The sequence below is a fragment of the Aestuariirhabdus litorea genome (assembly GCF_003864255.1).
GTDB classification, from domain to species: domain Bacteria; phylum Pseudomonadota; class Gammaproteobacteria; order Pseudomonadales; family Aestuariirhabdaceae; genus Aestuariirhabdus; species Aestuariirhabdus litorea.
Window position 1 is genome coordinate 1,018,101 of record NZ_QWEZ01000002.1, and the last position, 57,671, is coordinate 1,075,771.

Here is a 57,671-nt window from a genome sequence, read left to right on the forward strand (position 1 = left end):
GTGTTTGTGCACTCATCTGGTGCTTTTTTTGTCGGTGCGTGCTTCAGGTTGGGGAGCAATCTTTGTCGATCAATCCGCCCCCAAGCAGTGCCGAGTCTACCCGCTTTTTGTATAATGTACCGCCTATTTTTCCCTCCCAGATGACCCATTTAATGAAATTTATCGTAAAGCTGTTTCCCGAGATCACCATCAAGAGCAAGCCGGTGCGCACCCAGTTTGTGAAGAAGCTGCGCCGCAACATTCGTACCCTGCTGAGGGTCATTGATCCGGAGCTTGAGGTGGAGGGTGGCTGGGACCGGGTCGAGGTGGTCCCCTCCACCGAGGATCCCCAGCTCTGCGCCCAGTTAGTGGAGCGGCTGATGAACACGCCGGGCATTGCTCACATCCTCGAAGTGAGCCAGCACCGCTTCGAGACCCTGCACGACCTGTTCGAGATCACCCGCGCTGAGGTGGGGGAGTCGCTGGCCGGTAAGACCTTCTGCGTGCGCGCCAGCCGCAGCGGCGAGCACGAGTTTACCTCCCATGAAGCCGAGCGTTATATCGGAGGCGGACTGAACCAGCATACCGACGCGCTGGGGGTGCGGCTGAAGGATCCTGACACCACGGTGCGCCTCGAGATTCGCAACAAGACCCTGTCGATCGTCCGCCGCCGTTATGAAGGCTTGGGGGGCTTCCCCCTGGGCACCCAGGACCCCGTATTGTCGCTGATCTCCGGTGGCTTCGACTCCACCGTCTCCAGCTTCCTGATGACCAAGCGTGGAGTGAATACCCACTTCTGCTTCTTTAATTTGGGGGGCAAGGCCCACGAGGTGGGGGTCAAGGAGGTGGCTTACTACCTCTGGAGCAAGTTTGGCGCCTCCCATCGGGTGATGTTTGTATCGGTCCCCTTCGAGGAGGTGGTCGCCGAGATCCTTACCCGGGTGGATAACTCGCAGATGGGGGTGGTGCTCAAGCGCATGATGCTGCGCGCCGCCAGCCAGATCGCCGAGGAGATGGAGATTGGCGCGCTGGTCACCGGCGAGGCGATCGCCCAGGTGTCGAGCCAGACCCTGCCCAACCTGGCGGTGATCGACGCCGTCACCGATACCCTGGTCCTGCGCCCGCTGATCGCCATGGACAAGCAGGATATTATCAATATCTCCCGTCGTATCGGCACCGAGGAGTTTGCCAGCCACATGCCCGAGTACTGCGGAGTGATCTCGGTAAACCCCACCACCCGTGCGCGCAAGCACCGGGTTGAGCGGGAGGAGGAGCGTTTCGATATGGCGGTGCTGGAGCGGGCCATCAAGGGACGCCAGGCGATGCCCATCAACCACATTCTGGGCCAGCTTGAAGCCCAGGAGCGGGCGGCCGAGACCGCTGAGGTAGCCAGCGGGGAGGTGGTGATTGATATTCGCCACCCCACCGAGCAGGAGATAAAGCCCCTCGAACTGGAGGGGGTAGAGGTGATCGAGGTGCCTTTTTACGCCCTTCACAGTCGTTTCGCGGAGCTCGATCCCGGCCGTCAGTACCTGCTTTTTTGCGAGAAAGGGGTGATGAGTCAACTGCACGCCATGCACCTGCGTGACGAGGGTTTCAGTAACGTGCGGGTATATCGCCCTTCGGTCTAGATCCATTGCACGCAAACCGTGCAATTGCGCGGCGCTGCTGTATAATTCGCGCTCTTTTTTCGTTGAGGTCCCGACTGTGATCGACAAGTTACGTAATATCGCCATCATCGCCCACGTTGATCATGGCAAAACCACACTGGTGGATAAGCTGCTGCAGCAGTCTGGAACGCTGGAGCGGCGCGATCAGGGCGTCGAGCGCATCATGGACTCCAACGACCAGGAGAAGGAGCGCGGCATCACCATTCTTGCCAAGAATACGGCGATCGAGTGGAACGGCCACCACATCAACATCGTGGACACTCCCGGGCACGCCGACTTCGGTGGCGAGGTGGAGCGGGTTATGTCGATGGTCGACTCGGTGCTGCTGCTGGTGGACGCCGTCGACGGCCCTATGCCCCAGACCCGGTTCGTGACCCAGAAAGCCTTCGAGCGTGGCCTCAAGCCGATTGTGGTGATCAACAAGGTTGACCGCCCCGGCGCCCGTCCCGACTGGGTGATGGACGAGGTATTCGAACTGTTTGACCGCCTCGGTGCTACCGATGAGCAGCTGGACTTCCCGGTGATCTACGCCTCAGCCCTTAACGGGGTTGCCGGTGATGATCCCGATAACCTGGCTGAGGATATGACACCCCTGTTGCAGATGATCTGCGACAAGGTGCCGGCTCCCGATGTCAGTGTTGAGGGACCCCTGCAGATGCAGATTTCTGCCCTCGACTACAACAGCTACGTTGGCGTTATCGGTGTGGGCCGTGTTACCCGGGGTAAGGTCAAGCCGGGTTCCCAGGTGGTGGTCGTGGGTGCCGATGGATCGACCCGCAAGTCCAAGCTCCTCGGAGTCATGGGTTACCTGGGGCTGGAGCGGGTTGAGACCGAAGAGGCGCAGGCCGGTGACATCATCTGTATCACCGGTATCGACAAGCTCAATATCTCCGATACGGTCTGCAGTCCCGAGGCCCCCGAGGCCCTGCCTCCGCTGACCGTGGATGAGCCTACGGTGAGTATGACCTTCCAGGTGAATGACTCCCCCTTCGCGGGCCAGGACGGCAAGTTCGTCACCTCCCGCAACATCAGCGAGCGCCTTGAGCGCGAGCTGATCCACAACGTGGCCCTGCGGGTTGAGCGGGGTGATACCGCAGACAAGTTCAAGGTCTCCGGTCGGGGTGAACTGCACTTGTCGGTGCTGATCGAAACCATGCGTCGTGAAGGCTTCGAGATGGGGGTTTCCCGTCCCGAGGTGGTCAAGAAGGAGATTGACGGTGTCATGCACGAGCCCTTCGAGCACGTGGTGATCGACGTCGAGGAGGCCCACCAGGGCTCCATCATGGAGGAGATGGGTCTGCGCAAGGCCGAGATGACCAACATGGAGCCTGATGGCAAGGGGCGGGTCAAGCTGGAGTTTATTGTTCCGGCCCGTGGCCTGATCGGATTCCGCGGTCACTTCCTGACCCTGACCTCCGGCTCCGGCATCATGACCAGCATCTTCGACCATTACGGCGAAGTTAAGGAGGGTGAAGTCTCCTCCCGCCAGAACGGCGTGCTGGTCAGCATGCTCAAGGGCAAGACCGCGGCCTATGCGCTCTTCAATCTGCAGAGCCGTGGCCGCCTGTTCCTGGGCCATGCGGTGGATGTCTATGAGGGGCAGATCATCGGTCTGCATTCGCGCAGCAACGACCTCGCGGTTAACCCGGTCAAGGGCAAGCAGCTGACCAATGTTCGCGCCTCCGGTACTGATGAAGCGCTGACCCTGACCCCGCCGGTGACCCATACCCTGGAGCAGGCGCTGGAGTTTATCGAAGATGACGAACTGGTCGAAGTGACACCTAATCACATTCGTCTGCGCAAGAAACTGCTTACCGAAAACGAGCGTAAGCGCGCATCCCGTAGCAAGGACTAAACGGGGGCCCGCAAGGGGCCCCCAATCGACGCCCCGCAGCTTTCACTGCGGGGCTTTTCAGAGTAATGTTAGTGCACCCGGTGACTTGCTAAGGATGCGCTATGTTTACCCTCTATCCCGCGATTAAACCCCGTCAACGACACAGCCTGAAGGTAGACCCGCCCCACGAGCTTTATGTGGAGGAGAGCGGTAGTCCCCATGGGATTCCGGTGTTGTTTGTGCATGGGGGGCCGGGCATGGCGTGCGACAAGCACAGCCGCCGTTTCTTTGATCCTGAAGTCTACCGCATCATCCTGTTTGACCAGCGTGGCACCGGCCGCTCGACTCCCCATGCCGAGCTGGAGGGCAATGACACCGAGGCCATGGTGGCCGATATCGAGCGGGTGCGCGAGTTTATGGGGATCGACAAGTGGGTGCTGTTTGGGGGGGCATGGGGGGCCACCCTCAGCTTGCTCTATGCCCAGCGTCACCCCGACCGGGTATTGGGGATGGTTTTGCGGGGCACCATCCTGTGCCGGGACAAGGATATCCGCTGGATCTTCCAGGAGGGGGCCAGCCGTGTGTTCCCGGACTACTGGCAGGAGTTCTGCGGCCATGTGCCGGAAGAGGAGCGGGAGGACCTGCTCGGGGCCTATTATCGGCGCCTGGTTGGCCCTGATGATCTGGCGCGCATGGGGGCTGCCCGGGCCTGGGCGCAGTGGGAGGGACGCTGTGCCTCCCTGCGACCCAACCAGAACCTGCTGGACACCTACGCTGACCCCCATCGAGCGAAATCGATGGCGCGTATGCAGTCTCACTACTTTATCAATCGCGGCTTTATCGACGAGAACCAGATTCTCGATAACATGGACCTGATCGCTGATATCCCCTCCATCCTGGTACACGGTCGCTACGACATGATCAGCCCGCTCGATAACGCCTTCGAGTTGCAAAATCGCTGGCCGATGGCGGACCTGCACATTGTGCGTGATGCCGGCCACTCCTCCATGGAGCCTAGTATCTCCGACGCGCTGATCCGTGCGACTGACGAGATGGCGCGTCGCCTGCGCCCCGAGCTGGGGCCGAGCGAAGGCTAGTGCGATGAAGGCGCTGATTCAGAGGGTCAGTTCGGCCAGTGTTTCGGTGGCCGGAGAGTGCGTGGGCGAGATCGGTGCCGGTCTGCTGGTGTTGCTGGGGGTGGAGCGGGAGGACACACGGGAGATCGCCGATCGTCTGCTCGATCGCCTGCTGCGCTACCGTGTGTTTGCCGATAACGAGGGGCGGATGAACCTGAGCCTGGCCGATACCGGTGGCGGGCTGTTGCTGGTCTCCCAGTTCACCCTGGTGGCCGACACCCGCAAGGGGCTGCGGCCGGGGTTCAGTGGAGGCGCCTCCCCCCAGCTGGGCGAGGCCCTTTATGACTATATGCTGGAGGCTGCCCAGCGTCGCCATGCGCCGGTGGCTGCCGGCCGTTTTGGTGCCGATATGCAGGTGAGCCTGGTCAATGATGGGCCCGTCACCTTCCTGCTGGAGATGAGCTGAGGGCGCCTGTTTTCAGGGGCGTGTCAGAAATTGTCGTAGAGCTTGCCGACGATCAGGGGGATGGCGTTTTCGACCCGCTGGATGCGCGGCCCTATGTGGACACCACTGAACCCCGCCTGCTCCAGCTTTTCCACCTCATAGGGGATAAATCCCCCCTCCGGCCCGATCGCCAGGAGGCTCTCCTCCTGCAGGCGGTGGGGTGCACCCTGATGACTGCCCGGGTGGGCCAGCAGGCAGCGCTTGCCGGCGGCCAGCGCCGGGAGGCGGTCCTCAACAAAGGGTTTGAAGCGTTTTTCAAGCACTACTTCGGGCAGTCGGGTGTCCCGCGCCTGCTCCAGTCCCAGTATCAGCTGCTCTCGAATTGCTTCCGGCCGGAGCCAGGGTGATTGCCAGTAACTCTTTTCGACCCGGTAGCTGTTGATCAGAATAAGACGCTTGATACCCAGGGCGCTGATGCCTTGCAGGATGCGTTTGAGCATTTTGGGCCGCGGCAGCGCGAGTAGCAGGGTAAGGGGCAGGGGCGGTGGTGGTGGCTGGTCGAGGTCGAGCTCCAGTTCGGCGAGGGCGGGGGTCAGGCGGGTCAGGGTGCCGCTACCCATGGGACCATCGATCAGCCCCACCCGCAGCAGTTCGCCCTCGGCGGCTCGGTGCACCTCCCGTAGGTGCTGCAGTCGCCGGTCGCTGAGCTGTACGCGGTTGCCCTGCAGCTCCTCGGCCGATACCAGAATCAGGTTCATGGGGCTAGGAGGAGACCTGCTCCTCGTCGCTCTCTTCGTCATCCTCGCCCTTGGGGAGCATGCGGGCGAACAGGATGCCCACCTCAAACAGGAACCACATGGGGAGCGCCAGCAGGGCCTGGGAGATTACATCGGGAGGGGTGAGAAGCATGCCCAGCACGAAGCAACCGACCACCACGTAGGGGCGCTTCTCGGCCAGGCTGGACACCGATGAGGCGCCCGACCAGACCAGTAGCACGGTGGCGATGGGGATCTCAAAGGCGATGCCGAAGGCAAAAAAGAGCTTAAGGACGAAGTCCAGGTAGCGGTTGATGTCGGTCATGATGGTGACATCGCTGGGTCCGATACTGGTGAAGAAGCCAAACACCAGCGGGAACACCACGTAGTAGGCGAACGCGATACCGGCGTAGAACAGCAGCACGCTGGAGAACAGCATGGGTATGGCGATGCGCTTCTCGTGCTGGTAGAGGCCCGGCGCGATGAAGCTCCAGATCTGGTGCAGGATAAAGGGGATCGCCAGGAAGATGGCCAGTACGATGGTGAGCTTGAAGGGGGTCAGGAAGGGAGAGGCGACCTCGGTCGCGATCATGGTGGACCCTTCGGGCAAAAAAGCGCGCAGAGGCTCGGAGACAAAGGCGTAGATTTCGTTGGCGAAATAGAACAGGCCAAGGAAGATCACCAGCACCGCCAGTACGCAGCGCAATATGCGGTCGCGAAGTTCGACCAGGTGAGAGATCAGGGGCTGTTCGGCACCGCTTTGGGTTTCGCTCATGATGGTTAGGCTGTCCGGCTGTCGCTCAAGGGCCACTGGCCTCAGGCGTTACTCTGGTTGGCGTCGGGTTTGGCAGCAGGCTTGCTGGCCTCATCGGGGGCGCTGGCGGCGGGTTTGTCCGCCGTTGCCTTTGTCGATGACTGGTAGGGGTTGATATCGCTGTCTAGGCGCTCGTGGTGCAGGGTTCGGTTAATATCCTGCTGCGCCTTTTTGATATCTCCCTGCAGCTCGCGCCCGGTTTCGCCGAGTTCTTTGAGTACCGACTCGTTGTGCAGCTGGCGGCGGATCTCATCGGCACCCACTTCGCGTTCGATCTCACTCTTTACGGAGGCGAAGCCCCGCTTGAGTCGACCGATCCAAAGCGCAATGGTACGTACTGCCGTTGGCAGTCGCTCGGGGCCCAGCACCAGCAGGGCCACGATTCCGATGATAACCAGTTCAGCAAAGCCGATATCAAACACGTTGCGTTATCCTACTCAGGCTTTCTTCTCTTCGGTTTTTTCGGCGGCTTCGCTCTTGGCGGTTGTATCAGCCGGCTTGGGCTCCTCGAGCTGTTTGTTGGCCTCATCCTCGGGGGTCATTGCCTTCTTGAAACCCTTGATGGCGCCGCCCAGGTCTCCGCCGAGGTTGCGCAGCTTCTTGGTACCGAACAGCATGATTACAATCACCAGAATGATAAGTAGCTGCCAGATACTGATTCCACCAAATCCCATAATTAGATCTCCCGAATGGTTTGTACTGTGTCGTTATTGTTGGTTTAGCGCTATTGGTTTGAGGCTATTGGTTTAGAGCGAATGCAGTGAGCCGCCACCGAGCAGGTGAAAATGGAGGTGGAACACCTCCTGCCCGCCGCCATGGCCAGTGTTGGTCACGGTGCGGAAACCCTGGTCGAGCCCCTGCTGTCGAGCGATTCTGGGCAGTGTCAGCAGCAGGCGGGACATCAGTTCGGCATCCTCTTCTTTCAAGTCATAGAGGTTTTCGATGTGCTTGTGGGGGATCACCAGCAGGTGAACCGGTGCCTTAGGGGCGATATCTCGAAAGGCAACGCAATCATCGTCCCGATAGATCACCTCGGCCGGAATCTCCCCCGCGCTGATTTTGCAAAATAGACAATCACTCATTATTTTTTCTCCGTCCGCGATGCTTTCTCTTCCAGTCCGGAGAGGTCGAACCGCCGTTCCAGCTCCTGCAGGATATCATCAGGCCCCAGCCCCAGATGCGAGAGCATAACCAGGGAATGAAACCATAGATCGGCGGTTTCGTACACCAGGTCTTTGGTCTGACCGCTGCGCTGGGCATCTTTTGCGGCGAGCAGGGTTTCGGTGGCCTCTTCGCCCACCTTCTCGAGAATCTTGTTGAGCCCCTTGGCGTGCAGGCTGGCAACATAGGAGTTGTCCGGGGCCGCCTGCTTACGCTGTTCCAGCACCCTGGCGAGGGCGGAGAGGGTATCGTTGCTCATAGGAATCTGTGACTCATCGGTTCGGCTGGCCTCGGCCAGGCGCGGTTAATAGATATCTTGCGGGTCTTTTAAAACCGGGGCAACTGTTTTCCAAACGGGTTCTCCTGTGCTCTCATCCAGTTGGCGGTAAAAGCAGCTGCGCCGTCCGGTATGGCAGGCGATGCCACCGAGCTGCTCCACGGAGAGCAGCAGAACATCGCCATCGCAGTCGAGGCGGATCTCCCTGAGCTGCTGCACGTGTCCTGAGCTTTCCCCTTTACGCCAGATCGCCTGGCGTGAGCGGGACCAGTAGATGGCGCGCTGCTCCTTGATCGTCAGCGCCAGCGCCTCGGCGTTCATCCAGGCGACCATCAGCACTTCACCAGTGGCCTGATCCTGGGCGATGGCCGGTACCAGCCCTTTGCTGTCCCATTTTACCTGATCTAACCAGTCGCTCATTCTATCCTCGCTTGGGTTCCGATTACTTGATGACTATCAAGTAGAGGCCGATAGCGGCCAATGCTGCACTCTCCCATCCCGCTCCCCGGGTCATCTGCTGCAGCAGTTGCGGGTTGGCCGTGAGCAGGGCGCCGCCAAGGGCGATGAACCCCAGCAGGCGGGTTGGCCAGCGACGGCGCTCGGGAAGGGGCTTCGGGGGGTGCTGTATTTGGCGGTTGCGCTCTTGCAGCAGGTTAAACACCAGTTGGGGGACATGGGGCGCCTGCTCCATCCACTCCGGTGCCTGCTCGCGCAGGGCCTTGAGCACACCGCGAGGGCCGATGCGCTGCTTCATCCAGCGCTCAAGGTAGGGGTAAGCGGTTTGCCAGAGGTCGAGCTGGGGGTACAGCTGGCGTCCCAACCCCTCGATATTGAGCAGGGTTTTTTCCAGCAGGACCAGCTGCGGCTGCACCTCCATATCGAAACGGCGCGCGGTCTGGAACAGTTTGAGCAGCAGCTGCCCAAAGGAGATCTCATCCAGTGGCTTGGCAAAAATGGGTTCGCAAACGCCGCGAATCGCGGCCTCCAGCTCGTTGACCCGGGTATCGGCCGGTACCCAGCCGGAGTCGATGTGGAGCTGGGCGACACGGCGATAATCCTGCTTGAAAAAGGCGAGCAGGTTGCGCGCCAGGTAGCTCTGGTCGTCGGGGTTCAGTGAGCCAACAATGCCGAAGTCGAGGGCGATGTAGCGCGGGTTTTTGGGGTCGGCGATATCGACAAAAATATTGCCCGGGTGCATGTCGGCGTGGAAAAAGGCATCGCGGAATACCTGGGTGAAAAAGATTTCCACTCCGTATTCCGCGAGGGTTTTCATGTCGATCCCCAGCTCTTTCAGGCGCGCTATATCGCCGATGGGAACGCCGTAGATACGCTCAAGTGTGAGTACTCGCTGACCGCAGTAGGACCAGTGCACCTCGGGGACGTAGAGTTGGTGGGAGCCCTCAAAGTTACGGCGCAGGGCTGAGGCGTTGGCGGCCTCGCGCTGCATATCGAGCTCGTCCATGATGGTGTGCTCGTAGTCGGAGACCACCTCCACCGGGCGCAGGCGACGGCCGTCGGCGGAGAGGCGGCTGATCAGTTGGGCGATCAGGTAGAGCAGCTTGAGGTCCTTTCGGATCACCCGCTCGATGTCGGGGCGTACCACCTTGACCACCACCTCCTCTCCGCTGTGGAGTCGGGCACTGTGCACCTGGGCGACCGAGGCCGAGGCCAGCTCCTCAACGTCAAAGCGGGCAAACAGCTGGCTGATGGGCTGTCCGAGATCCTGCTCGATGATGCGCTGGGCCTGCTCGGTGCAGAAGGGGGGGACCCGGTCCTGCAGTTTTACCAGCTCCTCGGCGATATCATCGGCCAGCAGGTCGCGGCGGGTGGAAAGCAGTTGGCCAAACTTGACGAAGATCGGCCCCAGCTCCTCGAGTGCGAGGCGAAGGCGCTCGCCGCGGCTGCGCTGACTGTTGCTAAAGCGCCAGGGGGAGAGTGCACGCAGCAGTCGCAGGTACCAGGGGAGCTGGATACCCTCCAGCAGGTCGTCGAGGCGATAACGGCCAATAACCCAGAGAATGCGAATCAGGCGACGCAGTTGTTGCACGGTTAATCCTGTGTGGTGTCGGTGGGGAAAAGACGATCCTGCAGCTGCTTTATGCGGGCTTCAAGGCGATCGAGGTCGAGTCGGGTCTGCTGCAGCTCATCGGTAAAGCTCTCCACCTCATTGGCCGAGGGGAGCTGCGACAGCTCCTCCTGCAGGTAATCGGTGAGACTCTGTTGCAGGCTTTGCTGACTACTGGCCAGCCAGCGGCCAGCGCTGTCGAGGCCTCGGCTGATGCTGTGAGCGGCGACATCGCCGAGGACCTCGGCGATCAGCGCCTCGAGGTCGAACTCGTAGCCGAGGGCGATCTGCTGCAGTTCGATGATAAGCCCGGCATCCCCTTCAATGCAGAAGTCGGGATCGTGCAGGCTGTGAGCCGCATCGTCGCTGGCCAGTAGCCTTAGCAGCGCCGCGCTGCTGGCGTGCAGTGCTGCCTGGGGAGGCGATTCATCGTAGCCCAACAGGCGTACCCCGGCGCTATCGGGGTGAATAAAGCAGTCGAGCTCCAGGTCGGAAACGCGAACCTGTAGCACCTGCCCCTGCAAGCGAGCCAGTTTGGCCTGGGTCGGTGGATCGCGCGTCAGCAGGGCGTTAAGGGCCCCCTCCGCGCTGGCCAGCACCGCCATGGTGATCGTTGGATCGATCATCGAGGACGCCCGGGCTCAGGGCTTGATGCCGCGGTGCAGGGCAACGATGCCCCCGGTCATGTTGTGGTAGCTGGTGCGCTCGAAGCCTGCGCTGCGCATCATCCCCTCGAGGGTCTCCTGGTCGGGGTGCATGCGGATCGACTCGGCCAGGTAGCGATAGCTGTCGGCATCGTCGGCGACCACCTTACCGATCACCGGCAGCAGGTTGAACGAATAGGTATCGTAGATCTTGCTGAGCAGGGGGTGAGTGGTCTTGGAGAATTCGAGCACCAGCAGGCGGCCGCCCGGCTTGAGAACCCGCTGCATGGAGCGCAGGGCGGCGTCCTTGTCGGTCACGTTACGCAGGCCGAAGGCGATGGTGACCACGTCAAAACTGTTGTCGGGGAAGGGCAGGCACTCGGCATTGGCCTGAACGTACTCTACGTTACCGGCAACCCCGCGATCCATCAGGCGGTCGCGGCCGACCTTCAGCATGGACTCGTTGATGTCCGCCAGTACCACCCGCCCTTTCTCGCCCACTAGGCGGGAAAACTTGATCGTCAGGTCGCCGGTCCCGCCGGCGATATCCAGTACGCTGTTGCCTGCCCGAACGCCGCTCACCTCAATGGTAAAGCGCTTCCACAGACGGTGGACACCACCGGAGAGGAAGTCGTTCATGATGTCGTATTTCTGGGCAACCGAGTGAAACACCTCGGCAACGCGCTTCTCTTTATCGGCGGTGGCAACGGTCTCGTAACCGAAGTGGGTGGTAGCGGTACTGCTCTCAGACATGGCGTGGTTCCATACCGGTAGGAATAGACGAACCGGCTATTCTAGCGGTGTCGGGGAGTGTTGTCTCCTGCGGGGCGGCGGCTTAGCCGATTATTTTGACTACGCTCAAGTCCGGGTCTCGTGTGGCTCCGGCCTGCTCCAGTCGCTCCAGGTACTGCTGCCAGTACTCCTGCTGGTGCTCACCCAGGTCCCGCAGGTAGTTCCAGTCGTAGAGGCCGGAGTCGTGACCGTCATCAAACACCAGCTTGAGGGCGTAGTTTCCCACCGGGATCAGCTCCTTGAGGTTGACGTTCAACTTGCCGGTTTGCAGCACCTCCTGCCCCTTGCCATGACCGCGTACCTCCGCCGAGGGGGAGTAAACCCGCAGGTATTCGCAGCTCAGTTGAAAGCGGCTGCCATCGTCATAGGCGAGTTCCAGGGTGCGGGATTTGCGGTGCAGTTTGATATCGACGGGAAGGTTGGCGGGGCGGGTCATCTCGAGTCTCGTTGAGTGGTTGCAGGGCAGTGTTCTGCCCTGCAGTGTAGCGCGGTGGGGTTAGAGGATATAGCGGCTCAGGTCTTCGTCCTGCGCCAGCTCACCCAGGGCCTGATCGACGTAGTTGGCGTTAATGGTGATCAGCTCGCCGGCGCTGCCGAGGTCGGCGGCGCTGAAAGAGACCTCCTCCAGCAACCGTTCCATTACGGTGTGCAGGCGACGGGCACCGATGTTTTCGGTGGTCTCGTTGACCCGCCAGGCCATCTCTGCGATTCGGTTGATGCCATCTTCGGTGAAGCTCAGCGGCACCCCTTCGGTCTGCATCAGTGCCTGGTACTGCTCGGTCAGGGAGAAGTCGGGCTCGGTGAGGATGCGTTCAAAGTCGTCGGTGGAGAGGGCGTTCAGCTCGACCCGGATGGGCAGTCGCCCCTGCAGCTCGGGGATCAGGTCGGAGGGCTTGGCCAGGTGGAAGGCGCCCGAGGCGATGAAGAGGATATGGTCTGTCTTGATCATCCCGAACTTGGTGTTGACGGTGCAGCCCTCGATCAGTGGCAGCAGGTCGCGTTGCACCCCTTCGCGGGAGACGTCAGCGCTGGCTCCGCTGGAGCGTTTGGCTACCTTGTCGATCTCGTCGATAAAGACAATGCCGTTCTGCTCCACCGCCTCCAGTGCGCGTCCCTTGAGCTCCTCTTCGTTGATCAGTTTGGCGGCCTCCTCATCCTGCACCTGCTTGAGGGCGTCCCTGATCTTGAGTTTGCGGGTTTTACTGCGCCCCTTGTTGAGGTTGGAGAACATATTCTGCAGCTGGGAGGTCATCTCCTCCATGCCGGGAGGCGCCATGATCTCGACCCCAGCAGGACTATCGCTCAATTCCAGCTCGACCTCCTTCTCATCCAGCTCCCCCTCGCGCAGCTTCTTGCGAAACAGCTGGCGGGTAGAGGAGTCGGCCGGTTTGCTGTTCTCATCGAAGTCACGGGCCGGTGGCAGCAGGGCGTCGAGGATGCGCTCCTCGGCGGCGTCCAGGGCGCGGTGCTGGACCCGCTGCATCTCCTCTTCGCGCATCATCTTGATGGCGGCGTCCATCAGGTCGCGTACGATCGATTCCACGTCGCGGCCGACGTAGCCCACCTCGGTGAACTTGGTGGCTTCAACCTTGATGAAGGGGGCTTTGGCGAGACGGGCCAGGCGGCGCGCGATTTCGGTTTTGCCTACCCCGGTGGGGCCGATCATAAGGATGTTCTTGGGGGTAATCTCGACACGCTGCTCGGGGCTGAGCTGCATGCGTCGCCAGCGGTTGCGCAGGGCGATCGCCACGGCACGCTTGGCTTCCGATTGGCCGATGATGTGCTTGTCCAGCTCGTGGACGATTTCACGGGGGGTCATATTGGACATAGTAATTTCCGCTCGGCGTTATTCGCAGTCGAGCACCTCAATGGTGCGGTTGTGATTGGTGTAGATGCAGATGTCAGCGGCGATCTCCAGCCCCTTCTCGACGATGTCGCGTGCTTCCAGCTCGGTGTTGTGGAGCAGGGCGCGGGCTGCAGACTGGGCAAAGGGGCCGCCGGAGCCGATGGCGATCAGGCTCTCCTCTGGCTCGATCACATCCCCGTTGCCGGTAATGATCAGGGAGGCCTTGGCATCAGCCACGGCGAGCAGCGCCTCCAGCCGGCGCAGGGCGCGATCGGTACGCCACTCCTTGGCCAGCTCGACGGCGGCTCGCACCAGCTGCCCCTGGTGCTTCTCCAGTTGGGCCTCGAAGCGCTCGAAGAGGGTGAACGCGTCGGCCGTGCCGCCAGCAAAACCGGCGATCACCTGGTTGTTGTAGAGACGTCGAACTTTGCGGGCGTTGCCCTTCATCACGGTGTTGCCCAGCGATACCTGGCCGTCGCCACCAATAACGACTTTGCCGTTACGGCGAACCGACAGGATCGTAGTGCCTCGGTACTGTTCCACAATTCACTCCTCGAAGGGTCGGCGGCCGACACCCCCGGGGAGAGTTTGCGGGGCGGGCCTGGGTTAGGCGAATATCATCCCAATATGGGGGGCGCTCGCCAAACTTCAAGCCTTGGCGGGCTACTTAAGCTGCAGGGGGAGGGGGTTGATGTTAAGGGCAATCAGGGTCTTGCGTGCCTGGTTGAGGCGCTCGGTATCCTGGAAGGGGCCGACCTGCACCCGGTACCAGGTTTCGTTACCGCGGATGGTCACCTTCTGGGTTTTGACATCCAGCCCCTCCAGGGTGAGTTGGGCGCGAAGACGGTCGGCATCCCCCAGGCTGCGGAAAGAGCCGGCCTGCAGCAGGTAGATCCCGGGCTTGGCCGGGTTGGTGGCGGTGGCGGGACGCGAGGCCGGTGGGGGCGTTGGGCTGGTTTCCGGTACCATCACCTCGCTTTCCGGCAGCAGGGTATAGAAGTCAAACACCGCCCGGGGACGATCCTCGGTGTGGGTGCTGGCGTCGGTCGCCTCGGTCAGCTCCCGGACGTCGACCGCATTGGGTGCCAGCTTCATCAAAAAAGCGATGAAAAGGCCGGTGACAATACCGGTAAACATCCATACCCAGCCGGGCACGTTGGAGCGAGGGCCGGTTTTCTGGGGGGCAGGCTTACGGCTGGCGCCACCCTGTGTTTTGCTGTGTCGGCTCATGGAGGGGGGGAGGGTTCCGCTTGGAAGGCAATCTGGGGGCTCATTATCGCCATTGTTGGCCAGCCAGTACAAGGGCGCCGTTGGGCGCGCCTGAGGGGCGGGTAGGGGATTGTACTATTGTTATACAGCCCCCTTTTGGGTAGTATCCGCGCCTATGAAATCTGTATTCGCCCGCACCACTTCAGCTGCTGACTTTAACCTCCGGGTTGAGGGTTCTGCTGTGGGTGCTGCGGTGGTGACAATGGGGCGACGACGCTCCAGCTTGTCCCTATTCCGTTAGGCCGGTCGGCGCAGATCTACTCCAAACCCGATCAGTGCTACTGGTCGGGTTTTTTTATTTGGCTTGCCGCTCTAGCCCTCCACTTCTGCTCAACGTTAAGGATGTTACATGAATATTCGCCAGTTTCTTGATGCCAAGGTTGCCCATGCTCTCCACATGGCCGGTGCCCCCGAGGGCAGTGCCGGTATGGTCCGCCCCAGCGCTCGAGCCAACTTTGGCGATTACCAGGCCAACGGCGTGATGGCGGTGGCCAAAAGCCAGGGGCTTAACCCCCGTGAACTGGCCCTCAAGGTGCAGAGGCTGCTGGAGGCGGAGCTGGGCGATGTGGTGGAGAAGTTTGAGGTGGCCGGCCCCGGCTTTATCAATATCTTCCTTAACCCCCAGTGGGTGGCCGGGCAGCTGGAACAGGCCTATGGCAGCGAGCGTGCCGGCGTCAGCCAGGCGCAACCGCCGCAGACCGTGGTGGTGGACCTGTCTGCCCCCAATGTGGCCAAAGAGATGCACGTGGGACATCTGCGCTCCACCGTGATCGGTGACGCCGTCTCCCGTACCCTGGAGTTTCTCGGCCATAAGGTGATCCGGGCTAACCATATCGGGGACTGGGGAACCCAGTTCGGTATGTTGATTGCTCACCTCGAGGAGCTGCAGAAGGAAAATCCGGCCATCATGGAAGCGGAGTTGGGGGACCTCGAACAGTTTTACCGCGAGTCCAAGACCCACTACGATGAAAATCCCGATTTTGCCGAGCGTGCCCGTGGCTATGTGGTCAAGCTGCAGGGGGGGGATCCCTGGTGCCTGCAGATGTGGCGCAAGCTGGTGGATGTGACCATGGTGCAGAACCAGCGCACCTACGATCGGCTCAACGTCAAGATTCGTCCCGAAGACACCATGGGCGAGAGCATGTACAACGATATGCTGCCCGCCATCGTGGCAGACCTGAAAACCAAGGGGCTGGCGGTCGAGGATGAGGGAGCCCTGGTGGTCTACCTTGATGAGTTCAAGGGCAAGGATGGTGAGCCGATGGGGGTGATCGTGCAGAAGCGTGATGGCGGCTTCCTCTACACCACCACTGACATCGCCTGTGCCAAGTACCGTTACGAAACCCTGGGTGCCGATCGCGTGCTCTACTACATCGATGCGCGCCAGGCGCAGCACCTTCAGCACGCCTGGACCATCGTTCGCAAGGCCGGCTATGTGCCCGACACGGTGCCGCTGGAGCACCATGCCTTTGGCGTGATGCTGGGCAAGGATGGCAAACCCTTCAAAACCCGCAGCGGTGGCACCGTTAAACTGTCGGACCTGCTGGACGAAGCATTGAGCCGGGCCACCGCCCTGATTGCCAGCAAGAGCCCCGATATGGACGCGGCGCAGCAGGCCGAGGTGGCCAATGCGGTGGCCATCGGTGCGGTCAAGTACGCCGACCTCTCCAAGAACCGGACCACCGACTACGTTTTCGACTGGGACAACATGCTCTCCTTCGAGGGCAACACCGCCCCCTACCTGCAGTACGCCGTGACCCGTATTCGCTCTATCTTCCGCAAGGCGGGGGTCGAGGTGACCGGGCTCCAGGGAGCGCTGGTGATTAATGAAGCGGAGGAGCGCGCCCTGGCCACCAAGCTGGTGCAGTTCAATGAGGTGGTCGACAACCTGGCCCGTGAGGGTTGCCCCCACCTGTTGTGCACCTATCTGTACGAGCTGGCCGGCGCCTTTATGACCTTCTACGAAGCCTGCCCGGTCAACAAGGATGGGGTCGATGTCGCCGTGCGTGATAGTCGTCTCAAGCTCTGTGCGCTGGTGGCTCGCGAGCTGGAGTTGGGGCTGGGGCTGCTGGGTATCGACACCGTCGAGCAGATGTAATCCCCGCCGGCGGGGTAGCTACTGCCCATTGGCCCCTGTGACCCGCTGCAGGTAGTGGCGCAGCTGTGCGCGCCACCCGATCTGCCCTGTTTTTTTGTTCGGCCCGGGCCTGCGGCTCGGGCGAACCGGCTCGCCGCCCCCCCCCTTGTCATTGAGTCAGCGACGCTTGCAGAAAGGCCAGTTGGACGCTATTGGGGCCCTGGCTGAAGGGCGCCCATAAGCTGCCCGGTACCATCAAAGGGCGGGGCGGCGCATTACCTACAGCATCTCCTGGGGGTCCACATCCACCGACCAGCGAACCTTGCGGCCGAGAGGGTGTGCCTCCATTACCGGCACCAGCACCTGCAGTAGCTGGTGGAGGTCGCGGCGGGAGTGGCTCTGCAGCAGCAGTTGGCTGCGGTAGCGCCCCTGCCGGCGCTCCATGGGCGCGGCGATGGGGCCCAGCAGGCTGACTTTGAGCCCTGCCGTCTGCACCTGTGCCTCTCCCGCCTGGCGGGTATCGGCCAGTAGCTGCTGGCTTAGCGCCATGGCAGGTGCCTCCCCCCGAAGTAGCACCAGGTATTGGAAGGGGGGCAGTCCCAGTAGCTGTCGCTCCTGCAGCAGGGTACGGGCAAAGGGCTCGTAGCCCTGGTGGATCAGTTGCAGCAGAGCCGGGTGTTCAGGGTTGTGGGTCTGGATCGCCACCGAGCCCTGGCGGTCGGCGCGTCCGGCGCGTCCGGCCACCTGCAGCAATAGTTGGCCCATCCGCTCAAGGCCGCGAAAGTCAGTGCTGAACAGGCCGCCGTCGATATCGAGGATGGCAACCAGGGTGACGGCGGGAAAGTGGTGCCCTTTGGCCAGCATCTGGGTGCCCAGCAGTATCGCTGGCTCTCCCCGCTGGATCTGTTTGAGTAACTTGCCCATGGCATCCTTGCGGCGGGTACTGTCGCGGTCGATGCGCAGGATGGATCGCTTGGGAAAGCGTTGTTGCAGCTCCTCTTCGCTGCGCTCGGTTCCCTGGCCGACCGGATAGAGTTCCTCGCTCTGGCACTGGGGGCAGCGGAAGGGGACCGGCGCCTGGCTGTCGCAGTGATGGCAATGCAGGTGCGGAGGTGAGCGGTGCAGGGTCATGCGTGAGTCACAGAGCCGGCACTCTGCTACCCAGCCGCACTGGTGGCATAGCAGGGTAGGGGCGTATCCCCGTCGGTTGAGGAACAGCAGCACCTGGTTCCCCTGGGCCAGGTGCTGCTCCACCTGACCTTGCAGTGCCGGGGTCATGCCCGCCACCAGCGGCTGGCCGCGCAGGTCGATCAGCTCGTAGTGGGGGTGGCTGGCGGCGGCTCGCTGGGGCAGCAACAGCTGGCTGTAGCGCTGCTGCAGGGCGTTGTGGAGTGATTCCAGGCTGGGGGTGGCGGATCCCAGCACGATGGGGATGTTCTCCAGCTTGGCGCGGTAGATCGCCAGGTCGCGGGCGTTGTAGCGTAACCCCTCCTGCTGTTTATAGGAGGCGTCGTGCTCCTCATCCACAATGATGATGCCGGGACGCAGCAGCGGGGTAAACAGGCTGCTGCGGGTGCCGATCAGAATCCCGGCCCGGCCGCTGCGGGCATCGAGCCAGGCTTTGAGGCGCTCGCGGTCATTGAGGCCCGAGTGCATCGCCGCCGTGGGTACATTAAAGCGCTGGCGAAAACGTTGCAGGGTTTGCGGTGTGAGCCCGATCTCCGGCACCAGCACCAGCGCCTGCTTGCCCTGCAGCAGTACCTGTTCGATGCAGCGCAGGTAGACCTCGGTTTTGCCGCTGCCCGTTACCCCCTGCAGCAGGTGGCAGTGAAAGCGGTCAAGATCGCACTCGATGCGATCCAGTGCACCTTGCTGGTCGGCATTGAGGGGAAGGGGGGCTTCATGAAGCAGGGGGCTGGGCCAGTGCACCGGCTCCTCCCTCTGTTCGCACACCAGCAGCTGTTTTTCCCGCAGTGTCTTGAGAGTGGGGGTGGAGATCCCGAGGCTGGCGAGCAAAGGCTGGCTGACCCCCTTGGGGTGGCGGGCCAGCTCCTCCATGGCCTGCAACTGCCTGGGTGCCCGTTGTAACTGCTGGCGCAGCTTGTCATCCAGTGGTTGCAGGCAACGCCAGTGGGGCTCGGCCAGGCTGGTGGCGTGACCCTGGCGCAGCAGGGCAGGCAGCGCGACGCTGAGGGTATCTCCCAGACTGTGGTGGTAGTAGTCGGCACACCAGCGGCACAGCTCCAGCAGTGCGTCGGGGAGCAGAGGGGTGCTATCGATCAGCTCGATGGCGGTTTTCAGCTGTTCGGGGGCCAGCTCGCTGTTATCGGTTTGCTCGACCAGCAGGCCGATCAGGGTGCGATTGCCAAAGGGCACGCTGATGCGTACCCCCGGCACCAGTGTGGCCTGGGACCAGGACTCGGGAACTCGGTAGTCGAACAGGCGCCGCAGGGGGGAGGGAAGCGCCATACGCAGGATCCTTCCAGGGTGTTCGCTAGCGTGCATCGAGTGGGGGTGCCTTCATGGGTGGTTGGGCCGATTCGCTATGGTATCACCCTGCGCGGTAGGGGGAAGTTTTTAGGCGGGCTGGGCGGGCTTGCTTATTGATCAAAATCTGGTAGGATGCGCGATCTCAATTTTTGCCTCGCCGTTGGTGGAGCAAAACTTCGGATGCGGTGCCAGGCAACGGGCCTGGTGGCGGCATTCAGCTACTCTCAGAGGAATACACCATGAAGCCCGAAATTCATCCCGCTTACGAAGAGATCGAAGCGACCTGCAGCTGCGGTAATGTGATCAAAACCCGCTCTACCCTGTGCAAGCCCATTCACCTGGACGTTTGCTCAGCCTGCCACCCGTTCTATACCGGTAAGCAGAAGGTCCTCGACAGCGGCGGCCGTATCGAGCGCTTCAAGCAGCGCTTCGGTGCTCGCACTACCCGCAAGTAAGGGGTTCTCCCTGATGGGAGTCTGGAAAAAGGCGCTTGTTGCAAGCGCCTTTTTTATTGCCTGGAATTTGGCCCAGGCCCAGTCCTGTGGCCCCGAGGGGACGCTGGAACGCGTCGAGTGGCAACGGGTGTTCGATGGCGATACCTTGCTGCTGAGGGATGGTCGTCGCGTCAGGCTGGTGGGGGTCAACACGCCGGAGCTGGGGCGCGATGGGCGGTCGGACGGGGTGGGGGCGCGGGCGGCTAAAGCCTTTGTCGAACAGCGGTTGCGAGGGGGCGAACCCTTGCTGATCGAGCCGGCGGAGCAGCCTCGGGATCGCTATGGGCGACTGCTGGCGCGCGTGTATCTGGGGCAGGAGCGGCGCAGTCTGTCCGAGCTGCTGCTGGAGCAGGGGTTGGGGGTGCTGGTGGTCGTGCCTCCCAACGAGCGGGGATGGGGCTGCCTGGCCCAGGCGGAGGCGCGTGCCCGTGCACGCCGGTTAGGTGTGTGGAGGTCACTTCCCTCATCGCTTTCCGGCCTCACACACAGTGGTTTTTACCTGCTGGAGGGGCGGGTCACCGGAGTTAATGAGGGCGGTGACGCGCTGTGGGTGGCATTGGGCGAGCGGCTGGTGTTGCGGTTCTCCCGTCACGACCTTGCGCGCTTTCCGGCCCTTGAACGGCGGCTGCTTAAGGGACAGCGGCTGGAGGTGCGAGGCTGGGTTATTGACCGCCAAGCGCGAGGGGGTAAACTGAAACCAGGCCATAGGCGCTGGATGCTGCCGGTACGCCATCCGGCGATGGTACGCTTTATTGATTAATGGTTGAGGCTAGGGAGAGGTCAGGTGTTAGCGAGCTTGCGCAGGGGGTCCGGAAGCGGTGGTCTGCTGGGTCCGGTAATAATGCTGTTGCTACTGGCCAGTCTGCAGGGGTGTGCGCGTAACCCGGCAACGGGGAATCATGATTTTGTGCTGATCTCCGAGGCGGACGAGATCAGCATGGGGCGCCAATACAGCCAGGATATTCGCAAGCAGTACCCCTTCTACGAGGACCAGAGACTGCAGCAGTATGTGCAGTCGGTGGGGCGCAAGGTGGCAGCCAATAGCCATCGCAGCGAACTCGAATATCAGTTCACCGTGATCGACACCCCCGATATCAACGCCTTCGCGCTGCCCGGAGGCTTCATCTATATTCACCGCGGGCTGATGGCCTACCTCAACTCCGAGGCGGAGCTGGCGGCGGTGCTGGCCCACGAGGTAGGGCACGTGACCGCGCGCCACAGCGTGCAGCAGCAAAGCATGGCGATGGCGGGCAATGTGCTCAGCCAGGTGGTGGCCGTCTACGCCGGCGGTGCGGTGGGAGACCTGAGTAATATCGCCAGTACGGCGCTGGTGCGGGGCTACGGTCGTGATCATGAGCTGGAGGCCGATGGTTTCGGTGCCCAGTACCTCGCCAACGCCGGCTATGACCCCCAGGCCATGATTGAAGTGATAGAGGTACTGAAAAACCAGGAAACCTTTGCTCGCTTGCGGGCCAAGGAGAGTGGTCAGGAGGTGGTTGGCTATCACGGTCTTTTTTCAACCCATCCCGCCAATGATGAGCGCCTGCAGGGCGTAGTGGGTCAGGTGCCCGCAGTGGTCAATGGGCGGGTGGGACGCGAGGCGTACCTGAAGGCGATAGAGGGGATGGCCTTTGGCAACAGCGCTTCCCAGGGGATTGTGGACGGACGTTACTTCCTGCATAAGCCGATGAACCTGAAAGTCAGCTTTCCCGAGGGGTGGAAGTTGCAAAACCAGCCCCAGCAACTGGTCGCGATTGCACCCGATGAGCAGGCCTTTTTACTGCTGCAGCTGGGAGAGATCAAGGATGGCTATACCCCAGCGGAATACTTGCGCGAACGCATTGGCCGAAGTGAATTCAGGGCGGGAGAGGAGATATCGGGTAAAGGCTATCGTGGCTACAGTGCGGTGGTTGACCCCAGGGGTAAGCCGCTTCACCGTATCGCGGTTATCTACTATCAAGGCAAGGTGTTCGAGCTGATCGGGTCGGTCAAAAACGAGCGTGAGTTTGATGCTTTTGATGAAAAGATGCGCGCGGCAATCACCAGCTTTCAGTCCCTGCCCAAGGCGGACTATGACAAGGCGGACGGGTTGCATATCAAGGCTGTGCGCGCAAGGAAGGGGGATCGATTTGCCCTGCTGGCTCGCCGTAGCCCGCTATCCCGCTACGGAGAGGAGCAGCTTCGGCTCATTAACGATCGGTACCCGGAGGGGGAGCCGGCGCCCGGGCAGTGGCTCAAGCTAATCTATTGATCAGGGTGATGTTCACTATAAGGCCCGTCCGCTTGTGAGGGGAATCGGTTTTCTATATCCTTTGGCTCCCCATAATTCACTAGATCGGGACATACGCCATGTCTGAGGATATGAAACAAGCGGCACTTGATTATCATGCCAACCCCAAGCCGGGCAAGATCAGCGTAGAACTGACTACCCCTGCCGGATCTCAGCGCGACCTGTCGCTGGCCTACAGCCCAGGTGTGGCTGAGCCAGTGCGGGAGATCGCCAAAGACCCCGAAAACGCCTACAAATACACCGCCAAGGGTAACCTGGTAGCGGTCATCAGTAACGGTAGCGCGATTCTTGGTTTGGGCAACCTGGGCTCTCTGGCCAGCAAGCCTGTAATGGAGGGTAAAGCCCTGCTGTTCAAGAAGTTCGCCGGCATCGATTCCATCGATATCGAGGTGGATACCCAGGATCCCCAGGAGATCATTGATACCGTGAAGCTGATCGCCAACACCTTTGGAGGCATCAACCTCGAGGATATCAAGGCTCCCGAGTGTTTTGAGGTTGAACGGGTGCTGATTGAGCAGTGCGATATCCCGGTATTCCACGATGACCAGCACGGTACTGCCATTGTAACGGCGGCCGGCATGCTGAATGCGCTGGAGATTGCGGGTAAAACCATCGACCAGGCCAAAATGGTGGTGTTGGGTGCCGGTGCGGCCGCAATCGCCTGTACCAAGCTGCTGGTCAGCTGCGGTATGAAGCCTGAGCATATCTACATGCTCGATCGCAAAGGGGTGATTCATTCCGGGCGTGACGACCTTAATGAGTATAAGGCTGAGTTTGCCATCGAAACCGACAAGCGCACCCTGGATGATGCCATTGACGGTGCCGATGTGTTCCTGGGTTTGTCCGGTCCTGACCTGCTGTCGGGTGACCAGCTGGCTAAAATGGCAAAGGATCCCATCGTCTTTGCCTGCTCGAACCCGGATCCCGAGATCAAGCCCGAGTTGGCGCTGGCCACCCGTAGCGATGTCATCATGGCGACCGGTCGTTCCGACTATCCCAACCAGGTGAACAACGTGCTGGGCTTCCCCTTCATTTTCCGCGGTGCGCTGGATGTACGCGCCTCAGCGATCAATGAGGAGATGAAAGTGGCAGCGGCTTATGCCATCAAGGATCTCGCCAAGGAGCCGGCCACCGATGAGGTGCTGAAGGCTTACGGTGTGGACAGCCTGGTGTTTGGGCGTGATTACATCATTCCCAAGCCGATGGATTCCCGACTGCTGGGAGCGGTATCGGGTGCGGTTGCCAAGGCGGCCGTGGATAGCGGTGTTGCCCGCTTACCCTACCCAAGCAACTATCCGCTGAACTCGATGGACGACATCTGAGGATAGCCGGATAAAAAAACGCCCCGTTCATCGGGGCGTTTTTTTTTGCTCGCTAGGCGGGCGTACTAGAACAGCTCTTGTGGAAGCGTGCCGGGGCTCTCCTCCAGCTCCAGGCGAGGGGCAGGGGTAGCGCTGGCGACCGGTGCGAATTCGCGCCGGAACACTTCAAAGATCGCGCCGGGGCTGCCGCTGGCTGCCGGTGTTCCATCCTCCGCATTGATGCGCATGGTGATAATGCCTTCGGGTTGCGCGAGGGGCTGTTCGGGGGTCTCTTTCAGGGCCTGCGTCATGTAGTCGACCCAGATCGGCAGGGCGGCTGTGCCCCCATACTCCCGTCGGCCAAGAGTCACCGGCTGGTCGAAGCCGACCCACACGGTGGTGTGTACCTCGGGGTTGAAGCCGGAAAACCAGGCATCTTTCTGATCGTTGGTGGTGCCGGTCTTGCCGCCGATATCCTTGCGCCCCAGTGCGCGGGCGCGACGCCCTGTGCCCGACTGTATGACGTCGCGCAGCATGGTGGTCATGATGTAGTTAACCCGCTCATCCATAATGCGCTGTGCCGGGATTGGCGTGATGGAAGCCTGTTCGATTTCCATGCTTGCCGCCTCGCTGGCGAGGGGGGTGGCGGTATCCAACGGGGCTGGGGCAGCGAGGGCGCTGAGAGAGGCGGTTTCGGCTTCAGGGGTGCACTCGCTGCGGCAGACTCGGTGAGGCTGCATCTCGAATCGGGTCTCATCCAGCAGGTCAATGCGCTGGATAAAGTGGGGGATGACTCGGTACCCGCCATTGGCGATCGCCATGTAGCCGGCGGCCAGGTCGTAGGGGGGCATGGTGGCGCTCCCCAGGGCCAGCGAGAGGTCTTTAGGGAGGCGCTCAGGGTCAAACCCGAAGCGCTGCACATAGGCGCGCGCCTTGGCGATGCCGATCTCCTGCAGCAGGCGAATGGAGACCAGGTTGCGGGAGTTGTAGAGCGCTGTTCTCAACCGGGTAGGGCCGTAGAATCGACCGCTGTCGTTCTGTGGACGCCAGGTGTCTTCCAGGCTTTGATCCTCAAACACCACGGGGGCATCATTAATGATGGAGGCGGCGGTAAATCCGTTTTCCAGCGCAGCGCTATAGATGAAGGGCTTGATATTGGAGCCTACCTCTCGCTCCGCCTGAGTGGCCCGGTTGAATTTGCTGGAGTGGAAATTAAACCCTCCTACCAGGGCCAGGAGGGCGCCGTCGTCAGGACGGAAGGATACGAGAGCACCTTGCACCACGGGCTGTTGGGCAAGCCAGTAGCTGCCATCGGCTTGCCGCTCAACTCGAACCAGGTCTCCCCGAGTGACAACATCAGAGGCCTGTTCTGGCTTCTCTCCCAGTGTGTTGACGTCAATATAACGCCTGGCCCAGGCCAGTCCCTCCCAGGGGATGGTGGCTACTCCGTCCCGCAGCATCACTTCGGCTTGCTGCCCCTCGGTGCGGATCACCAGGGCCGGCAGCAGGGGGCCGACCGCCGGAGTGGCTTTCAGGCTGTCCAGGGCGGGCTCAAGGGCATTATCGTCCGTAAGGGGGAGCTGGCTTTCCGGGCCGCGGTAACCGTGGCGGCGGTCATATTCCATTAAGCCTTGTTGTGTGGCGCGGGTGGCGGCTTGCTGGAGGCTGCTGTCGATGGTTGTAATGACGCGGTAGCCGTCGGTGTAGATATCGCTGCCATAACGTTCGAGCAGATCGGCACGGACCATCTCGGCGATGTAAGGCGCATCGACCTCGTTTTGGAGTCCGTGATAGCTGGCAGTGACCGGCTCGGTGACGGCTGCATCGTGGGCGCTTTGGTCAATATGCCCCAGCTCCAGCATGCGCCCCAGGATCCAGTTACGCCGAATGATGGCGCGCTGGGGGTTGACGATCGGGTTGTAGCGCGATGGCGCTTTGGGCAGGCCGGCGATCATCGCCAGCTGGGCGAGTGAAAGCTGTTCTATGGGCTGGCCATAATAGACCTGTGCGGCGGCCTCGATGCCGTAGGCGCGATTGCCCAGATAGATCTTGTTGAGGTAGAGCTCCAGTATCTGCTCTTTGGTGAGTTCGCTTTCGATATCAAGCGCCAGAAGTATCTCGTTGAATTTTCTTGAAAAAACACGCTTATTGGAGAGGAAGAAGTTTTTCGCGACCTGCATGGTGATGGTGCTGCCGCCGCTCTGGATCTGGCCGCTCTGGATCAGTTGGGCGGCCGCACGCAACAGCCCCCTGATATCCACTCCGTGGTGCTCATAAAAGCGGTCATCCTCGGCGGACAAAACGGCTTGAATCATGGCGGAGGGTATTTGTTGAAAATGCAAAGGGGTGCGCCGTTTTTCACCGAACTCTGCTATAAGTTTAGAGTCGCTGGTGTAGATTCTCAGGGGAGTCTGCAGGCGAACGTCCTTCAGGCTCTCTACGGTAGGTAATCCGGGGCTCAGGTAGAGATAGGCGCTGGCAAAAATGAGCACCGAGCCACAGATTAAGAGAAAAGTCGCCCAGCACAGGAGTCGGGCAAGACGCAGAGTGCTTTTCATGAAATTCCAAACAAATTAAGGGGTTAGGGTGATGCAGGTGTCATCGGGTGTGTCTGGTGTTCATTATAAAGAGTTTTTTTTCATTTGATAGATTTGCGCTGTGACAGAGTCTGTTATTTAATGTAGAAATACACAAATCGTCCGTAAGTATCGGATGCTGATAGGAAATTGGCCGTGGTAAGTCTCTTTAAGAAGAAATCCAATACGGTGTTGGGGATCGATATCAGCTCGACGTCTGTCAAGCTGCTCGAGTTGAGTCGCAGTGGGGATCGCTATCGTGTCGAGTCCTACGGAGTCGAACCCCTGCCAGAAAACGCCGTAGTTGAGAAAAACATCAATGAGCTCGAGGTGGTGGGGGAGGTCGTGTCCCGAGTTGTGTCGAAGTCGCGTACCTCCTGCAGCAGTGCTGCGGTGGCCGTGGCCGGCTCAGCGGTAATCACCAAGACCATCGAGATGGATGGCGCTCTCAGCGAGCAGGAGCTGGAAAACCAGATTACCGTGGAGGCGGATCAGTATATCCCTTACCCGCTGGATGAGGTGGCAATCGACTTTGAAGTGCAAGGGACGGTTGAGCGGAACCCTGGCATGGTTGAGGTATTGCTCGCCGCCTGCCGAAAAGAAAATGTGGATATGCGTGAGGCCGCACTATCGTTGGGCTCGTTGAGTGCCAAGGTGGTCGATGTTGAAGCCTATGCCATTGAGCGCGCCTTTGAACTGATCAAGCCGCAGCTCGGCAAAACCGAGGATGAGCAGATCGTAGCGATCGTCGATATCGGCGCTACCATGACCACCCTCAGTGTGCTGTCCGATGGTAAAACCATTTACACCCGTGAGCAGCTGTTTGGCGGAAAACAGCTGACCGAGGAGATTCAGCGTCGTTACGCGATTTCCTTTGAAGAGGCGGGGATGAGTAAGAAGCAGGGGGGGGCAGGCCTTCCTGATGAGTACGAATCGGAAGTGCTCACTCCGTTCAAAGAAGCTGTGGTTCAGCAGGTCTCCCGATCGCTGCAGTTTTTCTTTGCTGCTAGCCAGTACAATGATGTGGACTATGTGATCCTGGCGGGAGGTACGGCCTCTTTGGTCGGCCTGGAACAGATGGTTCAGGATAAGATTGGTATTCATACGCTGGTGGCCAACCCTTTCGCGAATATGACCATCGCGAACAAGGTGAACGCCGCCGCACTGAGTAGTGATGCCCCCTCTTTGATGATCGCCTGTGGGTTGGCGATGAGGAGTTTTGACTGATGGCTCGTATTAACCTGCTGCCGTGGCGGGAAGAGCTGCGGGAAGAGAAGAAGAAGCAGTTTTTCATGACGTTGGCCGGTGTGGCCATCATCGCTGCGGGTGTTGTGTTTTTGGTCGGGCGTGAGGTCGAGGGGATGATTGATCACCAGATCGCCCGCAATGACTACATCACCAAAGAGATCAAGGTGCTGGATCAAAAAATCAAGGAGATCAGCGAGCTGCGCAAGAAGCGAGAGGAGCTGCTGGCACGGATGAAGGTGATTCAGGATCTTCAGGGTACCCGGCCGGTGATTGTGCGGGTGTTTGATGAGGTGGCTCGCTCGGTTCCCGATGGGGTGTTTTTCTCGTCGCTGACGCTCAGGGGGAATAACCTTGCGGTGCAGGGGGTGGCCGAGTCCAATAATCGGGTATCAAGCTTGATGCGTGACTTTGACCAGTCAGAGTGGTTCCAGAACCCCAATCTGCAGGCGGTTAACAAAACCAAGGCAGGCTCCGGAAGTGACTTTTCCATGACGGTGACCCAGGTCAACCCGAACCAGCCGGAGAGCGCTAAGAAAGGAGCTACAAAATGAGCTTCGCTGATTCCCTGCAAAAACTCAATGAGCTAGATATCAACGATCTGGACCTCGATAATATTGGTAGCTGGCCCGCCGCGATCAAGGCGATTGTCTGTGTGCTGCTTCTCTCGGGGCTGCTCTATGCGGGCTACGTTTTTTACGTACAGGACATGCTGGTCCAGCTGGAGCGAGTGGAGGCGGAAGAGGTAACGCTGAAGGAGCAGTTTACCAAAAAGGCTTTTCAGGCCGCCAACCTTGATGCCTACCGCGAACAGATGGTGGAGATGGAGAAGTCCTTTGGCGCCTTGGTAAAGCAGCTTCCAAGTGAGACCGAAGTGGCCGGACTGCTTGAGGATATCACCCATGCCGGTATGGGGAGCGGGTTGGTATTCAGTTCCATCAAGCTGGACAAGGAGCAGGCCAGGGGGTTCTACATTGAGCTACCGATTCAGATTCAGGTGCAGGGCAACTACCATGATCTTGGCAGCTTTGTCAGTGCGGTGGCGGCCCTCCCCCGGATTGTGACCCTGCATGACTTTTCGATTAAGCCGGCCGGTAAGGGGAATAACGAGATACTGCAGATGGGTATCACCGCCAAAACCTATCGTTACAACGAAAAGGGCAGTGGTGGGCAAGGTGCTAACAAACGTGCCAACAAGAAAAAGAAGTGAGTAGGAGCCAGTGATGATGCAAAACATGCGTAATACGGGTCTGGTTCTGCTGGTGTCGCTGCTGGCCGGTTGTCAGTCGGGGAATGAGTTTGCTGACCTGCAAGCCTTTATGGATGAGCAGCGGGCGAGGCCCAAGGGGCAGATACAGCCACTGCCAAAGTTTACCGCCTATGAAGCGTTCACCTACAGTGCTGCAGGGTTGCGTAGCCCTTTCCAGCCTCCGGTGGCTATTGCTGTCGATGACACGCTGGCGCCGCCTGAATCCACTATCAGGCCTGACCCGAATCGGGTAAAACAGTATCTGGAATCCTTCGATGTGGCGAGCTTTTCCATGGTGGGTAGCATGAGTAATGAGGCCGGTATGTGGGCGTTGCTCAGGGGCTCTGATGGAGTACACCGGGTGAAGGTAGGCGATTACCTCGGGCGTAATCACGGGCGTATCGTGTCGATTGATGAAAACGAAATTAAGCTGGTCGAGATTGTTCCAAGCGGAAAGGATGTGTGGGTTGAACGCCCGCGCACCATTGAGCTGCGGGAAGGATAGCGCTCGAGGGGGGTTGCATGAATAACTTACAATACAATGACAGCTGGTGGCTGAACATGAAGTCGAAACTATTTTCAAAGATTGCTCTCTCTGCTGCGACCTTATCGCTTGCACTGGTGGCACCTGTTTCTTTTGCTGCTGCAATAAAAAGCCTGGATGCGGCCTCACTGCCGGGGGAGAAAGTAGAGCTCGCGCTGGAGTTTGATGGTGAGGTGCCAACCCCTAAGGGTTACACCATTGAGCAGCCGGCGCGTATCTCCATCGACCTTCCTGGTGCGACCAGCGATTTGGGTAGCAAATACAACGAGATCGGGTTTGGTAATGCTCGCAGTGTCACTGTTATCGAAGCCAAGGATCGAACCCGGCTGGTTGTCAATCTCGATACGCCTTCCAACTACACCACTCGCACGGTTGGCAATCGCCTTTACATCCTGATTGGGGCAGAGGTCGCCGCGTCAAAAGGGCTGACAGCCGTCCCGTCGAGTGATGATGGCGCTGTTGCTGAGAAGCGCGTTGCAGCAAACTTGGACAGCATTACCAATATCGACTTCCAGCGCGGAGAAGGCGGTGAGGGGAACGTCATCGTTAGCCTTTCCAACGCCAATGTTGCTTTGGATATGAATGAGCGCGCAGGCCGGATTGAGCTGCGTTTTCCGGGTACTGAGCTGCCCAAAAACCTGCAAAACCGCCTGGATGTGATCGACTTTGCCACTCCGGTTAGCTTTATTGATGCCAGCTCGGAAAAAGATGGGGCGGTTATTATTGTAGAGCCTAAAGGGAGCTACGATTACCTCGCCTACCAGACCGATAACACCTTGACGGTGAGCGTTAAGCCCCTGAGTGTGGATGAGCTTGAGAAAATGCAAAAAGAGCGTTTCTCCTTTACAGGTGAGAAGCTGTCACTTAATTTCCAGGATATCGATGTACGCTCAGTCCTGCAGCTGATTGCTGACTTTACCGATCTCAATCTGGTGGCCAGTGATACGGTTGGCGGTAACATTACGCTGCGCCTGCAAAATGTTCCCTGGGATCAGGCGCTCGACCTGGTTCTTAAGGCCAAGGGCCTGGATAAACGCAAGGTGGGTAATGTGCTGATGGTTGCACCTGCCGAAGAGATTGCGGCTCGAGAGAAGCAGGAGCTGGAGAATTCCCAGCAGATCTCCGAGCTGGCTCCGACCTTTTCCGAGTTGATGGAGGTCAACTACGCGGATGCCAACGAAGTGGCAGCCATCCTCAAGGGGTCTGGTGATAGTGGAGTGCTCTCGGATCGTGGCTCCGTGCAGGTGGTACAGCGTACCAACAGCCTGTTGCTGAATGACACCCAGGCCAAGCTGGACGAGTTGCGCGACCTGGTTAAGCGGATTGATATTCCTGTTAAGCAGGTAATGATTGAGGCTCGTATTGTGAATGCGGAGACTCAGTTTGGTCTCAATCTCGGAGTTAAGTGGTCCGGTGGTAAGGTGGGCTCTACGAACTCCTCGGGCAAGAACACCGTAATTGGCGGTAGTGGCACCACGGCCACCTCTCCACCCAGTGCGGCTTCCCCCAATCCTGCTGACAACAGCTTCCTTGACCTGGGGGCGGCGGGTTTTGCTGATGGCCAGTCTGCAGCCGCTCTTGCAATTGGCTTTGCCACCAACAGCACCCTGATCAATCTTGAGTTGTCGGCTCTGGAAAGCTCTGGCAAGGGAGAGGTTATTTCCCAGCCGAAGGTCTTTACCGCGGACAAAACCACTGCCCGGATCGAGTCGGGTACTGAGATTCCCTACCAGGAAGCCAGTTCTAGTGGTGCTACCTCAACTTCATTCAAGAAGGCGGTGCTTTCCCTGGAGGTTACTCCGCAGATCACCCCGGACGGCAATATCATCATGGATATTGCGGTTAATAACGATTCGCCCGATGTGTCCAACTCCCCAGCCAATGGTGAGATTGCGATTCGGACCCAGAAGATCGAGACCCAGGTGCTGGTTGCTGATGGAACAACCATCGTGTTGGGTGGTATTTTCCAGAACAACAATACGACACAGGTGACTAAGGTGCCTTTCCTGGGTGATGTCCCCTATCTGGGTCAGCTGTTCCGCAGCACCAGTGATTCGGTGACCAAAAGTGAGCTGTTGGTATTCATCACTCCGAAAATCATCGATAATGGACTGACTTTGCGGTAGCCGAAAGCTATGACTCGATGACACAGCCCGTTATTTTTCTTGTAGGCCCGATGGGTGCTGGTAAAAGCACCATCGGGCGTTTGCTTTCCAAAGAACTCTCTATACCTTTTAAAGACTCGGATCATGAGATAGAAGCCCGCAGTGGGGCCGATATCCCTTGGATATTCGATGTCGAAGGCGAGGAGGGGTTTCGTAGGCGTGAATCTGCAGTTATACAGCAGCTGGTTGAGGCGGGCCCCCTGGTGATTGCGACCGGTGGTGGAGCAATTCTGCTGGAGGAAAACCGGCGGCTGATGGTTGGCTCTGGCACGGTTGTGTATCTGGAGACCTCCGTTGAGCAACAGTTGTCTCGAACGGCTCGGGATCGCAAGCGTCCTTTGCTTCAAACAGCGGACCCTCGTAAGACGCTGACCGACCTGATGGGGATAAGGGAGCCCCTGTATCAGCAGATAGCCGATATCACGGTGAGCACCGAAAATAGCAATCCGCGGATGGTCGTCCAGGAGATCGTTGACCAATTACGCGCCACGGTTCTTAAGAAGCCTGACTAAGGCAGTTCTATGCAAACACTAAAGGTTGAACTGGGGGAGAGAAGTTACCCTATCCACATTGGGCAGAGGTTGCTGGAGCAGCCAAAGCTTCTGACGGAGCATATAGCCGGCCGTCAGGTGATGGTGGTCACTAATGATACGGTGGCACCTCTTTATCTGCAGAGCCTGCTTGCTTGTCTGGAAGGCTATCAGGTGTCGACCGCTGTACTCCCGGATGGGGAGCAGTATAAAACACTCGATAGCGTTTCCCGTGTCTATGATCAGCTGTTAAAGGACCGGCATAACCGAACCACCACCCTTATTGCGCTCGGCGGTGGTGTGATCGGGGATATGACCGGCTTTGCAGCGGCCAGTTATCAGCGTGGCGTCCACTTTATCCAGCTACCCACCACGCTGCTGTCCCAGGTGGACTCATCGGTCGGGGGTAAGACCGGAGTGAATCATCCCCTGGGGAAAAACATGATAGGGGCTTTTCATCAGCCCCAGGTTGTATTGATCGATACGGATACCCTGTCGACCTTGCCGGACCGGGAGCTGTCTGCCGGTATTGCCGAGGTGGTTAAGTATGGCTTGCTGTACGATGCAGAGTTTTACCGCTGGCTCGATCAGTCGATGGACGCACTGATGGCGCGGGATGTGACCGCACTGGAGCGGGCAATCTACCGTTCCTGCGAAATCAAGGCGCAGATTGTAGCCCGTGACGAGCGTGAATCGGGGATGCGGGCATTGCTTAACCTGGGTCATACCTTCGGTCATGCAATTGAGACCCACCAGGGCTATGGCAACTGGTTGCATGGCGAGGCGGTAGCGGTTGGCATGCTGATGGCAGCCGACCTCTCGGCGCGTCTGGGGTGGTTGTCAGCTGCCGACGTAGCCGGGATAAAGTCCCTGTTGTTAAGGGCAGGGCTGCCGGTTTACCCTCCCGAAGATATGTCGCCCGAGGAGTTTCTGGCGCTGATGGCGGTGGATAAAAAAGTGACTGACGGTACTATTCGGTTGGTGCTGCTGAACTCAATAGGCAGCGCATTAATGTCGTCCGACTTTCCCATGAGCGCATTAATGGCGACGCTCAAAGCGGGTGAGGATCTGGGCAGGTTTTGAGGGGGTAACGTGTCGCAGGACGGGGATCTTCAGGTGGATGGCAAGCTGTTCCGGCAGCGTCTTGAGGATGCGCTGCAGGACACAGGCCCTCTTCGCGAACCTTTTTTTTCCGGTGCAGGCCGCGCAGAAGTGCTGGGGAAACTGGATCACCTAATCCAGTTCAGTGACCTGATTCTGGTGGTGAGTGCCCCCTTGGGTGGTGGTAAAAGCCGCCTCTACCGGGAGTTTATTGAACGCCAGGATAAACGGACCCCCCTGATCCGGTGCGATCAGGCGTTAACCGCGACCCCGCAAGAGTTGGCGGCGCTTCTACAGGGTTCGGCCGGTTTGCAAGAGTTACCACCGGCACGAGAGGTGAGCCAGCTGCTGGAGCGATTACAGCAACACCTGCGCCAGCCGCTCCTGATGGTGATTGATGATGCGCAAGAGTTGCCCCAGGAGAGCTGGCAGTTTCTGCTCAGCCTGGTCAAAGGCGCCCGCGAGGTGGGTGTCCATATCCGTGTGGTGGTGTTTGCGGATACCTCGGTAAGCGCGATGCTGGATCTCTATGGTGAGGGTCAGCCCTTGCATGAGCTGGAACTTCCCCTGCTCGATAGACGCTCCCTCAAGGAGTATCTGGATACCATGCAGTCCGCCGGGCGATGGCCGGAGCTCGGGCGCCTCTCGAACGCTGAGCTGGGTGCGATTCTGAAACGCTCCGGTGGGCTGATTGGGGTAGTGGAGCAGCTGCTTGAAAGGCGAAACGAAGTGCGCTCGAGCGGGTCTCGCCGCAGGCTGGGTTTACCCAAGGCGCATATGTGGGCGTTGGTTGCGGTGGTGGCCCTACTGGTTATCTCCTATCTGCTGCAGGGGGTGTTTGAGCCTGAGAAGACCCGGGTGCCCCTGGAGCCGGACGTGCTCTCCTCTGCCGATGGTGCAACCGGTAGTGCCTCAGCGATGCCAGCCCCGGCTAATCCGGCGGCGGATATGGCTCGGCAGCGTTTGCTGGAGGCGGCAAGGAAGGTGATGGAGACAGAGGCGGCGTTACCGGAGGAAGAGCCCTCGGTGACGGCTGTTGAGACAGAGCTTCCTGAAGCGACTGCTCCTGGGGGTGAGTCGGCCGTACCCGTTGAGGAAACCCGTATCGCCCCCCTCGCCCAAGCTGTTCAGGTGCCCGCCAAACCCTCCGGTGTTGAGATTAACGGGGCGGCTGGCGACGAGCCCGGCGAACAGGAGACGTCACTGCCGGAGCCAAAGGCGAGTGCGGTGGTCTCTGCGGAGAGAGAGTCCACTGCACCTGGCCCTGGGCGTCAGTGGTTGCTGGCGCAGCCTGCGACCGCCTATAGTCTGCAGATGCTGGGGAGCCATCAGCGTGAGGCGGTAGAAAGCTTTATTGCCCGCATGGGTAGCGGGTCGAATTGGCACCTGATTGAAACCCGCCACCAGAATCGTCCCTGGTTTATTGCCCTGTACGGTAGTTACCCAACCCGGGATGCTGCGCTGGCTGCGCTCAAGTCAATGTCTTCCACCCTGCAGGCACAAAAGCCCTGGGCGCGTGCGTTGGCCCCGCTGCAGGGCGAATGAGCGGAAGCAGCCGGTTTAAAACCCCCGCCAGGTCGATCAATTAGTCCATTTTGTAATAACGTTAGATTGCAGCCCAAAAGTGTGAATGGGTTTGTGGCAATGGCGTTCGGTGTGTAAAATGGCTGACCCATTTTTTCCTGTGGTCCCACCAATAAAATCACAAAAAGGGACTAACCAACTGATTATTCTATAAATTATACGTTGGGAGTGTGCCTATGAGTTCAGGTTTGTACCATCCTGGGCAGTTTAAAGACAACTGCGGTTTTGGGCTGATTGCCCATACCGAGGGAGAGAAAAGTCATCACCTGTTGCAGACAGCGATTCAAGCGCTGACCTGCATGACCCATCGTGGTGGTATCGCAGCGGACGGTAAAACCGGAGACGGTTGTGGTCTGCTTATCCAGAAGCCTGACTCCTTCTTCCGTGAAGTGACCCGCGGCCAGTATGACCAGGAGCTGAAACAGCAGTACGCCGTCGGTATGGTCTTTCTCAGTGCTGATGAGGCGCGGGCCGAGCTGGGTCGCCAGGCGCTGAATCGCGAGATCGAGGCGGAGGGGATGGAGCTCGTTGGCTGGCGTAACGTTCCCACCAACAACGACTGCCTGGGGCCTATCGCTCTCGACCAGGAGCCCACCATCGACCAGGTGTTTATCAACTGCCCGGACGATGTGGATGAGGCGCATTTTGCGGTTAAGTTGTTCATGGCGCGGCGCAAAGCGGGGCTGGCCATGGCCGATGACCCCGATTTTTACATCTGCTCCATGTCTGACCGGGTGATCTCCTATAAGGGATTGATGATGCCCGTCGACCTGCCCGGCTACTACACTGACCTCGGCGATCCCCGCTTCGAAACCGCGATCTGTGTGTTCCACCAGCGCTTCTCCACCAACACCATGCCTCGCTGGCGACTGGCCCAGCCCTTCCGCATGTTGGCCCATAACGGTGAGATCAACACCATCACCGCCAACCGTAACTGGGCGGAGGCGCGCTCCAGCAAGTTCCACTCCGAACTGCTCCCCAACCTGGATGCTGTCAAGCCGCTGGTCAACCGCACCGGCTCGGACTCCTCCAGCATGGACAATATGCTGGAGGTGCTGGTCACCGGCGGGGTTGAGCTGTATCGCGCCATTCGCATGATGGTGCCGCCCGCCTGGCAAAATGTGGATACCATGGACCCCGACCTGCGGGCGTTCTATGAGTACAACTCCATGCACATGGAGCCCTGGGATGGCCCGGCAGGCCTGGTGATTACCGATGGTCGTTACGCGCTCTGCGCGCTGGATCGTAACGGCCTGCGCCCTTCGCGCTGGGTGCGTACCAGTAATGGCTACCTGACCGTCGCCTCCGAGATCGGGGTGTTCGACTACAAGCCCGAGGATGTGATCGCCAAAGGGCGTGTCGGCCCCGGTGAGATCCTTGCGATCGATACCGAAACCGGCGAGCTGTTGCAGGCCCACGATATCGATAACAAGCTCAAGACCCAGCAGCCCTACAAGCAGTGGCTCAAGTCCCAGGCCCGGCGTATTCCTTCGAAGTACATTGAGGAGCTGCACCGCATCGAGCATTTCGATAAGGACACCCTCAATAGCCATATGAAGATGTTCCAGATCACCTTTGAAGAGCGTGATCAGGTGCTACGCCCCCTGGCCGAAAGCGGCGCAGAGGCGGTCGGCTCGATGGGCGACGATACCCCGATGGCGGTACTCTCCGGCCGGGTACGGCCGGTGTACGACTACTTCCGGCAGATGTTTGCCCAGGTCACCAACCCCCCCATCGATCCGCTGCGTGAAGCCATTGTTATGTCGCTCGAGACCTGCATTGGTGCAGAACAGAACGTGTTCGCGGAGACGCCTGGCCACGCGGCGCGCATTATCCTGGGCTCGCCGGTGCTCTCGACCACCAAGTTCCTTAACATTACCAATGAGGACGAACTGGGCATCGGTGTGGCGCGGATCAGCCTCAATTACGATGAGTCTGAGCCGTTAGAGCAGGCGATCCAGCGTGTCTGCGCTGAGGCGGAAGCGGCGGTTCGGGCCGGCAAGGTGATCATGCACCTGACCGACCGTGACCTGAAGCCCGGCAAGCTGCCAATCCATGCCGCTATGGCCACCGGTGCGGTGCACCACCACCTGATCAAGCAGGGGCTGCGTTGCGAGGCCAATATTCTGGTGGAGACCGGCACTGCGCGCGACTCTCACCACTTTGCTGTGCTGATCGGCTTTGGCGCAACCGCTGTCTACCCCTACCTTAGCTATGAGGTGTTGGAGGACCTGATCCACACCGGCGAGCTCCTGAGTGATCCGATCTCGGCTCACAAGGCCTACCGTAAGGGGATCAATAAGGGCCTGCTGAAGATCCTCTCCAAGATGGGGATCTCGACCATCGCCTCCTACCGGGGCTCGCAGCTGTTTGAAGCCATCGGCCTCAGCGACGAGATCGTGGATCTTTGCTTCTGTGGTGTTAGCAGCCGCCTGCAGGGCGCTCGCTTCGAGGATCTGCACAAAGAGCAGGCGTTGCTGGCCAAGGAGGCCTGGACGCTGCGCAAGAAGATTCTCCAGGGTGGTCTGCTCAAGTATGTCCACGACAGCGAATACCATGCCTTCAACCCGGATGTGGTAAGTACTATTCAAAAGGCGGTGCGCACCGGAGATTACAGTGCCTACCGTGATTATGCGGCATTGGTCAACGAACGTCCGGTAGCGACATTGCGGGACCTGCTGGGGATCCGCAAAGATCTCACGGCAGTCGATATTGATGAGGTGGAACCGGCCGAGTCGATCCTGCGTCGCTTCGACAGCGCCGCCATGTCGCTGGGTGCGCTCTCTCCTGAGGCCCACGAGGCGCTGGCGCAGGCAATGAATCGCCTGGGCGGCCGTTCGAACTCCGGCGAGGGTGGCGAGGACCCGGCCCGCTTCGGTACCGATAAGGTGTCCAAGATCAAGCAGATCGCTTCCGGTCGCTTTGGGGTAACCCCCCATTACCTGGTCAATGCTGAAGTACTGCAGATCAAAGTGGCGCAGGGCGCCAAGCCCGGCGAGGGCGGACAGCTCCCCGGAGGAAAGGTGAACGGCCTGATCGCCAGGCTGCGTTACTCGGTGCCGGGCGTAACCCTGATCTCTCCGCCTCCGCATCATGATATCTACTCCATTGAGGACCTGGCTCAGCTGATCTTCGATCTCAAGCAGGTGAACCCTCAGGCGCAGGTTTCTGTGAAACTGGTCTCCGAGCCCGGGGTGGGTACCATTGCCGCCGGTGTCGCCAAGGCCTATGCGGACCTGATCACCATCTCCGGCTACGACGGCGGTACTGCGGCGAGTCCGCTGACCTCGATTCGCTACGCGGGCTCTCCCTGGGAGCTGGGGTTGAGCGAGGCGCAACAGGCGCTGCGTGCCAATGACCTGCGCGGCAAGGTGCGCCTGCAGACCGACGGCGGACTCAAGACCGGACTGGATGTCGTCAAGGCGGCCATCCTGGGAGCCGAGAGCTTTGGCTTCGGTACCACGCCGATGGTGGCGATGGGCTGCAAGTATCTGCGTATCTGCCATCTCAACAACTGTGCGACCGGCGTGGCCACCCAGAACGACGAGCTGCGTGAAAAGTACTTCATCGGCGATGTGGAGATGGTGATGAACTTCTTCCGCTTCGTTGCTGCTGAGACCCGTGAATGGTTGGCGAGGCTGGGTGTGCGCACCATGGAAGAGCTGGTGGGGCGCACTGACCTGTTGGAGTTGCTGCCGGGGTATACCCCCAAGCACGCAAACCTCGATCTGTCCCCGCTCCTCTCTAACGACCATATCCCGGCGGAGAAGCCACAGGTTTGCCAGTCGGATCGCAATGACCCCTTCGACCGTGCCGAGATGGCCGAGCGGATGGTGCAGGCGATGTTGCCAGCGATCGAAACCAAAAGCGGCGGCGAATTCGAGTACAGCATCAGCAACTGCGATCGCTCGATCGGTGCCCGGCTCTCCGGCGAAATCGCCCGTCGTCACGGCAACCTGGAGATGGAGAGCAATCCCGTTGTGGTGCGCCTGAAGGGAACCGCCGGCCAGAGCTTTGGCGTCTGGAACGCCGGCGGACTGCATATGTATCTCGAAGGTGATGCCAACGATTACGTGGGCAAGGGAATGGCCGGCGGTAAGCTGGTCATTACGCCACCGGCCGGTAGCCGCTTCGAGTCTCGCGAAACCTCCATTATCGGTAACACCTGCCTGTATGGCGCAACCGGGGGCAAGCTGTTTGCAGCGGGCCGGGCCGGGGAGCGCCTGGCTGTGCGTAACTCGGGTGCCCATGTGGTGACCGAGGGAGCTGGTGATCACTGTTGCGAGTACATGACCGGTGGCCTGGTTACGGTACTGGGTGAGGTGGGCCACAACTTCGGGGCGGGTATGACCGGTGGTTTTGCCTACGTGCTCGACCTTCAGCGCCAGTTCGTCGATCGCTACAACCATGAACTGGTGGATATTCACCGCATTGATACCGAGTCGATGGAGCAGTACAGCAGCCATCTGACCCATATCATTGAGGAATACGTGGCCGAGACCGGCAGTGCCTGGGGTAAGGAGTTACTTGAGGATATGTACGACTACATTGGCAAGTTCTGGCTGGTGAAGCCGAAGGCGGCCAACATGAGCAACCTGCTCAGCAGTATTCGTACCCGCCCGGAGTAAAGGGATCCCGCACCGCACCCTGCTGCAGTGAATGCTGCAGCAGGTATACACAGAATGCATGAATGAGGTAGGCAGCATGACTGAGCGTTTGAACAACAGCTTTCAGTTTCTTGATGTGGCCAGAATAGAGCCGGGCAAGAAAGAGCTCGATGTCCGTAAAACCCAGTTCGTAGAGATCTATGAACCCTTTACCCATAAGGAATCGAAGGCGCAGAGCCACCGGTGCCTGGAGTGTGGCAACCCCTACTGTGAATGGCGTTGCCCGGTACACAACTACATTCCCAACTGGCTCAAACTGGTGGCCGAAGGCAACATCATCGAGGCCGCCGAGTTGAGCCACCAGACCAACACCCTGCCCGAGGTGTGTGGGCGAGTCTGCCCCCAGGACCGGCTGTGCGAAGGGGCTTGCACCCTGGGTGACGGAGGTTTCGGTGCCGTGACAATAGGGGCGACCGAGAAGTTTATCACCGATACCGCCTTTGCCATGGGTTGGCGCCCGGATCTTTCCCACGTCAAGCCGACCGGCAAGCGGGTAGCCATTATCGGGGCGGGCCCGGCGGGACTGGGGTGCGCCGATATACTGGCGCGCAATGGCGTGCAGGCGGTGGTGTTTGACCGTCACCCCGAAATCGGAGGCCTGCTCACCTTTGGTATTCCCGAGTTCAAACTCGAAAAGGACGTCATGAAGCGTCGCCGAAAGGTCTTCGAAGGGATGGGGATCGAGTTCCGCCTGCGTACCGAGATCGGCCAGGATGTCAGTATGCAGCAGCTGATGGATGAGTACGATGCCGTGTTTATGGGCATGGGTACCTACACCTATATGAAGGGCGGGTTCCCGGGTGAGGACCTGCCGGGTGTTCACGATGCGTTGCCCTTTTTGATCTCCAACGTGAACCGTTGCCTTGGCTACGAGGAGAACGGCGAGTTCATCGACATGAAGGGCAAGCGAGTCGTGGTACTGGGTGGTGGTGACACCGCCATGGACTGCAATCGTACCTCCATCCGCCAGGGTGCCCGCTCGGTCACCTGCGTCTACCGTCGGGATGAAGCCAATATGCCCGGCTCACGCAAAGAGGTTGAAAACTCCCGCGAGGAGGGAGTCCAGTTCCTCTTCAATCGCCAGCCGGTCGAGGTGGTGGGTAACGGCAAGGTGGAGGGCATCAAGGTGGTCTCCACCCGTCTGGGGGAGCCCGACGAGCGTGGCCGCCAGCGTCCGGAGGTGGTGCCCGGCAGCGAGCAGGTGATCCCTGCCGATGTGGTGCTGGTGGCCTTCGGTTTCCAGCCCAGCCCGGCCCCCTGGTTCAAGGATCACAATATCGAACTGAACAGCTGGGGGGGCGTGGTGGCCGCCGAGCAGCAGGCGTACAAGTTCCAGACCAGCAACCCCAAGGTGTTTGCCGGCGGCGATATGGTGCGTGGCTCCGACCTGGTGGTCACCGCTATCTGGGAGGGTCGGCAAGCAGCGGAGGGTATCCTCGATTACCTCGAGGTTTGATCCAGATCACCCCTGACGATATGGGCAGCGCACGGCGCTGCCTTTCAACGGGGTGTTTGCTATAGTACGCCACCTTTGATGTGTTCTATCAGGATAGAGAGTCCCATGACTGAATTGAAAAATGATCGTTTCCTGCGTGCTCTGCTGCGCGAGCCTGTTGATGTAACGCCGGTATGGATGATGCGCCAGGCGGGCCGTTACCTTCCCGAGTACAAGGCTACCCGTGCACAGGCTGGCGATTTCATGTCCCTGTGCATGAACCCGGAGCTTGCGTGCGAGGTGACGATTCAGCCACTGGATCGGTTCGAGCTGGATGCGGCCATTCTGTTCTCCGACATTCTAACGATTCCTGATGCGATGGATCTGGGTCTTTACTTTGAAACCGGTGAAGGGCCGCGCTTCAAGAAGCCGGTGCGCACCGAGGCCGATGTCGAGGCGCTGCCGATCCCTGACCCGGCGGATCGCCTGGATTACGTGATCAAGGCGGTCAGCACCATTCGCCGGGAGCTCAACGGTCGCGTGCCCCTGATCGGCTTTTCCGGCAGTCCCTGGACGCTCGCCACCTATATGGTGGAGGGGGGCTCTACCAAGGATTTCCGCCATATCAAGCAGATGATGTACAGCCAGCCCCAGGTAATGCACCAGCTGCTGGACAAGCTGGCGCAGTCGGTCACCAGTTACCTGAACGCCCAGATTGCAGCGGGTGCCCAGGCGGTACAGATCTTTGATACCTGGGGGGGCGTGCTGAGCCCTGCCTGCTATCGTGAGTTCTCCCTCAACTATATGGCCAAGATCGTGGCAGGATTGACGCGTGAGAGCGAAGGTCGCAAGGTGCCGGTGATCCTGTTTACCAAAAACGGTGGCCAGTGGATCGAGCAGATCGCCGATGCCGGTGCCGACTGTGTCGGTCTCGACTGGACCATCGATATTGGCGAGGCGCGCCAGCGGATCGGTAACCGTGTGGCCCTGCAGGGCAATATGGACCCCTCCGTGCTCTATGCCTCACCGGAGCGCATTCGTGAAGAGGTTGCTACCATTTTGCAGGGTTTTGGCAACGGTAACGGTCACGTATTCAATCTGGGCCACGGTATTCACCAGTTCGTTGACCCTGAAAGCGCACGCGTCTTTGTCGATGCCGTGCACGAGCTGTCGGCGAAGTACCATTCGTAATTACCGGATACGGAATAAAAAAAGGGCCGCATTGCGGCCCTTTTTTGTGGTCGCTCGCCGGAGGTTCAGCTACCGATACGGCGCAGCTGGTAGGTGCCGCTGGCGCGGGCGACCCTGACCCCTTCGGTGTCGACCAGCTCAGCCTCCAGCAGGTAGTCGACCTTGCCCTGCTTGTTGGCTGCCGCCTGCAGTGCCTCGATCTCGGCATCGGTCATGCGCAGCTCGCAACGGATGTCGGAGGTGGCCGGGCGCAGGAACTCAATCTTCAGCTCCTTGACGATGGGGTAGAAGTGGGCCACATCGAAGCTGGTCATAAACAGGGCGCCCCCGGGAATCTCGGCGAGGGTGAAGAGGGCCCCCGCGTACATGGTGCCGATGTGGTTTTGGTTGCCCTCAATGGGGGCCAGCAGTTGCACATGGCCCCGTTCGAGGCACTCGGCCTTGAGGCCCATGCGCTGGACAAAGGCGATCCGGTTTTCGACAAACTCACGTGCAATTTCCGGGCTGAAGGTCATGGCAGGACTCCCTTTTTTACCAGTGTCGCCACTTGGGGGGAGGCCGCCAATGACCAAAAGCACCAAAAGGGGTGTCGATAACTACCCTGCGGCTGCCAGGGCCTGCTCGATATCCGCCAGCAGATCGTCGATGTGCTCAATCCCGATGGAGAGGCGAACCATGTCTTCAGAGACCCCGGCGGCGGCGAGCTCCTCGGCGTTAAGCTGGCGGTGGGTGGTGCTGGCCGGATGGCAGGCCAGGGATTTGGCATCCCCAATATTGACCAGCCGGGTAATCAGCTTGAGGGCATCGATGAAGCGGGCACCGGCCTCGGCCCCCCCTTTGATACCAAAACTGAGGATGCCGGATGCGCGCCCGCCCATCTCCCGATAGCAAAGTTCATGGTCGGGGTTGTTATCGAGCCCCGCGTAATTGACCCACTCCACCATAGGGTGCTGCTGCAGGTGGGTGGCGACAGCGCGGGCGTTATCGCAGTGACGGTCCATTCGCAGTGGCAGGGTTTCAATGCCTTGCAGAATCAGGAAGGCGTTCATCGGCGAGATAGCGGCGCCGGTGTTACGCAGGGGGACCACCCGGCAGCGGCCGATAAAGGCAGCGGCACCCAGTGCCTCAGCGTAGTTGACTCCGTGGTAGGAGGGGTCGGGCTGGTTCAGCAGCGGGAAGCGGTCGGCGTGCTCGGCCCAGGGGAACTTACCGGAGTCCACCACGATGCCGCCGATGGAGTTGCCGTGGCCCCCCATGTATTTAGTGAGGGAGTGGATAACGATATCGGCGCCGAGTTCGATGGGGCGCAGCAGATAGGGGGTCGCCACCGTATTGTCGACGATCACAGGAACCCCCTTTGCGTGAGCTGCCTGAGCGAGGGCGCGGATATCCACGATGTTGCCCAAAGGGTTACCTATCGACTCGCAAAACACCGCTTTGGTGCGGTCATCGATCAGCGATACCAGGGCCTCGATATCGTTGTGGGGGGCCATGCGCACCTCGATCCCCTGTTTGGGTAGGGTGTGGGCAAACAGGTTGTAGGTGCCACCGTACAGCTTGTTGATACTGACGATGTTATCACCCGCCTCGGCAATGGTCTGGATGGAGTAGGTGATGGCGGCCATACCGGAAGCGGTGGCCAGGGCGCCTATGCCACCCTCCATTTCCGCCACCCGCTGCTCAAGCACGGCTGTGGTGGGGTTCATGATGCGGGTGTAGATATTGCCTTCGACCTTAAGGTCGAACAGGTCGGCACCGTGCTGGGTATTGTCGAACGCGTAGGAGGTGGTCTGGTAGATGGGAACCGCAACCGCCTTGGTGGTTGGGTCGGGCTGGTAGCCGCCGTGTACGGCAATGGTTTCGAGCTTCATCGGTGATCCCCCTGGATGACATGGTAAAAGAGCAAGCATATCAGTGTAGCCCGGCTTTGCCAGAGGGATACCACTAAAGTGGAGTAATCTGTGCCTCGCGCCCTACCAGAGTTGCAATGGTGGTTCCTGCAACATCGCAAGCTGCTCGCGCAGTTCCAGGATATGTTCGGCCCAGTAACGTTCCGTGTTGAACCAGGGAAAACTGTGGGGGAAGGCAGGGTCGGACCAGCGCCGGCCGAGCCAGGCGTTGTAGTGCAGCAGGCGCAGGGTGCGCAGCGGCTCGATCAGCCGCAGCTGGATCGCCGGGAAGTCGTTGAACTCGTTGTAGCCTTCCACCAGTTCGCTGCATTGCAGCTGCTGCTGGTTGCGGTCCCCGGATAGGAACATCCACAGATCCTGGATCGCGGGGCCGTTGCGACAATCATCAAAGTCAACGAAATGGGGGGCTTCGTCACGCCACAGGATGTTGCCAATGTGGCAATCTCCGTGCAGGCGCAGCGGGGGTTGTTCGCCCACCTCGGCCCAGATGCGCCGAACCTGGGCCAGCAGGTCTTCACACAGGCTCCGGTAGGCGACCCGTAGCCCCTCGGGGATTAATTCGGAGGCCAGAAGAAAGGCGACCGACTCCTCGCCGTAGCTCTTGATGTCCACGCGGGGTCGCTGCTGGAAGGGGGCGCTTGCACCGCACTGGTGAATGCGCCCCATCATACGCCCGAGCACCAGTAGGTGGTCGAGGTTATCGAGCTCGGGGGCATGGCCACCCTGGCGGCGGAAGAGGGAAAAACGGAAGTTGTTAAAGCGATGCAGGCTGGTGCCATCCTCAAGCGCCATGGGGGGTACCACGGGTAACCCCAACGCCTCAAGCTCGAACAAAAACCGGTGCTCCTCGGCAATTTGCACATCACTCCAGCGATTAGGACGATAAAACTTCGCTATCAGCGGGTTCTGCTCCTCAATGCCGACCTGGTAGACGCGGTTCTCGTAGCTGTTCAGTGCCAGTACCCGCGCATCACTCAGGTAGCCGATGCTTTCCACCGCATCGATGACGGTATCCGGGGTGAGGTTGTAATAGGGCTGGCTCGCCGGGGGATCGTCGTGAGTGTGAGTGGGCATGGGGGGCCTGCGAATGGGGCGGGGTGGATGGTCAGTGCACGGTGGCGGTTACGGTGGCCGATGGGCCGGCCAGGGTTATCGCCACTGGAGAGGGATTGTACCTTGCTGCCCCCGCTGCCTGCACTGACTCATTTGTGTTGCTCGGGCTCGGTGTCCCGTGCCGCGGTCTTAGCCGGTGCTGAAGCGGCTGATGGTGGCTTGAAGTTCAACCGCCTTACGGCTGAGTTCGTCCGTAGCAATGGCGTTATCGCTGGTGCTCTCCGAGGCCTGTTGGATGATGAAGGAGATCTCCTCGATGGTGTTGGCCACTTCGCTGGAAACCGCCGACTGTTGCTCGGTTGCCGAAGCAATGGATGCCACCATACCGGATACCCGGTTGACATTATCGATGACGCTGGACAAGGCACCGCCTGCCCCCTGGGCGGAATCCCGTCCCACCTCGACCAGCTTCATTCCTTTCGCCATCTTTTGCACGGCGCTTTGGGTCTCCTGTTGGATCGACTGGATCGATTGCGAGATCTCGGTGGTCGATTCGCTGGTACGCTGGGCCAGCTGGCGAACTTCGTCGGCGACCACGGCAAATCCGCGGCCCTGGTCACCGGCACGGGCCGCCTCGATGGCGGCATTCAGTGCCAGCAGGTTGGTCTGCTCGGCGATCCCCCGGATGACCTCGGTAATACGCCCGATCTCCTCTCCCTGGGCGCTGAGGGAGAGGACCGCCTGGTTGCTTTCGGTGACAGCGTGATGGATGGCGTTGATGGTCTCGATGGTCTGCTCTACAACCGATCCACCGTGGCGGGCGATTTCAACGCAATCATTGGCACCGCCAGCCGCTTCAGCGGTGTTTTGGGCCACATCGTCCGCGGTGGCCGACATCTCCTCGATGGCGGTGGCAATGGAGGTGATTTTGCTGGTCTGCTCCAGCATGCCATCAGCAATCTTCTGGTTGGCTTCGTGGAGCTGCTCCGACCCGGCGCTGACCTGCCGGGCAGAAGCGGAGACGTCGGTCACCAGCTCCCGTAGCTGCGAAGACATCCTATTGATGGCACCGGTCAGCTCTCCCAGCTCATCGCGGCTGCGGATAGGCAGCGCCTTGCCGGACAGGTCGCCGTCGGCAATCTGCTGGGCCCGGTGGTTGATCGGGGTAAGGGAGGCGAGCAGCTGGCGGGCGAGCAGCAGCGCGATCAGGGCGCTGATGATGACGGCCAGCCCGGTAGCGACCTTCATCACCACACCCATGCGTGCATTGGCCTCTCGCAGGGCGGCCTGATCCTCAAGCATCAGGGCCTGCTGGTTGGCAATAATGGCTTCAACCTCGGCGGTGAGCTGTTGCGCCCTGGGCACCAGGTCGGCCCCCATCTTGTAGTTGGCAACGTTCCAGTCATCGGCGCTGCGGAGCTGGAAAATCTCCTGCGCCAGTGGGGCGAAGGACTCCCTCATATCCAGATAGAAGCTCCACAGACTCTTTTGGGTATCGTTAAACAGAAACGCCTGGCGATCGATCTCCCGGGTACGCTGGTCGTTGATGACCATGCTGGAGTTGTACTTTTCCCGGTCTTCATCGGAACCGGAAATCAGGTAGGAGCGGATAAAGGAGAAGGCGTTGGAGAAGCTACTCTGGCTGTCGGCAAAGAGCTTGAGCAGGTTTTTCCGCTCCTGGGTGGGCTCAAGGCCCGCCTCCTCCTTGACCAGCACATCGAGTTGGTCAAGCAGGGTTTGGGCAAAAGGCCCAGCGTCGTAGATCATCAACGCATAGGAGGGGATGTTGTCATCGGTGTTGCTGATCTCCTCAATAGACTGCTGGGACTGCTTGAAACCCTCTAGCTGCAGCATCACGTTCGCCAGCCCCTGCCGGGTGTTATCGTCCTGCCACTGGCTGGAGAGTTGCTGCAGGCGCTCGAGGGCGTTATCGATACCGGCGAGGGACTGTTGGCGCAAACGCTTGTGTTCCTCTCCCTTATCGGCCTCACTGCCGAGCAGCATATAGCCTCGCAAAGCGGCGATGGAGCCATTGATGTGACTCAGCAGGTCCTTGCTGGCCAGTACCGTGGGGAAACGAACCGAGGTCAGTTGGAGTTCGCTGCGATTGATGCTGGAGATCGATTGCAGCACCACCACGGCGGTGATCAGCATCAGAAATATGATGGATGAGAAACCAAGACCCAGCTTGCGGGAGAGGGTTAGCGTTATCATGGAGCGGGCCCCGAGTGGTTAGTACAGGCGATAAACAACACCCGCTACTTTGGGTGTCAGCACTCCTTTGTATCGGAAAGTATAGGAGAAGCTTTAACCGGCAGTGGGGGAACCCGTCCGTGCCAGACAGCACACATCGACACGGTTGGCCCCCTTGCGAAGCAGCAGGCGCGTGATCTCATTGACGGTAGCGCCGCTGGTGACCACGTCGTCGACCAGCATCAGGTGGCGGGCCGGGAGAGGCGGCTCAAGGTGAAAAGCACCCTTGAGGTTGCGGTGGCGCTCTTTGAGTGAGAGGCCCTGCTGATGGGGTGTGTGGCGCTGCCGGTTAACTAGGGGGTGGAGCAGTGGAATACCGCTGCGCCGGGAGAGGAAGCGCGCCAGCTCCAGCGCCTGGTTGAACCCCCGCTCGCGCAAGCGTTGGGGGTGAAGCGGAACCGCTATCAGCGCCTCGGGTGGGGTGGCGAGGCTAAGCGCTTCGCTGAAACGGTGCCACAGTAGCTGCTGAAACAGGGGGCCAAAAAGCCACTGCTGCTGGTATTTGTAACGGCCAATCAGTTGTCGAAGCGGAAATTCGTAACCCAGCGCCGCGATACAATGCTGGAACAGCGGGGGCGAGCCAAGGCAGCGCCCGCATAGGCTGCCGGTGGGGCCTCTGTGTTCCAGGGCGCACCGGGGGCAGGGATTCTGCAGCCGAGGGAGGGCGGCCAGGCAGGGCTCGCAAAGGGGTAAACGGGCGCGGGCTCGAGCACCGCAGAGTAGGCAGGGGACATGAATGCGGTCAAATAACATACACTAGTAAACCTGCGCTATGGTGTTTGGTTGACAGGGGCGTTTCAGAAGATATGATGCAGCGCTATGGAAATCCGTTTTGCAGGCTGAAACCAGCGTAGATGGCGCCCCCTGGCGTAGTCGCTGTCTGCAGTTTATGTGAGCCAATAACAGTAGCGCCTCAACCCCAGGAATCGAATAATGCCTACCACCCCTGCCAAGGTCCGCCACGACTGGACAGCTGACGAAGTCAAGGCGCTGTTTGCGCTCCCCTTTATGGACCTGCTGTTCCAGGCCCAGACGGTGCATCGCCAGCACTTTGACCCCAACCAGGTGCAGACCAGCACCCTGTTGTCGATCAAGACCGGGGCCTGCCCGGAGGATTGCAAATACTGTCCGCAAAGTGGCCATTACAATACCGGCCTCAAGAAAGAGAAGCTGATGGCGGTTGAGAAGGTGTTGGAAAAGGCACGCCAGGCTCGCGAGGGTGGAGCCAGTCGCTTCTGTATGGGGGCGGCCTGGAAGCACCCCAGCGAAAAGGATATGCCCTATGTACTGGAGATGGTGAAAGGGGTAAAAGCACTCGGTCTGGAGACCTGCATGACCCTGGGCATGCTGAACCCGTCGCAGTCGCAGCAGCTGGCGGAGGCGGGACTGGATTACTATAACCACAACCTCGATACCTCCCCCGAGTTTTACGACAAGATCATCACCACCCGCAGCTACCAGGATCGGCTGGATACCCTTGAGCACGTGCGCGAAGCCGGGATGAAGGTGTGCAGTGGCGGTATCCTGGGAATGGGTGAGACGGCCAACGACCGCATCGGGCTTTTGGTGCAGCTGGCCAACCTGCCCAAACACCCCGAAAGCGTGCCCATCAACAGGTTGGTACGGGTAGAGGGGACTCCCCTTGAGGCGGCCGAAGAGGTAGACCCGTTCGACTTTATCCGCAACCTCGCCGTGGCCCGCATCATGATGCCCCAGTCCTACGTTCGGCTTTCCGCCGGGCGTGAAACCATGAGCGATGAGATGCAGGCGCTGGCCTTTATGGCCGGTGCCAACTCCATCTTCTACGGAGAGTGCCTGCTGACCACCCCCAACCCGGAAAAAAATCGTGATCTGCAGCTCTTTGCCCGCCTTGGGCTGCGGCCCGAGCAGGCGATTGCCCAGGGCGATGAGGCGGCGGAGGCCGAGATTCGGCAGTCCTTGGTCAAACAGCAGCAGGATGCGCTCTTCTATGACGCATCGGCCTGATCGACGGGGCTTCGACAGCCTTGAACAGGAGCTGGTAGAAAGAGAGTCGCAACGCCTTTATCGCCGGCGCCGCCTGCTGCAATCTCCGCAGCAACCGGCCTTGCATTGCGATGGGCGTGAGCTTTTGGGCTTCTGCTCCAACGACTACCTGGGGTTGGCGAACCATCCACGGGTGGTTGAGAGCCTGCAGCGTGCGGCATCCCGCTACGGGGTGGGTGGCGGCGCATCCCACCTGGTGATCGGCCACAGTGAGCCCCATCACGCCCTGGAGGAGGCTCTGGCCGCGTTCACGGGGCGCGAACGGGTGCTGCTGTTCAGCTCCGGCTATATGGCCAATACCGGTGTCATCACAGCGTTGCTGGATAAGCGCGACGCCGTGTTTGAGGACCGCCTGAACCACGCCTCATTGATTGATGGAGGGCTACTGTCCGGGGCCCGTTTCAAGCGCTACCTCCACAATGATGTCGATAGCCTCAGGCAGCGTCTTAATGCGTCTAGCGTTCAGCGTAAGTTGGTGGTTACTGACGGAGTTTTTAGCATGGATGGGGATCTGGCGCCCTTGCCGGAGCTGGCGCAGCTGTGCCAGCAGCAGGGTGCCTGGTTGATGGTGGATGACGCCCATGGCTTCGGAGTGTTGGGCGAGACCGGAGGCGGCTGTGCGGAGTACTTTGGGCTGGGAAGCGATCAGTTGCCGGTACTGGTGGGTACTCTGGGCAAGGGGTTCGGCACTGCCGGCGCTTTTGTCGCCGGCAGCGCTACCCTGATTGAAACCCTGATCCAGCAGGCCCGCAGCTACATCTACACCACCTCCATGCCACCGGCCGTCGCGGCCGCGACCCTCGAGAGTTTGCAGCTGCTGAAGGAGGAGGGGTGGCGCCGGACCCATTTGGCGCAGCTGATCGCCCGCTTCAGGGCAGGCGCCCTGGCACTCGGGCTGCGCCTGATGGACTCTACTACACCGATTCAGCCTATTTTGGTCGGTGACGCGGGGCAGGCGTTGGCTTTGAGCCAACGGCTGGAGACGGCGGGGGTTCTGGTGAGTGCGATCCGGCCACCGACCGTGCCCAGGGGTACCGCCCGGCTACGGGTCACCCTGAGTGCCAGCCATAGCGAGCAGGATGTGGACCGATTGCTTGAGGCGCTGGCCAAGGTGACTAAAGAGCAAGGGGTTGGTGGTGAGTAAGTCCTTACCTGTGGCGGTTATGATCCCCGGCTGGTCGATGCCGACCACCGCATTTGAGCCGCTGCGGGCGGCGCTGGGGTGCGTGGAGTCCAGAGTGCTCTCGCTACCGGGCTATGAAGCACCGGTGGCCGATCCGACGCTGTGGCAGGCCCCTGAAGCCCTGGAGAATGCGCTGCTGGAGCAGATTCCCGACCGGCCTGTGGTCTTGGTGGGCTGGTCGTTGGGTGGCATTCTGGCGCTGATGCTGGCGGCTCGGGCTCCCCAGCGGGTCGCGGGGGTGATGCTGCTGACCTGTAACCCCTGTTTTGTCGCCCGTGACAATTGGCCCGGGATGGCGGTCGAGACCTTCGATCAATTTACCCATGGGGTGGCCGAGAGCCCCGCCCTTACCCTGCGTCGCTTTCAACAGCTGTGCTGCCAGGGAAGTCCCGAGGCGCGCCGCCAGGCCCGTTGGTTGAGGGAGGAGGTGGCCTTTACGGGGAGTCAGCAGGTGCTGCTGTCCAGCCTCGCCCTGCTGGGGGACGATTACCGTGGGCTGATGGATCGGGTATCCCAGCCCCTGCTCGCACTGCTGGCGCAGGAGGATGGACTGGTGCCGGTTGCCCTCGCTGAACAGCTGGGCTGCGAAGTAAGCGTGATTGAGGACAGCGGCCACCTGCTGTTGGCCGACCAGGCCGATACCGTCGCTGAGCACCTGAAGTCCCTGCTGGAGCGCTGCGCGTGCGGTGCTGAAGGAGGCGACTATGGTGCCGCTTAACAAGCAGGCGATCGCAGAAAGTTTTGGTCGGGCAGCCGCGAGTTACGACAGCGCCTCCCACCTGCAGCAGGCGGTGGCGGCTGAGGTCATGACCCTGATTCCCGGACGCTGCCAGCCCGACAGGGTGCTCGATCTGGGCTGTGGAACCGGTGTGCATACCGACGAACTGCAGCGACGTTATCCCGACGCCTGGGTGCTGGGGTGCGACCTGGCGCAGGGGATGCTGGCGCACGCGCGCGCTGGTTATCCGGGACCGAGCTGGTGCGGCGGCGATGCGGAACGCCTGCCCCTGAAGGCCGATGCGCTGGATCTGGTGTTCTCCAGCCTGGCGATACAGTGGTGCGAGCGCTTCTTGACGGTGCTGGATGAGGTGTATCGAGCGCTGCGCCCGGGCGGGGTGTTTGTGTTTTCAACGTTGTGCGAGGGCACCCTGCAGGAGTTGAGGATGGCCTGGCAAGCCGTGGACCGCTTCAGCCACGTTAACGATTACCCGCCCCTGCACAGGCTGCAAAGCGATGCCGAGGCCAGCCGGTTTCGTGTCGAGCGGCTGCAGCAGGTACCCCACTGTGTGCATTATGGACGCGTCGTCCAGCTCAATCGTGAGCTGATTGCCCTGGGGGCCAACACCCTCACCGGAGAGCGGCGCAAGGGGCTGATGACACCGTCGCGCCTGAAGGCTTTGCAGGCCGGCTATGAACCCTTCAGGGATGAGCAGCACCGCCTGCCGGCTACCTACCAGGTGGTGTTTGGTGTGCTAATTAAAGAGGCTTAGTTCGTGCAACGAAGACAGTTTTTTATCGCCGGAACCGATACCGATACCGGTAAGACGCTGGTGGCCTGTGCGCTACTGGAGGCGGCCAAAAGCCAGGGCTTGAGTACACTGGCGCTAAAACCGGTTGCCGCCGGCTGTGAAGAGACCGCAGAGGGGTTGCGTAACAGTGATGCCCTCTTGTTGCAGCAGCACATGACGCTTCCCCTGCCCTACGAGCAGATTAATCCGGTGGCCCTGCGGTCGGCCATTGCGCCCCACATAGCGGCTCGCCAGGAGGAGCGCCGACTCTCGGTGGATCGGCTGGTGGGGCTGTGTCGCGGAGCCCTGATGCAACGTGCCGACCTGAAGCTGGTCGAGGGAGCCGGCGGATGGCGTGTCCCCCTCAACGAGCGGGAGACGCTCAGTGGGGTGCCGGTGGCCCTGAACCTGCCGGTTATCCTGGTGGTGGGCATGAAACTGGGGTGCCTCAACCATGCGCTGTTGACGGTGGAAGCGATCCGCCGCGATGGATTGCCGCTGGCGGGCTGGGTAGCCAATCAGGTGGATCCGCAGATGAGCTGTTTCGATGATAACCTGGAGAGTCTGCGTGTGCGTCTGGGTGCCCCGCTGCTCGGGGTGATCCCTCATCTTAGCCAGCCCACTGCCGAGCTTGCGGCCCAGTATCTTGACCTGACCCCCGTTTTATAACTCGATAAGTTATATGCCCAACTTATTTAGTTGCTGTGAGCACGTTTTACTGGTATCTGAATTTGGTTAAAATGTGAACATGGTGGGCGCTGTCCGGGAGGATAAGCGCTATACTGAGTGAGTTGATCCTGGGCGATCGGGAGCCATAAGCGATGAAAGTTGACTCTGCGTTTAACAGTGGTTTGGCGGGCATACAGGCAGGCCAGAAGAGCCTGCGTGCGGCTGCCCAGAGTATCGCTGAGGCGGGAACTGCCGCCCCCCAGGTTGATGTCGCCTCTTCTTTGGTAGAGCTTAAAACCAGTCAGCGGCAGGTTGAGGCTTCCGCCAAAACGGTGAAAGTGGCTGATGAGGTGCTGGGGACGTTGATCGATACCCTGGCATAATAAAGGCCGCCTTGAGCGGGCGTGAGGAGAACCATGCAGATTCCTCCTTTTAATCTGGCGCCAATAGTGACCCCCCCGGCGCCGGTCGGTAAACAACAGGAAGCGCAGACCGCTCCTGAAGAGGAGAGTCGTGTCTTCAGCCCGGTGGAAGAGACCGATGCGCTAGCGCCAAAGTCCGGCCCAAGGGAATCACCGGACAAGGCCAAGGAAAAGGCGCTGGACCTCCAGCAGCAGCTGGTGGCCTCCGATGAGGAGGGTTCTGCTCAGGAGGAGTCGCAAACCACCCCCTCTGCACCGGAAGGGGGGCAGGGGCGCCTTGCTGAAAACAGCGAGCGTGAGCGGTTGCAGATCTCCGAACTCGTGGCTCGGGATCGCGAGGTGAGGAACCATGAACAGGCCCATGCTTCGGTGGGTGGCGCTTTGGCCGGCGCGGCCAGCTATCAATACACCATTGGGCCGGATGGGCGTCGCTATGCGACTTCCGGCGAGGTCAGTATTGCGGTAGGGCGGGTTGAGGGTGACCCCAAGGCCACCATTGAGCGTGCAGAGCAGGTGCAGCGAGCAGCGTTGGCGCCGGCTAACCCTTCGGTGCAGGATCGCCGAGTCGCTGCCCAGGCTGCGCAGATCAAGTTGCAGGCATCCAGGGAGCTTGCTGCTGAGGCGGTAGAAGAGCGTAGGCAGGAGCAGACTCAGCGTGCAGAGGATCGGGCCGAGCGCGAAGCTGCACAGGAGTTGGAGGAGCAGCGGGAGCAGGAGAGGCTGTCCCGTGAAGAGCAGTTCGCTGCACAACGTGAGCGGCAGCGTGAGCAGGAGCGCCTGCAGCGGGACCGCCTGCTCAGAACCAACCAGGGACTGGCTGATACCTATAGCGTTTTGAGCCAAGTCAACCTGCTTTCCGATAGCAAAGGTTCAATCGACCTCTCGGCCTGACCAGCCTTTTCCCTGTATTTCCTTCCTTTCTGAATCTCAAGCAGCAGCTTGAGGCGGTGGCTTGCTGTAATTGTTGGAGGCAACCAGAAATAGTTGACATTAATGCTCTGTAAACGTATGTTTCAAACAGCTGTTTGAAAGCTAACTATTACAATAGACATCCTCCGCACTTCGGAAAGGCTGTCGTTCAAGCGAGCGCTCAGGTCGTAGTGCTCGATGGTCACAACAAGAGTTCGAGGTTTCCCCATGCCAGAATATAAGGCCCCCCTGCGAGATATTCGTTTTGTCCGTGATGAGCTGCTCGGTTTTGAGGAGCATTACGCAACCTTACCCGGCTGCGAAGAGGCCACTCCGGATATGGTAAACGCCATTCTGGAAGAGGGTGCCAAGTTTTGTGAGCAGGTCATCGCCCCCCTCAATCGTGTGGGCGATACCCAGGGCTGCACCTGGAGCGAAGAGGGGGTTAAGACTCCCGATGGTTTTAAAGAGGCCTATGAGCAGTTCGTAGAGAGCGGTTGGCCCTCACTGGCCCATGATCCCGAAGTGGGCGGACAGGGCCTGCCGGAGTCGTTGGGTCTGGTGATGAGCGAGATGGTGGGTGAGGCTAACTGGTCCTGGGGTATGTATCCTGGCCTTAGCCACGGCGCCATGAACACCATTCATGCCCACGGTACCGATGAGCAGAAGCAGACCTACCTGACCAAGCTTGTATCCGGTGAGTGGACCGGTACCATGTGCCTGACCGAGCCCCATTGCGGAACCGATCTCGGCCTGCTGCGGACTAAAGCCGAGCCCCAGGCGGACGGTACCTACAAGGTCAGCGGTACCAAAATCTTTATCTCTGCGGGTGAGCACGACATGGCCGATAACATCGTTCATATCGTACTGGCTCGCCTGCCCGATGCCCCTGAAGGTACCAAGGGTATCTCCCTCTTTATCGTTCCCAAGTTTCTGCCCGATGCCGATGGCAATGTGGCCGGGCGCAACGGCGTAAGCTGCGGGTCGATTGAGCACAAGATGGGTATCCACGGTAACTCTACCTGCGTCATGAACTTTGACGAGGCGACCGGGTTTTTGATCGGCCCTGAAAACAAGGGCCTCAATTGCATGTTCACCTTTATGAACACGGCGCGTCTGGGTACCGCGTTGCAGGGGCTGGCGCACAGTGAAATCGCCATGCAGGGCGCACTGAGCTATGCCCGTGAGCGTCTTCAGATGCGCTCTTTGACCGGTCCCAAGGCTCCCGAAAAGGCGGCAGACCCCATTATTGTGCACCCTGATGTTCGTCGTATGCTGTTGACTATCAAGGCGTTTACCGAAGGTAACCGCGCCATGGCCTACTTTGCGTCCAAGCAGGTGGATATCACCCAGCACGGTACCGAGGAGGAGCGTAAGGAAGCGGACCAGATGCTGGCGTTCCTGACACCGATCGCCAAGGCATTTATGACCGAAACCGGATTTGAGGCCGCCAACCACGGTATCCAGGTTTATGGTGGTCATGGCTTTATCAGTGAGTGGGGTATGGAGCAGAACGTACGTGACTGCCGTATCTCCATGCTGTACGAAGGCACCACCGGGGTTCAGGCGCTCGACCTGTTGGGCCGCAAGGTACTGATGACCCAGGGTGAAGCCCTCAAGGGATTCACCAAGCTGGTTCACCTCTTCTGTAAGGAGAATGCCGAGGATGCTTCCCTGAAGGAGTTTGTTGAACCGCTGGCAGCGCTCAACAAGCAGTGGGGGGAGATGACCATGAAGATCGGTATGAGCGCCATGAGCAACCGTGAGGAGGTGGGCGCTGCTTCTGTCGACTACCTGATGTACTCAGGCTATGCCGTTCTGGCTTACTTCTGGGCACAGATGGCCAAGATTGCCAAGGCCAAGCTTGAGGCCGGTTCCACCGAAGCCGACTTCTACGAAGCTAAGGTCCACACCGCTCGCTTCTATTTCCAGCGTATTTTGCCCCGTACCCTGGCCCATAAGGCCGCGATTGAGTCCGGTGCGGATAACCTGATGGAGATGGGTGTTGCACAATTTGGTCCTGAGCAGTAAGACAGGGTCCGGTGCTACTAAAAACCCGCTCCAGTGAGCGGGTTTTTTTACTAACGGGTTTCGTCGAGGATAACGAACCCTAGCAAGGTCATCGGGAGCCCGATCAGAATCACAAAGGGTAATACCGGGTTGCACAGCATGAGAAGTCCTGCGGCCAGCCAGAGGGTGCGCACAATGCGCCGTTTGGCGCGGTAACGGGGAGTAAACGTGCGATGGTAAAAGTGTTTTTCATCAGGCTCTTCATGCCACATCCAGTGTGGCAGAACCGCCATTCGTAGCATCAACATCAAGATCGGCATGGTTCCTATCCTCCGTCTGCTAAATCTAGAACAGCTTTGCGGGGATGTCAGGGGGTGTCATAGACAGGTTTGCCATATTGAGCACTTTCTGGGCGGGCAGGTGTCAGAAACAGGGCCGCTGCCAGGAAATAATATCGTGACCTATTGGTCACAAACAGACTAATTGAGTCTATCTAGTTCTTTGATTATGATCGGGTCCAAGTTACGGATCCGCTTATAAGCCCTACGGGATCGGGGCATCCATAGTAAGAAATTGAGCTAAGAGGTTTACAGCATGGCTGAATACAAAGCACCGTTGCGGGATATCCGCTTCGTAATGAACGAAGTGTTTGAGGCAGACAAAATCTGGGCATCGCTGCCAGCACTGCAGGAAACGGTCGACCCTGAAACGGCCGATGCGATTCTGGAAGAGGCGGCCAAGATGATCGAAGGGATGGTTGCCCCGATCAACCGTAGCGGCGATGAAGAGGGTTGTCAGTGGAATGAGGGTGCCGTCACCACCCCGAGCGGCTTCAAGGAAGCCTACCAGACCTATGCCGACGGTGGCTGGGTGGGCCTGACCGGTAATCAGGAGATGGGTGCCATGGGGATGCCCAAGATGCTCTCCTCGCAGGTAGAAGAGATGACCATGGCCGCCAACTTCTCTTTCGGCCTCTATCCGATGCTGACAGTGGGCGCCTGTCTGTCGATCAATGCTCATGCCACTGAAGAGCTGAAGCAGGCCTACCTGCCCAATATGTATGCGGGTACCTGGGCCGGCTCCATGTGCCTGACCGAGCCCCACAGTGGCACCGACTTGGGTATCATACGTACCCGTGCCGAGGACAATGGCGATGGCAGCTACAGTGTCACCGGAACCAAGATCTTTATCACCGGCGGTGAGCATGACCTGACCGAAAACATCATTCACCTGGTGCTGGCCAAGTTGCCGGATGCCCCGGCAGGCCCTCGAGGCATCTCCCTGTTCCTGGTGCCCAAGATCAAGGTCAATGCCGATGGCTCCCTGGGCGAAGGTAATAATGTTAGCTGCGGCTCCATTGAACACAAGATGGGTATCAAGGGCTCCGCTACCTGCGTGATGAACTTTGATGGCTCCACCGGCTACCTGGTGGGTGAGCTCAACAAGGGGCTCGCCTGCATGTTTACCATGATGAACTACGAGCGCCTGGGGGTGGGTATCCAGGGACTGGGTGTGGGTGAGGCCTCCTACCAGAGCGCCATCGAGTACGCCCGTGATCGTATCCAGGGGCGGGCGGCTACCGGTCCGGTGCAACCTGAAAAGGCAGCTGACCCGATCCTGGTACACGCTGATGTTCGCCGTATGCTACTGAACATGAAGTCCACCACAGAGGGAGGGCGGGCATTCTCCTCCTACGTTGCCAAGCAGCTCGATCTGGTGAAGTTCAGTGATGACAACGAGGTGGTGGCTCGTGCCGAAGCGATGGTGGCGCTGTTAACACCGGTCGCCAAGGCCTTTATGAGTGACATGGGTCTGAACAACACCATCGATGGCCAACAGGTGTTTGGTGGACACGGCTATATTCGCGAGTGGGGCCAGGAACAGCTGGTCCGTGATGCCCGCATTGCACAGATCTACGAAGGCACGAACGGGGTGCAGGCGCTCGACCTGATGGGGCGTAAAACCGTAGCCAACGGTGGCGAGTGGACCCGCATGTTCCTGGACGAAGTCCGCGAGGCGGCCCCCGGTGCGCCGGAAGAGTTTCGTGCCCCCCTGCTCGACGCCTGTGACCGCCTGCAGTCTGTGACCGACTGGGTTCTGGATCGTGCAGCCAATGACCCCAACGAGATCGGAGCGGCATCGGTTGAGTACCTGCACCTGTTT

51 protein-coding genes (1 of these 51 only partly in view) are annotated in these 57,671 nt (G+C 59.8%); 29 read left to right on the top strand and 22 right to left on the bottom strand.

The annotated features are described in order from the left end of the window. The first annotated feature begins 152 nt into the window (after positions 1-152). From thiI to dtd, 4 genes are all read left to right on the top strand, one after another. Positions 153-1,610: a tRNA uracil 4-sulfurtransferase ThiI gene (thiI, locus tag D0544_RS14895; RefSeq protein WP_125017513.1), complete on the top strand. Its 1,458-nt coding sequence runs from the start codon at positions 153-155 to the stop codon at positions 1,608-1,610. Between the two features lie 76 nt (positions 1,611-1,686). Next, on the top strand, positions 1,687-3,504 hold the full coding sequence (gene typA / locus D0544_RS14900; RefSeq protein WP_125017515.1) for a translational GTPase TypA: 1,818 nt from the start codon (positions 1,687-1,689) through the stop codon (positions 3,502-3,504). Positions 3,505-3,605: 101 nt separating this feature from the next. Further along, positions 3,606-4,580 (top strand): prolyl aminopeptidase, encoded by a 975-nt coding sequence (gene pip, locus D0544_RS14905; RefSeq protein ID WP_125017517.1) that lies wholly within the window; start codon positions 3,606-3,608, stop codon positions 4,578-4,580. A gap of 4 nt (positions 4,581-4,584) precedes the next feature. Continuing rightward, on the top strand, positions 4,585-5,025 hold the full coding sequence (dtd, locus tag D0544_RS14910) for a D-aminoacyl-tRNA deacylase (RefSeq protein WP_125017519.1): 441 nt from the start codon (positions 4,585-4,587) through the stop codon (positions 5,023-5,025). A 23-nt stretch (positions 5,026-5,048) separates the two neighbouring features. On the opposite strand, the gene D0544_RS14915 is transcribed toward dtd, so the two are convergent. The 14 genes from D0544_RS14915 to D0544_RS14980 form a co-directional block, all read right to left on the bottom strand. Continuing rightward, positions 5,049-5,762 (bottom strand): 16S rRNA (uracil(1498)-N(3))-methyltransferase, encoded by a 714-nt coding sequence (locus tag D0544_RS14915; RefSeq protein WP_125017521.1) that lies wholly within the window; start codon positions 5,760-5,762, stop codon positions 5,049-5,051. A gap of 4 nt (positions 5,763-5,766) precedes the next feature. Continuing rightward, entirely contained in the window at positions 5,767-6,534 is a 768-nt protein-coding gene (gene tatC, locus D0544_RS14920) for a twin-arginine translocase subunit TatC (protein ID WP_125017523.1), read from the bottom strand. 41 nt (positions 6,535-6,575) lie between these two features. Then, on the bottom strand, positions 6,576-6,995 hold the full coding sequence (tatB, locus tag D0544_RS14925) for a Sec-independent protein translocase protein TatB (RefSeq protein ID WP_125017525.1): 420 nt from the start codon (positions 6,993-6,995) through the stop codon (positions 6,576-6,578). Positions 6,996-7,010: 15 nt separating this feature from the next. Next, on the bottom strand, positions 7,011-7,247 hold the full coding sequence (gene tatA / locus D0544_RS14930; RefSeq protein ID WP_125017527.1) for a Sec-independent protein translocase subunit TatA: 237 nt from the start codon (positions 7,245-7,247) through the stop codon (positions 7,011-7,013). 72 nt (positions 7,248-7,319) lie between these two features. Next, positions 7,320-7,655: a histidine triad nucleotide-binding protein gene (locus D0544_RS14935; RefSeq protein WP_125017529.1), complete on the bottom strand. Its 336-nt coding sequence runs from the start codon at positions 7,653-7,655 to the stop codon at positions 7,320-7,322. Further along, a complete protein-coding gene (locus D0544_RS14940; protein ID WP_125017531.1) occupies positions 7,655-7,993 on the bottom strand; it encodes a phosphoribosyl-ATP diphosphatase in 339 nt (112 codons plus the stop codon). The genes D0544_RS14935 and D0544_RS14940 overlap by 1 nt, the downstream gene beginning before the upstream one ends. A gap of 45 nt (positions 7,994-8,038) precedes the next feature. Then, positions 8,039-8,431, bottom strand: coding sequence for a phosphoribosyl-AMP cyclohydrolase (gene hisI / locus D0544_RS14945; RefSeq protein ID WP_125017533.1), 393 nt, complete (start codon positions 8,429-8,431; stop codon positions 8,039-8,041). A 22-nt stretch (positions 8,432-8,453) separates the two neighbouring features. After that, positions 8,454-10,058, bottom strand: coding sequence for a ubiquinone biosynthesis regulatory protein kinase UbiB (gene ubiB, locus D0544_RS14950; RefSeq protein WP_125017535.1), 1,605 nt, complete (start codon positions 10,056-10,058; stop codon positions 8,454-8,456). Positions 10,059-10,060: 2 nt separating this feature from the next. Continuing rightward, positions 10,061-10,702 carry a ubiquinone biosynthesis accessory factor UbiJ gene (locus tag D0544_RS14955; RefSeq protein WP_125017537.1) on the bottom strand — a complete coding sequence of 214 codons (642 nt, stop codon included), beginning with the start codon at positions 10,700-10,702 and terminating at the stop codon, positions 10,061-10,063. A gap of 15 nt (positions 10,703-10,717) precedes the next feature. After that, positions 10,718-11,473: a bifunctional demethylmenaquinone methyltransferase/2-methoxy-6-polyprenyl-1,4-benzoquinol methylase UbiE gene (ubiE, locus tag D0544_RS14960; protein WP_125017539.1), complete on the bottom strand. Its 756-nt coding sequence runs from the start codon at positions 11,471-11,473 to the stop codon at positions 10,718-10,720. Between the two features lie 82 nt (positions 11,474-11,555). Continuing rightward, the gene (locus D0544_RS14965; RefSeq protein WP_125017541.1) at positions 11,556-11,948 is read right to left on the bottom strand and encodes a gamma-butyrobetaine hydroxylase family protein; all 393 of its coding nucleotides are present in this window, start codon (positions 11,946-11,948) and stop codon (positions 11,556-11,558) included. 60 nt (positions 11,949-12,008) lie between these two features. Continuing rightward, positions 12,009-13,340 (bottom strand): ATP-dependent protease ATPase subunit HslU, encoded by a 1,332-nt coding sequence (gene hslU, locus D0544_RS14970; RefSeq protein WP_125017543.1) that lies wholly within the window; start codon positions 13,338-13,340, stop codon positions 12,009-12,011. Between the two features lie 18 nt (positions 13,341-13,358). After that, positions 13,359-13,901, bottom strand: coding sequence for an ATP-dependent protease subunit HslV (hslV, locus tag D0544_RS14975; RefSeq protein WP_125017545.1), 543 nt, complete (start codon positions 13,899-13,901; stop codon positions 13,359-13,361). Between the two features lie 120 nt (positions 13,902-14,021). Further along, positions 14,022-14,588 (bottom strand): SPOR domain-containing protein, encoded by a 567-nt coding sequence (locus D0544_RS14980; protein ID WP_125017547.1) that lies wholly within the window; start codon positions 14,586-14,588, stop codon positions 14,022-14,024. A gap of 388 nt (positions 14,589-14,976) precedes the next feature. Between D0544_RS14980 and argS the strand changes: the two genes are divergently transcribed. Next, entirely contained in the window at positions 14,977-16,725 is a 1,749-nt protein-coding gene (gene argS, locus D0544_RS14985; RefSeq protein ID WP_125017549.1) for an arginine--tRNA ligase, read from the top strand. A gap of 258 nt (positions 16,726-16,983) precedes the next feature. On the opposite strand, the gene D0544_RS14990 is transcribed toward argS, so the two are convergent. Further along, on the bottom strand, positions 16,984-19,173 hold the full coding sequence (locus D0544_RS14990; RefSeq protein WP_243647350.1) for a primosomal protein N': 2,190 nt from the start codon (positions 19,171-19,173) through the stop codon (positions 16,984-16,986). Between the two features lie 260 nt (positions 19,174-19,433). Between D0544_RS14990 and rpmE the strand changes: the two genes are divergently transcribed. From rpmE to D0544_RS15010, 4 genes are all read left to right on the top strand, one after another. Next, entirely contained in the window at positions 19,434-19,649 is a 216-nt protein-coding gene (rpmE, locus tag D0544_RS14995; protein WP_125017553.1) for a 50S ribosomal protein L31, read from the top strand. 13 nt (positions 19,650-19,662) lie between these two features. Then, positions 19,663-20,448 carry a thermonuclease family protein gene (locus tag D0544_RS15000; protein ID WP_125017555.1) on the top strand — a complete coding sequence of 262 codons (786 nt, stop codon included), beginning with the start codon at positions 19,663-19,665 and terminating at the stop codon, positions 20,446-20,448. 24 nt (positions 20,449-20,472) lie between these two features. After that, positions 20,473-21,939, top strand: coding sequence for a M48 family metalloprotease (locus tag D0544_RS15005; RefSeq protein ID WP_207905900.1), 1,467 nt, complete (start codon positions 20,473-20,475; stop codon positions 21,937-21,939). 98 nt (positions 21,940-22,037) lie between these two features. Beyond that, positions 22,038-23,300, top strand: a complete 1,263-nt coding sequence (locus D0544_RS15010; protein ID WP_125017557.1) for a malic enzyme-like NAD(P)-binding protein — start codon at positions 22,038-22,040, stop codon at positions 23,298-23,300. A gap of 65 nt (positions 23,301-23,365) precedes the next feature. Here D0544_RS15010 and D0544_RS15015 read toward each other — a convergent pair whose 3' ends face one another. Further along, entirely contained in the window at positions 23,366-25,837 is a 2,472-nt protein-coding gene (locus tag D0544_RS15015; protein ID WP_125017559.1) for a penicillin-binding protein 1A, read from the bottom strand. A gap of 174 nt (positions 25,838-26,011) precedes the next feature. On the opposite strand from D0544_RS15015, the gene D0544_RS15020 reads away from it, so the two are divergent. From D0544_RS15020 to hemE, 11 genes are all read left to right on the top strand, one after another. Then, entirely contained in the window at positions 26,012-27,082 is a 1,071-nt protein-coding gene (locus D0544_RS15020) for a pilus assembly protein PilM (RefSeq protein ID WP_125017561.1), read from the top strand. Continuing rightward, positions 27,082-27,654, top strand: a complete 573-nt coding sequence (locus D0544_RS15025; protein WP_125017563.1) for a PilN domain-containing protein — start codon at positions 27,082-27,084, stop codon at positions 27,652-27,654. The genes D0544_RS15020 and D0544_RS15025 overlap by 1 nt, the downstream gene beginning before the upstream one ends. Then, positions 27,651-28,310, top strand: coding sequence for a type IV pilus inner membrane component PilO (locus D0544_RS15030; RefSeq protein ID WP_125017565.1), 660 nt, complete (start codon positions 27,651-27,653; stop codon positions 28,308-28,310). The genes D0544_RS15025 and D0544_RS15030 overlap by 4 nt, the downstream gene beginning before the upstream one ends. A 13-nt stretch (positions 28,311-28,323) precedes the next feature. Beyond that, entirely contained in the window at positions 28,324-28,854 is a 531-nt protein-coding gene (locus D0544_RS15035) for a pilus assembly protein PilP (protein WP_279387277.1), read from the top strand. 17 nt (positions 28,855-28,871) lie between these two features. Next, positions 28,872-31,019 (top strand): type IV pilus secretin PilQ, encoded by a 2,148-nt coding sequence (locus tag D0544_RS15040; RefSeq protein WP_243647351.1) that lies wholly within the window; start codon positions 28,872-28,874, stop codon positions 31,017-31,019. A gap of 17 nt (positions 31,020-31,036) precedes the next feature. Continuing rightward, the gene (aroK, locus tag D0544_RS15045; RefSeq protein WP_125017567.1) at positions 31,037-31,570 is read left to right on the top strand and encodes a shikimate kinase AroK; all 534 of its coding nucleotides are present in this window, start codon (positions 31,037-31,039) and stop codon (positions 31,568-31,570) included. A gap of 9 nt (positions 31,571-31,579) precedes the next feature. Further along, positions 31,580-32,671: a 3-dehydroquinate synthase gene (gene aroB, locus D0544_RS15050; RefSeq protein ID WP_125017569.1), complete on the top strand. Its 1,092-nt coding sequence runs from the start codon at positions 31,580-31,582 to the stop codon at positions 32,669-32,671. A gap of 9 nt (positions 32,672-32,680) precedes the next feature. Further along, positions 32,681-34,234 (top strand): SPOR domain-containing protein, encoded by a 1,554-nt coding sequence (locus D0544_RS15055; protein ID WP_125017571.1) that lies wholly within the window; start codon positions 32,681-32,683, stop codon positions 34,232-34,234. A gap of 215 nt (positions 34,235-34,449) precedes the next feature. After that, positions 34,450-38,901, top strand: coding sequence for a glutamate synthase large subunit (gltB, locus tag D0544_RS15060; RefSeq protein WP_125017573.1), 4,452 nt, complete (start codon positions 34,450-34,452; stop codon positions 38,899-38,901). 76 nt (positions 38,902-38,977) lie between these two features. After that, positions 38,978-40,396 carry an FAD-dependent oxidoreductase gene (locus D0544_RS15065; protein WP_125017575.1) on the top strand — a complete coding sequence of 473 codons (1,419 nt, stop codon included), beginning with the start codon at positions 38,978-38,980 and terminating at the stop codon, positions 40,394-40,396. Between the two features lie 105 nt (positions 40,397-40,501). Further along, positions 40,502-41,566 carry a uroporphyrinogen decarboxylase gene (gene hemE, locus D0544_RS15070; RefSeq protein ID WP_125017577.1) on the top strand — a complete coding sequence of 355 codons (1,065 nt, stop codon included), beginning with the start codon at positions 40,502-40,504 and terminating at the stop codon, positions 41,564-41,566. 65 nt (positions 41,567-41,631) lie between these two features. On the opposite strand, the gene D0544_RS15075 is transcribed toward hemE, so the two are convergent. The 5 genes from D0544_RS15075 to D0544_RS15095 form a co-directional block, all read right to left on the bottom strand. Next, complete coding sequence (locus tag D0544_RS15075; RefSeq protein WP_125017579.1) at positions 41,632-42,081, bottom strand: PaaI family thioesterase; 450 nt, start codon at positions 42,079-42,081, stop codon at positions 41,632-41,634. Positions 42,082-42,162: 81 nt separating this feature from the next. Beyond that, positions 42,163-43,437 carry a bifunctional O-acetylhomoserine aminocarboxypropyltransferase/cysteine synthase gene (locus D0544_RS15080; protein ID WP_125017580.1) on the bottom strand — a complete coding sequence of 425 codons (1,275 nt, stop codon included), beginning with the start codon at positions 43,435-43,437 and terminating at the stop codon, positions 42,163-42,165. A gap of 102 nt (positions 43,438-43,539) precedes the next feature. After that, positions 43,540-44,550 (bottom strand): serine/threonine protein kinase, encoded by a 1,011-nt coding sequence (locus tag D0544_RS15085; RefSeq protein WP_125017582.1) that lies wholly within the window; start codon positions 44,548-44,550, stop codon positions 43,540-43,542. 168 nt (positions 44,551-44,718) lie between these two features. After that, a complete protein-coding gene (locus D0544_RS15090) occupies positions 44,719-46,743 on the bottom strand; it encodes a methyl-accepting chemotaxis protein (protein ID WP_125017584.1) in 2,025 nt (674 codons plus the stop codon). Between the two features lie 93 nt (positions 46,744-46,836). Beyond that, the gene (locus tag D0544_RS15095) at positions 46,837-47,535 is read right to left on the bottom strand and encodes a ComF family protein (protein ID WP_125017586.1); all 699 of its coding nucleotides are present in this window, start codon (positions 47,533-47,535) and stop codon (positions 46,837-46,839) included. Between the two features lie 180 nt (positions 47,536-47,715). Here D0544_RS15095 and bioB point away from each other — a divergent pair, with 180 nt between their 5' ends. From bioB to D0544_RS15135, 8 genes are all read left to right on the top strand, one after another. Next, the gene (gene bioB, locus D0544_RS15100) at positions 47,716-48,768 is read left to right on the top strand and encodes a biotin synthase BioB (RefSeq protein WP_125017588.1); all 1,053 of its coding nucleotides are present in this window, start codon (positions 47,716-47,718) and stop codon (positions 48,766-48,768) included. Then, complete coding sequence (gene bioF / locus D0544_RS15105; RefSeq protein WP_125017590.1) at positions 48,752-49,951, top strand: 8-amino-7-oxononanoate synthase; 1,200 nt, start codon at positions 48,752-48,754, stop codon at positions 49,949-49,951. Before bioB ends, bioF begins: the two co-directional genes overlap by 17 nt. Further along, a complete protein-coding gene (locus tag D0544_RS15110) occupies positions 49,944-50,708 on the top strand; it encodes an alpha/beta fold hydrolase (protein WP_125017592.1) in 765 nt (254 codons plus the stop codon). The genes bioF and D0544_RS15110 overlap by 8 nt, the downstream gene beginning before the upstream one ends. Then, the gene (gene bioC, locus D0544_RS15115) at positions 50,695-51,480 is read left to right on the top strand and encodes a malonyl-ACP O-methyltransferase BioC (protein WP_125017593.1); all 786 of its coding nucleotides are present in this window, start codon (positions 50,695-50,697) and stop codon (positions 51,478-51,480) included. The genes D0544_RS15110 and bioC overlap by 14 nt, the downstream gene beginning before the upstream one ends. 3 nt (positions 51,481-51,483) lie before the next feature. Beyond that, on the top strand, positions 51,484-52,167 hold the full coding sequence (bioD, locus tag D0544_RS15120) for a dethiobiotin synthase (RefSeq protein ID WP_125017595.1): 684 nt from the start codon (positions 51,484-51,486) through the stop codon (positions 52,165-52,167). A gap of 152 nt (positions 52,168-52,319) precedes the next feature. After that, on the top strand, positions 52,320-52,550 hold the full coding sequence (locus D0544_RS15125) for a flagellar basal body rod C-terminal domain-containing protein (RefSeq protein ID WP_125017597.1): 231 nt from the start codon (positions 52,320-52,322) through the stop codon (positions 52,548-52,550). 33 nt (positions 52,551-52,583) lie between these two features. After that, on the top strand, positions 52,584-53,480 hold the full coding sequence (locus tag D0544_RS15130; RefSeq protein WP_125017599.1) for a putative metalloprotease CJM1_0395 family protein: 897 nt from the start codon (positions 52,584-52,586) through the stop codon (positions 53,478-53,480). A gap of 246 nt (positions 53,481-53,726) precedes the next feature. Next, positions 53,727-55,529 (top strand): phenylacyl-CoA dehydrogenase, encoded by a 1,803-nt coding sequence (locus tag D0544_RS15135; protein ID WP_125017601.1) that lies wholly within the window; start codon positions 53,727-53,729, stop codon positions 55,527-55,529. Between the two features lie 50 nt (positions 55,530-55,579). Here the strand turns inward: D0544_RS15135 and D0544_RS15140 are convergent, their stop codons facing one another. Then, positions 55,580-55,828: a hypothetical protein gene (locus tag D0544_RS15140; protein ID WP_125017603.1), complete on the bottom strand. Its 249-nt coding sequence runs from the start codon at positions 55,826-55,828 to the stop codon at positions 55,580-55,582. Positions 55,829-56,102: 274 nt separating this feature from the next. On the opposite strand from D0544_RS15140, the gene D0544_RS15145 reads away from it, so the two are divergent. Continuing rightward, positions 56,103-57,671, top strand: partial view of an acyl-CoA dehydrogenase C-terminal domain-containing protein gene (locus tag D0544_RS15145; RefSeq protein WP_125017605.1) — the 5' portion only. 213 nt of this gene lie beyond the right edge of the window; only the first 1,569 of its 1,782 coding nucleotides appear in the window; the start codon lies at positions 56,103-56,105; the stop codon falls past the right edge of the window.

What these genes read in the sequence shown, in the direction of transcription:
- thiI (WP_125017513.1), top strand. Translation starts at nt 153, where the DNA reads ATGAAATTTATCGTAAAGCTGTTTCCCGAGATCACCATCAAGAGCAAG.
- pip (WP_125017517.1), top strand. Translation starts at nt 3,606, where the DNA reads ATGTTTACCCTCTATCCCGCGATTAAACCCCGTCAACGACACAGCCTG.
- dtd (WP_125017519.1), top strand. Translation starts at nt 4,585, where the DNA reads ATGAAGGCGCTGATTCAGAGGGTCAGTTCGGCCAGTGTTTCGGTGGCC.
- D0544_RS14915 (WP_125017521.1), bottom strand. Translation starts at nt 5,762, where the DNA reads ATGAACCTGATTCTGGTATCGGCCGAGGAGCTGCAGGGCAACCGCGTA.
- tatC (WP_125017523.1), bottom strand. Translation starts at nt 6,534, where the DNA reads ATGAGCGAAACCCAAAGCGGTGCCGAACAGCCCCTGATCTCTCACCTG.
- tatA (WP_125017527.1), bottom strand. Translation starts at nt 7,247, where the DNA reads ATGGGATTTGGTGGAATCAGTATCTGGCAGCTACTTATCATTCTGGTG.
- D0544_RS14935 (WP_125017529.1), bottom strand. Translation starts at nt 7,655, where the DNA reads ATGAGTGATTGTCTATTTTGCAAAATCAGCGCGGGGGAGATTCCGGCC.
- D0544_RS14940 (WP_125017531.1), bottom strand. Translation starts at nt 7,993, where the DNA reads ATGAGCAACGATACCCTCTCCGCCCTCGCCAGGGTGCTGGAACAGCGT.
- hisI (WP_125017533.1), bottom strand. Translation starts at nt 8,431, where the DNA reads ATGAGCGACTGGTTAGATCAGGTAAAATGGGACAGCAAAGGGCTGGTA.
- D0544_RS14955 (WP_125017537.1), bottom strand. Translation starts at nt 10,702, where the DNA reads ATGATCGATCCAACGATCACCATGGCGGTGCTGGCCAGCGCGGAGGGG.
- ubiE (WP_125017539.1), bottom strand. Translation starts at nt 11,473, where the DNA reads ATGTCTGAGAGCAGTACCGCTACCACCCACTTCGGTTACGAGACCGTT.
- D0544_RS14965 (WP_125017541.1), bottom strand. Translation starts at nt 11,948, where the DNA reads ATGACCCGCCCCGCCAACCTTCCCGTCGATATCAAACTGCACCGCAAA.
- hslU (WP_125017543.1), bottom strand. Translation starts at nt 13,340, where the DNA reads ATGTCCAATATGACCCCCCGTGAAATCGTCCACGAGCTGGACAAGCAC.
- D0544_RS14980 (WP_125017547.1), bottom strand. Translation starts at nt 14,588, where the DNA reads ATGAGCCGACACAGCAAAACACAGGGTGGCGCCAGCCGTAAGCCTGCC.
- argS (WP_125017549.1), top strand. Translation starts at nt 14,977, where the DNA reads ATGAATATTCGCCAGTTTCTTGATGCCAAGGTTGCCCATGCTCTCCAC.
- D0544_RS14990 (WP_243647350.1), bottom strand. Translation starts at nt 19,173, where the DNA reads ATGGCGCTTCCCTCCCCCCTGCGGCGCCTGTTCGACTACCGAGTTCCC.
- rpmE (WP_125017553.1), top strand. Translation starts at nt 19,434, where the DNA reads ATGAAGCCCGAAATTCATCCCGCTTACGAAGAGATCGAAGCGACCTGC.
- D0544_RS15000 (WP_125017555.1), top strand. Translation starts at nt 19,663, where the DNA reads ATGGGAGTCTGGAAAAAGGCGCTTGTTGCAAGCGCCTTTTTTATTGCC.
- D0544_RS15010 (WP_125017557.1), top strand. Translation starts at nt 22,038, where the DNA reads ATGTCTGAGGATATGAAACAAGCGGCACTTGATTATCATGCCAACCCC.
- D0544_RS15015 (WP_125017559.1), bottom strand. Translation starts at nt 25,837, where the DNA reads ATGAAAAGCACTCTGCGTCTTGCCCGACTCCTGTGCTGGGCGACTTTT.
- D0544_RS15025 (WP_125017563.1), top strand. Translation starts at nt 27,082, where the DNA reads ATGGCTCGTATTAACCTGCTGCCGTGGCGGGAAGAGCTGCGGGAAGAG.
- D0544_RS15030 (WP_125017565.1), top strand. Translation starts at nt 27,651, where the DNA reads ATGAGCTTCGCTGATTCCCTGCAAAAACTCAATGAGCTAGATATCAAC.
- D0544_RS15035 (WP_279387277.1), top strand. Translation starts at nt 28,324, where the DNA reads ATGATGCAAAACATGCGTAATACGGGTCTGGTTCTGCTGGTGTCGCTG.
- D0544_RS15040 (WP_243647351.1), top strand. Translation starts at nt 28,872, where the DNA reads ATGAATAACTTACAATACAATGACAGCTGGTGGCTGAACATGAAGTCG.
- aroK (WP_125017567.1), top strand. Translation starts at nt 31,037, where the DNA reads ATGACACAGCCCGTTATTTTTCTTGTAGGCCCGATGGGTGCTGGTAAA.
- aroB (WP_125017569.1), top strand. Translation starts at nt 31,580, where the DNA reads ATGCAAACACTAAAGGTTGAACTGGGGGAGAGAAGTTACCCTATCCAC.
- gltB (WP_125017573.1), top strand. Translation starts at nt 34,450, where the DNA reads ATGAGTTCAGGTTTGTACCATCCTGGGCAGTTTAAAGACAACTGCGGT.
- D0544_RS15065 (WP_125017575.1), top strand. Translation starts at nt 38,978, where the DNA reads ATGACTGAGCGTTTGAACAACAGCTTTCAGTTTCTTGATGTGGCCAGA.
- hemE (WP_125017577.1), top strand. Translation starts at nt 40,502, where the DNA reads ATGACTGAATTGAAAAATGATCGTTTCCTGCGTGCTCTGCTGCGCGAG.
- D0544_RS15075 (WP_125017579.1), bottom strand. Translation starts at nt 42,081, where the DNA reads ATGACCTTCAGCCCGGAAATTGCACGTGAGTTTGTCGAAAACCGGATC.
- D0544_RS15080 (WP_125017580.1), bottom strand. Translation starts at nt 43,437, where the DNA reads ATGAAGCTCGAAACCATTGCCGTACACGGCGGCTACCAGCCCGACCCA.
- D0544_RS15085 (WP_125017582.1), bottom strand. Translation starts at nt 44,550, where the DNA reads ATGCCCACTCACACTCACGACGATCCCCCGGCGAGCCAGCCCTATTAC.
- D0544_RS15090 (WP_125017584.1), bottom strand. Translation starts at nt 46,743, where the DNA reads ATGATAACGCTAACCCTCTCCCGCAAGCTGGGTCTTGGTTTCTCATCC.
- D0544_RS15095 (WP_125017586.1), bottom strand. Translation starts at nt 47,535, where the DNA reads ATGTTATTTGACCGCATTCATGTCCCCTGCCTACTCTGCGGTGCTCGA.
- bioB (WP_125017588.1), top strand. Translation starts at nt 47,716, where the DNA reads ATGCCTACCACCCCTGCCAAGGTCCGCCACGACTGGACAGCTGACGAA.
- bioF (WP_125017590.1), top strand. Translation starts at nt 48,752, where the DNA reads ATGACGCATCGGCCTGATCGACGGGGCTTCGACAGCCTTGAACAGGAG.
- bioC (WP_125017593.1), top strand. Translation starts at nt 50,695, where the DNA reads ATGGTGCCGCTTAACAAGCAGGCGATCGCAGAAAGTTTTGGTCGGGCA.
- D0544_RS15125 (WP_125017597.1), top strand. Translation starts at nt 52,320, where the DNA reads ATGAAAGTTGACTCTGCGTTTAACAGTGGTTTGGCGGGCATACAGGCA.
- D0544_RS15130 (WP_125017599.1), top strand. Translation starts at nt 52,584, where the DNA reads ATGCAGATTCCTCCTTTTAATCTGGCGCCAATAGTGACCCCCCCGGCG.
- D0544_RS15135 (WP_125017601.1), top strand. Translation starts at nt 53,727, where the DNA reads ATGCCAGAATATAAGGCCCCCCTGCGAGATATTCGTTTTGTCCGTGAT.
- D0544_RS15140 (WP_125017603.1), bottom strand. Translation starts at nt 55,828, where the DNA reads ATGCCGATCTTGATGTTGATGCTACGAATGGCGGTTCTGCCACACTGG.